This window comes from Streptomyces sp. NPDC102283, from assembly GCF_044766265.1.
In the GTDB taxonomy this organism is placed as follows: Bacteria; Actinomycetota; Actinomycetes; order Streptomycetales; family Streptomycetaceae; genus Streptomyces.
Window position 1 is genome coordinate 170,417 of the sequence record NZ_JBIWLQ010000011.1, and the last position, 56,510, is coordinate 226,926.

At 72.0% G+C, this 56,510-nt stretch carries 50 protein-coding genes and 3 tRNA genes (1 of these 53 cut by a window edge); 26 read left to right on the forward strand and 27 right to left on the reverse strand.

Going from position 1 to position 56,510, the window contains the following annotated elements; translation table 11 throughout:
* Positions 1 to 465: the 3' end of an RNA polymerase sigma factor gene (locus tag ACIRJT_RS22735; RefSeq protein ID WP_403912045.1), read on the forward strand. The gene continues 642 nt to the left of window position 1, outside the view; the window shows 465 of its 1,107 coding nt (coding positions 643-1,107); its start codon lies off the left edge, out of view; its stop codon occupies positions 463 to 465.
* A gap of 36 nt (positions 466 to 501) precedes the next feature.
* On the opposite strand, the gene ACIRJT_RS22740 is transcribed toward ACIRJT_RS22735, so the two are convergent.
* The 4 genes from ACIRJT_RS22740 to ACIRJT_RS22755 form a co-directional block, all read right to left on the reverse strand.
* Positions 502 to 2,430: an ABC transporter ATP-binding protein gene (locus ACIRJT_RS22740; RefSeq protein ID WP_403911802.1), complete on the reverse strand. Its 1,929-nt coding sequence runs from the start codon at positions 2,428 to 2,430 to the stop codon at positions 502 to 504.
* Positions 2,430 to 4,163, reverse strand: a complete 1,734-nt coding sequence (locus ACIRJT_RS22745; protein ID WP_403911805.1) for an ABC transporter ATP-binding protein — start codon at positions 4,161 to 4,163, stop codon at positions 2,430 to 2,432. Before ACIRJT_RS22745 ends, ACIRJT_RS22740 begins: the two co-directional genes overlap by 1 nt.
* A gap of 196 nt (positions 4,164 to 4,359) precedes the next feature.
* Positions 4,360 to 5,811, reverse strand: a complete 1,452-nt coding sequence (locus ACIRJT_RS22750) for an FGGY family carbohydrate kinase (protein ID WP_403911809.1) — start codon at positions 5,809 to 5,811, stop codon at positions 4,360 to 4,362.
* A gap of 66 nt (positions 5,812 to 5,877) precedes the next feature.
* Positions 5,878 to 6,183 carry a YtxH domain-containing protein gene (locus ACIRJT_RS22755; protein WP_371623296.1) on the reverse strand — a complete coding sequence of 102 codons (306 nt, stop codon included), beginning with the start codon at positions 6,181 to 6,183 and terminating at the stop codon, positions 5,878 to 5,880.
* Positions 6,184 to 6,365: 182 nt separating this feature from the next.
* Between ACIRJT_RS22755 and ACIRJT_RS22760 the strand changes: the two genes are divergently transcribed.
* The 9 genes from ACIRJT_RS22760 to ACIRJT_RS22800 all read left to right on the forward strand — a co-directional run bounded on the left by ACIRJT_RS22760 (position 6,366) and on the right by ACIRJT_RS22800 (position 13,141).
* Positions 6,366 to 6,438, forward strand: a tRNA-Asn gene (locus ACIRJT_RS22760).
* A gap of 5 nt (positions 6,439 to 6,443) precedes the next feature.
* Positions 6,444 to 6,516, forward strand: a tRNA-Asn gene (locus tag ACIRJT_RS22765).
* A 233-nt stretch (positions 6,517 to 6,749) separates the two neighbouring features.
* Positions 6,750 to 6,826: transfer RNA gene (locus tag ACIRJT_RS22770), tRNA-Ile, on the forward strand.
* An 840-nt stretch (positions 6,827 to 7,666) separates the two neighbouring features.
* Positions 7,667 to 9,217, forward strand: coding sequence for an MFS transporter (locus tag ACIRJT_RS22775; protein WP_403911812.1), 1,551 nt, complete (start codon positions 7,667 to 7,669; stop codon positions 9,215 to 9,217).
* Between the two features lie 5 nt (positions 9,218 to 9,222).
* Positions 9,223 to 10,140, forward strand: a complete 918-nt coding sequence (locus ACIRJT_RS22780) for an aldo/keto reductase (protein WP_403911815.1) — start codon at positions 9,223 to 9,225, stop codon at positions 10,138 to 10,140.
* An 81-nt stretch (positions 10,141 to 10,221) separates the two neighbouring features.
* Complete coding sequence (locus tag ACIRJT_RS22785; protein ID WP_403911816.1) at positions 10,222 to 10,572, forward strand: DoxX family protein; 351 nt, start codon at positions 10,222 to 10,224, stop codon at positions 10,570 to 10,572.
* A 137-nt stretch (positions 10,573 to 10,709) separates the two neighbouring features.
* Entirely contained in the window at positions 10,710 to 11,333 is a 624-nt protein-coding gene (locus ACIRJT_RS22790; RefSeq protein ID WP_403911819.1) for a TetR/AcrR family transcriptional regulator, read from the forward strand.
* Between the two features lie 178 nt (positions 11,334 to 11,511).
* Positions 11,512 to 11,892, forward strand: a complete 381-nt coding sequence (locus ACIRJT_RS22795; RefSeq protein ID WP_403911822.1) for a hypothetical protein — start codon at positions 11,512 to 11,514, stop codon at positions 11,890 to 11,892.
* A gap of 631 nt (positions 11,893 to 12,523) precedes the next feature.
* On the forward strand, positions 12,524 to 13,141 hold the full coding sequence (locus tag ACIRJT_RS22800) for an NADPH-dependent FMN reductase (protein ID WP_403911824.1): 618 nt from the start codon (positions 12,524 to 12,526) through the stop codon (positions 13,139 to 13,141).
* A gap of 327 nt (positions 13,142 to 13,468) precedes the next feature.
* On the opposite strand, the gene ACIRJT_RS22805 is transcribed toward ACIRJT_RS22800, so the two are convergent.
* From ACIRJT_RS22805 to ACIRJT_RS22820, 4 genes are all read right to left on the reverse strand, one after another.
* The gene (locus tag ACIRJT_RS22805; RefSeq protein WP_403911827.1) at positions 13,469 to 13,759 is read right to left on the reverse strand and encodes a group II intron maturase-specific domain-containing protein; all 291 of its coding nucleotides are present in this window, start codon (positions 13,757 to 13,759) and stop codon (positions 13,469 to 13,471) included.
* A 464-nt stretch (positions 13,760 to 14,223) separates the two neighbouring features.
* Positions 14,224 to 15,024, reverse strand: a complete 801-nt coding sequence (gene xdhC / locus ACIRJT_RS22810) for a xanthine dehydrogenase accessory protein XdhC (protein ID WP_403911830.1) — start codon at positions 15,022 to 15,024, stop codon at positions 14,224 to 14,226.
* A gap of 1 nt (position 15,025) precedes the next feature.
* Complete coding sequence (gene xdhB / locus ACIRJT_RS22815; RefSeq protein WP_403911833.1) at positions 15,026 to 17,443, reverse strand: xanthine dehydrogenase molybdopterin binding subunit; 2,418 nt, start codon at positions 17,441 to 17,443, stop codon at positions 15,026 to 15,028.
* Positions 17,440 to 18,909: a xanthine dehydrogenase small subunit gene (locus ACIRJT_RS22820; protein ID WP_403911835.1), complete on the reverse strand. Its 1,470-nt coding sequence runs from the start codon at positions 18,907 to 18,909 to the stop codon at positions 17,440 to 17,442. The genes xdhB and ACIRJT_RS22820 overlap by 4 nt, the downstream gene beginning before the upstream one ends.
* 957 nt (positions 18,910 to 19,866) lie before the next feature.
* Between ACIRJT_RS22820 and ACIRJT_RS22825 the strand changes: the two genes are divergently transcribed.
* The 3 genes from ACIRJT_RS22825 to ACIRJT_RS22835 are packed head-to-tail and all read left to right on the forward strand — an operon-like array spanning position 19,867 to position 23,329.
* Positions 19,867 to 21,207 (forward strand): uracil-xanthine permease family protein, encoded by a 1,341-nt coding sequence (locus ACIRJT_RS22825; RefSeq protein ID WP_403912048.1) that lies wholly within the window; start codon positions 19,867 to 19,869, stop codon positions 21,205 to 21,207.
* Positions 21,204 to 22,622: an amidohydrolase family protein gene (locus ACIRJT_RS22830; protein WP_403911838.1), complete on the forward strand. Its 1,419-nt coding sequence runs from the start codon at positions 21,204 to 21,206 to the stop codon at positions 22,620 to 22,622. The genes ACIRJT_RS22825 and ACIRJT_RS22830 overlap by 4 nt, the downstream gene beginning before the upstream one ends.
* Positions 22,619 to 23,329 (forward strand): TSUP family transporter, encoded by a 711-nt coding sequence (locus ACIRJT_RS22835; RefSeq protein WP_403911841.1) that lies wholly within the window; start codon positions 22,619 to 22,621, stop codon positions 23,327 to 23,329. The genes ACIRJT_RS22830 and ACIRJT_RS22835 overlap by 4 nt, the downstream gene beginning before the upstream one ends.
* On the opposite strand, the gene ACIRJT_RS22840 is transcribed toward ACIRJT_RS22835, so the two are convergent.
* The 3 genes from ACIRJT_RS22840 to ACIRJT_RS22850 all read right to left on the reverse strand — a co-directional run bounded on the left by ACIRJT_RS22840 (position 23,313) and on the right by ACIRJT_RS22850 (position 25,582).
* Positions 23,313 to 24,356, reverse strand: coding sequence for a substrate-binding domain-containing protein (locus tag ACIRJT_RS22840; RefSeq protein WP_403911843.1), 1,044 nt, complete (start codon positions 24,354 to 24,356; stop codon positions 23,313 to 23,315). The two genes, ACIRJT_RS22835 and ACIRJT_RS22840, sit on opposite strands and share 17 nt — an antisense overlap.
* 67 nt (positions 24,357 to 24,423) lie before the next feature.
* On the reverse strand, positions 24,424 to 24,738 hold the full coding sequence (locus ACIRJT_RS22845) for a DMT family transporter (RefSeq protein WP_403911846.1): 315 nt from the start codon (positions 24,736 to 24,738) through the stop codon (positions 24,424 to 24,426).
* A 103-nt stretch (positions 24,739 to 24,841) separates the two neighbouring features.
* Entirely contained in the window at positions 24,842 to 25,582 is a 741-nt protein-coding gene (locus ACIRJT_RS22850; RefSeq protein WP_403911849.1) for an SDR family NAD(P)-dependent oxidoreductase, read from the reverse strand.
* 100 nt (positions 25,583 to 25,682) lie between these two features.
* Here ACIRJT_RS22850 and ACIRJT_RS22855 point away from each other — a divergent pair, with 100 nt between their 5' ends.
* On the forward strand, positions 25,683 to 26,303 hold the full coding sequence (locus ACIRJT_RS22855; protein WP_403911852.1) for a TetR/AcrR family transcriptional regulator: 621 nt from the start codon (positions 25,683 to 25,685) through the stop codon (positions 26,301 to 26,303).
* A 51-nt stretch (positions 26,304 to 26,354) separates the two neighbouring features.
* Here ACIRJT_RS22855 and ACIRJT_RS22860 read toward each other — a convergent pair whose 3' ends face one another.
* Positions 26,355 to 26,915, reverse strand: coding sequence for a hypothetical protein (locus ACIRJT_RS22860; protein WP_403911855.1), 561 nt, complete (start codon positions 26,913 to 26,915; stop codon positions 26,355 to 26,357).
* 211 nt (positions 26,916 to 27,126) lie between these two features.
* Positions 27,127 to 27,735: a GNAT family N-acetyltransferase gene (locus ACIRJT_RS22865; RefSeq protein WP_403911858.1), complete on the reverse strand. Its 609-nt coding sequence runs from the start codon at positions 27,733 to 27,735 to the stop codon at positions 27,127 to 27,129.
* Positions 27,736 to 27,940: 205 nt separating this feature from the next.
* Between ACIRJT_RS22865 and ACIRJT_RS22870 the strand changes: the two genes are divergently transcribed.
* On the forward strand, positions 27,941 to 29,215 hold the full coding sequence (locus ACIRJT_RS22870) for an MFS transporter (RefSeq protein ID WP_403911860.1): 1,275 nt from the start codon (positions 27,941 to 27,943) through the stop codon (positions 29,213 to 29,215).
* Positions 29,216 to 29,308: 93 nt separating this feature from the next.
* Here ACIRJT_RS22870 and ACIRJT_RS22875 read toward each other — a convergent pair whose 3' ends face one another.
* Positions 29,309 to 30,658: a carboxyl transferase domain-containing protein gene (locus ACIRJT_RS22875; protein ID WP_403911862.1), complete on the reverse strand. Its 1,350-nt coding sequence runs from the start codon at positions 30,656 to 30,658 to the stop codon at positions 29,309 to 29,311.
* The gene (locus tag ACIRJT_RS22880) at positions 30,648 to 32,237 is read right to left on the reverse strand and encodes an acyl-CoA synthetase (protein ID WP_403911865.1); all 1,590 of its coding nucleotides are present in this window, start codon (positions 32,235 to 32,237) and stop codon (positions 30,648 to 30,650) included. The genes ACIRJT_RS22875 and ACIRJT_RS22880 overlap by 11 nt, the downstream gene beginning before the upstream one ends.
* 364 nt (positions 32,238 to 32,601) lie before the next feature.
* Between ACIRJT_RS22880 and ACIRJT_RS22885 the strand changes: the two genes are divergently transcribed.
* Together ACIRJT_RS22885 and ACIRJT_RS22890 are read left to right on the forward strand one after the other, a co-directional pair.
* A complete protein-coding gene (locus ACIRJT_RS22885) occupies positions 32,602 to 35,091 on the forward strand; it encodes a PQQ-dependent sugar dehydrogenase (protein ID WP_403911868.1) in 2,490 nt (829 codons plus the stop codon).
* A complete protein-coding gene (locus tag ACIRJT_RS22890; protein ID WP_403911870.1) occupies positions 35,088 to 37,247 on the forward strand; it encodes a ThuA domain-containing protein in 2,160 nt (719 codons plus the stop codon). Before ACIRJT_RS22885 ends, ACIRJT_RS22890 begins: the two co-directional genes overlap by 4 nt.
* A 71-nt stretch (positions 37,248 to 37,318) precedes the next feature.
* Here the strand turns inward: ACIRJT_RS22890 and ACIRJT_RS22895 are convergent, their stop codons facing one another.
* The gene (locus ACIRJT_RS22895) at positions 37,319 to 38,542 is read right to left on the reverse strand and encodes a nitrate/nitrite transporter (RefSeq protein WP_403911873.1); all 1,224 of its coding nucleotides are present in this window, start codon (positions 38,540 to 38,542) and stop codon (positions 37,319 to 37,321) included.
* A gap of 127 nt (positions 38,543 to 38,669) precedes the next feature.
* On the opposite strand from ACIRJT_RS22895, the gene ACIRJT_RS22900 reads away from it, so the two are divergent.
* Positions 38,670 to 39,101: an Lrp/AsnC family transcriptional regulator gene (locus ACIRJT_RS22900; RefSeq protein WP_097915856.1), complete on the forward strand. Its 432-nt coding sequence runs from the start codon at positions 38,670 to 38,672 to the stop codon at positions 39,099 to 39,101.
* A gap of 27 nt (positions 39,102 to 39,128) precedes the next feature.
* On the opposite strand, the gene ACIRJT_RS22905 is transcribed toward ACIRJT_RS22900, so the two are convergent.
* From ACIRJT_RS22905 to ACIRJT_RS22915, 3 genes are all read right to left on the reverse strand, one after another.
* The gene (locus tag ACIRJT_RS22905; protein ID WP_403911875.1) at positions 39,129 to 40,694 is read right to left on the reverse strand and encodes a GAF domain-containing protein; all 1,566 of its coding nucleotides are present in this window, start codon (positions 40,692 to 40,694) and stop codon (positions 39,129 to 39,131) included.
* 49 nt (positions 40,695 to 40,743) lie between these two features.
* Entirely contained in the window at positions 40,744 to 41,781 is a 1,038-nt protein-coding gene (locus ACIRJT_RS22910) for a rod shape-determining protein (protein WP_403911878.1), read from the reverse strand.
* Positions 41,782 to 41,965: 184 nt separating this feature from the next.
* Positions 41,966 to 42,535, reverse strand: a complete 570-nt coding sequence (locus tag ACIRJT_RS22915; protein ID WP_403911881.1) for a hypothetical protein — start codon at positions 42,533 to 42,535, stop codon at positions 41,966 to 41,968.
* A gap of 124 nt (positions 42,536 to 42,659) precedes the next feature.
* On the opposite strand from ACIRJT_RS22915, the gene ACIRJT_RS22920 reads away from it, so the two are divergent.
* Positions 42,660 to 43,463 carry a hypothetical protein gene (locus tag ACIRJT_RS22920; RefSeq protein WP_403911884.1) on the forward strand — a complete coding sequence of 268 codons (804 nt, stop codon included), beginning with the start codon at positions 42,660 to 42,662 and terminating at the stop codon, positions 43,461 to 43,463.
* A 9-nt stretch (positions 43,464 to 43,472) separates the two neighbouring features.
* Here ACIRJT_RS22920 and ACIRJT_RS22925 read toward each other — a convergent pair whose 3' ends face one another.
* Positions 43,473 to 43,901, reverse strand: coding sequence for a MarR family winged helix-turn-helix transcriptional regulator (locus ACIRJT_RS22925; RefSeq protein ID WP_403911886.1), 429 nt, complete (start codon positions 43,899 to 43,901; stop codon positions 43,473 to 43,475).
* 132 nt (positions 43,902 to 44,033) lie between these two features.
* Here ACIRJT_RS22925 and ACIRJT_RS22930 point away from each other — a divergent pair, with 132 nt between their 5' ends.
* The 4 genes from ACIRJT_RS22930 (at position 44,034) to ACIRJT_RS22945 (ending at position 47,104) form a co-directional block, all read left to right on the forward strand.
* On the forward strand, positions 44,034 to 45,053 hold the full coding sequence (locus ACIRJT_RS22930; RefSeq protein WP_403911889.1) for an NADP-dependent oxidoreductase: 1,020 nt from the start codon (positions 44,034 to 44,036) through the stop codon (positions 45,051 to 45,053).
* A 101-nt stretch (positions 45,054 to 45,154) separates the two neighbouring features.
* A complete protein-coding gene (locus ACIRJT_RS22935) occupies positions 45,155 to 45,583 on the forward strand; it encodes an organic hydroperoxide resistance protein (RefSeq protein ID WP_403911892.1) in 429 nt (142 codons plus the stop codon).
* A 100-nt stretch (positions 45,584 to 45,683) separates the two neighbouring features.
* Positions 45,684 to 46,499, forward strand: a complete 816-nt coding sequence (locus tag ACIRJT_RS22940; protein ID WP_403911894.1) for an EI24 domain-containing protein — start codon at positions 45,684 to 45,686, stop codon at positions 46,497 to 46,499.
* Positions 46,496 to 47,104, forward strand: a complete 609-nt coding sequence (locus ACIRJT_RS22945; RefSeq protein ID WP_403911897.1) for a LysE family transporter — start codon at positions 46,496 to 46,498, stop codon at positions 47,102 to 47,104. Before ACIRJT_RS22940 ends, ACIRJT_RS22945 begins: the two co-directional genes overlap by 4 nt.
* A gap of 31 nt (positions 47,105 to 47,135) precedes the next feature.
* On the opposite strand, the gene ACIRJT_RS22950 is transcribed toward ACIRJT_RS22945, so the two are convergent.
* Together ACIRJT_RS22950 and ACIRJT_RS22955 are read right to left on the reverse strand one after the other, a co-directional pair.
* Positions 47,136 to 48,143 carry an aldose epimerase family protein gene (locus tag ACIRJT_RS22950; protein ID WP_403911899.1) on the reverse strand — a complete coding sequence of 336 codons (1,008 nt, stop codon included), beginning with the start codon at positions 48,141 to 48,143 and terminating at the stop codon, positions 47,136 to 47,138.
* Positions 48,144 to 48,154: 11 nt separating this feature from the next.
* Positions 48,155 to 49,063 (reverse strand): SGNH/GDSL hydrolase family protein, encoded by a 909-nt coding sequence (locus tag ACIRJT_RS22955; RefSeq protein WP_403911902.1) that lies wholly within the window; start codon positions 49,061 to 49,063, stop codon positions 48,155 to 48,157.
* Between the two features lie 400 nt (positions 49,064 to 49,463).
* On the opposite strand from ACIRJT_RS22955, the gene ACIRJT_RS22960 reads away from it, so the two are divergent.
* Entirely contained in the window at positions 49,464 to 49,958 is a 495-nt protein-coding gene (locus ACIRJT_RS22960) for a DUF3145 domain-containing protein (RefSeq protein ID WP_403911904.1), read from the forward strand.
* Between the two features lie 110 nt (positions 49,959 to 50,068).
* On the opposite strand, the gene fabF is transcribed toward ACIRJT_RS22960, so the two are convergent.
* The 5 genes from fabF to ACIRJT_RS22985 form a co-directional block, all read right to left on the reverse strand.
* Entirely contained in the window at positions 50,069 to 51,331 is a 1,263-nt protein-coding gene (gene fabF / locus ACIRJT_RS22965) for a beta-ketoacyl-ACP synthase II (protein WP_403911905.1), read from the reverse strand.
* A 76-nt stretch (positions 51,332 to 51,407) separates the two neighbouring features.
* Positions 51,408 to 51,656 carry an acyl carrier protein gene (locus ACIRJT_RS22970; protein ID WP_028439857.1) on the reverse strand — a complete coding sequence of 83 codons (249 nt, stop codon included), beginning with the start codon at positions 51,654 to 51,656 and terminating at the stop codon, positions 51,408 to 51,410.
* Between the two features lie 63 nt (positions 51,657 to 51,719).
* Complete coding sequence (locus tag ACIRJT_RS22975) at positions 51,720 to 52,751, reverse strand: ketoacyl-ACP synthase III (protein ID WP_403911907.1); 1,032 nt, start codon at positions 52,749 to 52,751, stop codon at positions 51,720 to 51,722.
* 9 nt (positions 52,752 to 52,760) lie between these two features.
* Positions 52,761 to 53,675 carry an ACP S-malonyltransferase gene (locus ACIRJT_RS22980; protein WP_403911910.1) on the reverse strand — a complete coding sequence of 305 codons (915 nt, stop codon included), beginning with the start codon at positions 53,673 to 53,675 and terminating at the stop codon, positions 52,761 to 52,763.
* An 89-nt stretch (positions 53,676 to 53,764) separates the two neighbouring features.
* Positions 53,765 to 54,964 carry a PucR family transcriptional regulator gene (locus ACIRJT_RS22985; protein ID WP_403911913.1) on the reverse strand — a complete coding sequence of 400 codons (1,200 nt, stop codon included), beginning with the start codon at positions 54,962 to 54,964 and terminating at the stop codon, positions 53,765 to 53,767.
* Positions 54,965 to 55,208: 244 nt separating this feature from the next.
* On the opposite strand from ACIRJT_RS22985, the gene ACIRJT_RS22990 reads away from it, so the two are divergent.
* Positions 55,209 to 55,868, forward strand: a complete 660-nt coding sequence (locus tag ACIRJT_RS22990; protein ID WP_403911915.1) for a pirin family protein — start codon at positions 55,209 to 55,211, stop codon at positions 55,866 to 55,868.
* A 169-nt stretch (positions 55,869 to 56,037) separates the two neighbouring features.
* A complete protein-coding gene (locus tag ACIRJT_RS22995) occupies positions 56,038 to 56,427 on the forward strand; it encodes a hypothetical protein (protein WP_403911918.1) in 390 nt (129 codons plus the stop codon).
* The last annotated feature ends 83 nt before the right edge of the window (positions 56,428 to 56,510 follow it).

Here is a 56,510-nt window from a genome sequence, read left to right on the forward strand (position 1 = left end):
CTGATCAACCGCGTGGTGCGGGTCCAGCGCCGGATGCTCCAGGAACGCGGTGTGGAGCCCAGTGCCGAGGATGTCGCGGGCGAGCTCGACCTGACGCCCGGGCGGGTCACCGAAGTCCTCCGCCTGGCCCAGGAGCCCGTCTCCCTCCACGCCCCCGTCGGCGAGGAGGACGACGTCTCCTTCGGCGACCTCATCGAGGACGGCGACGCCGCGTCGCCCGTGGAGTCCGCCGCCTTCCTCCTGCTGCGCGAACACCTGGAGGCGGTGCTCTCCACCCTCGGCGAGCGCGAACGCAAGGTCGTCCAGCTGCGGTACGGCCTGGAGGACGGGCGGCCCCGCACCCTGGAGGAGATCGGCCGGATCTTCGGCGTGACGCGCGAACGCATCCGCCAGATCGAGTCCAAGACCCTCAGCAGGCTGCGGGACCACGCCTTCGCCGACCAACTCCGCGGCTACCTCGACTGATCCACCGGCCGGACGGCGCCACGTGCGAAACACGACCTAGTCCACCTCGGCCAGCGCTTCCGCGAACTGGGCGGCGTACAGCCGTGCGTACGCGCCCTTGGCAGCCAACAGTGCTTCGTGCGTGCCCTGTTCGACGATCGAGCCGTTCTCCATCACCAGGATCACATCCGCGTCCCGGATGGTGGAGAGCCGGTGCGCGATCACGAACGACGTACGCCCGTGGGCCAGGCGCGCCATCGCCTTCTGGATCAGCACCTCGGTCCGGGTGTCCACCGAGCTGGTCGCCTCGTCGAGGACCAGGATCACCGGGTCGGACAGGAACGCCCGCGCGATGGTGATCAGCTGCTTCTCGCCCGCGCTGACCCCGGAGCCGTCGTCGTCGATCACCGAGTCGTACCCGTCGGGCAGCGTCCGGATGAACCGGTCCGCGTGCGCCGCCCGGGCCGCCTCCTCGATCTCCTCCCGGGTGACCTCGCGCGAAGCGCCGTACGCGATGTTCTCCGCGATCGTCCCGCCGAACAGCCACGTGTCCTGGAGCACCATGCCGATGGAGGACCGCAGCTCGTCCCGCGACATCTTCGCCACGTCGACCCCGTCGAGCGCGATCCGCCCGCCGGTCACCTCGTAGAACCGCATCAGCAGGTTGACCAGCGTCGTCTTGCCGGCGCCGGTCGGACCGACGATCGCGACGGTCTGCCCCGGCTCCACGTTCAGCGACAGATCCTCGATCAGCGGCTTCTCCGGGTCGTAGCGGAAGGCCACCTTCTCCAGGGAGACCCGGCCCTCCAGCCGGTCCGGGCGTTCGCCGTGCTCCGGGTCCGCGTCCTGCTCCTCGCTGTCCAGCAGCTCGAAGACCCGCTCCGCCGAAGCGATGCCGGACTGCACCAGGTTGGCCATCGAGGCGACCTGCGTCAGCGGCATCGAGAACTGCCGCGAGTACTGGATGAACGCCTGCACGTCACCGATCGACAGCGCGCCCGAGGCGACCCGCAGCCCGCCGACCACCGCGACCAGCACATAGTTGATGTTCGAGATGAAGAACATCAACGGCTGCATGATCCCGCTGGCGAACTGGGCCTTGAACCCCGCCTCGTACAGCGCGTCGTTCTGCTCGGCGAAGTCCCGCGCGGACTCCTCCTGCCGGCCGAAGACCTTCACCAGGGTGTGCCCGGTGTACATCTCCTCGATGTGGGCGTTGAGCTTCCCCGTCACCCGCCACTGCTGCACGAACTGCGGCTGCGACCGCTTGCCGACCCGCGTCGCCACGACCACCGACAACGGGATCGTCACCAGCGCGACCAGGGCCAGCAGCGGCGAGATCCAGAACATCATGACCAGCACGCCGACGATCGTCAGCAGGGAGTTGATGAGCTGCCCCATCGTCTGCTGGAGCGTCTGCGAGATGTTGTCGATGTCGTTCGTCGCCCGGCTCAGCACCTCACCGCGCTTGGCCCGGTCGAAGTACGACAGCGGCAGCCGCGCCAGCTTCGTCTGGAGGTCCTCGCGCAGCTGGAACACGATCCGGTTGATGATCCGGATCGACACCCGCGTCGCCACCAGCATCAGCAGCCCGGCACCGACGTAGATCACCAGCGCCACCAGCAGGACGTTCCCCACCGCGCCGAAGTCGATGCCCTCGCCCGGGGTGAAGTCCACCCCCGAGAGCATGTCGGCCATGGAACCGCGGCCGTCCTCACGCAGTGCCTCGATCGCCTGCGCCTTCGTCGTGCCCTCGGGCATCCCGCGCCCGACGACCCCGCCGAAGATCAGGTCGGTCGCCCTGCCGAGGATCTTCGGCCCGGCCACCGAGAGCGCGACGCTCACCGTCACGGCGGCCAGCATCAGCCACAGCGAGGTCTTCTCCCGGCCGAACCGCTTCAGCAGCCGCTTGCTCGACCCCTTGAAATCCATCGACCGGTCGGTGGGCGCGCCCCCGGCCATCATCCGTCCACCCGGACCGGCCATTACGCGGCCTCCGCTTCCGTCAGCTGGGAGAGCACGATCTCCCGGTAGGTTTCATTGCCGTCCATCAGCTCGTGATGGGTGCCGGTCCCCACGACCCGGCCCTCGTCCAGCACCAGGATCCGGTCCGCGTCACGGATGGTGGACACCCGCTGCGCCACGATCACCACGGTCGCCCCGGCCGTCTCCCGGCCCAGCGCCGCCCGCAGCGCGGCGTCGGTCGCGTAGTCCAGCGCGGAGAACGAGTCGTCGAACAGATAGATCTCCGGGCGCTGCACCAGCGTCCGGGCGATGGCGAGCCGCTGCCGCTGACCGCCGGACACATTGGTGCCGCCCTGCGCGATCGGCGCGTCGAGCCCGTGCTCCAGCGCCTCGACGAACTCCCTGGCCTGCGCCACCTCCAGCGCGTGCCACAACTCCTCGTCGGTGGCGTCCGGATTCCCGTACCGCAGGTTCGTCGCGACCGTCCCCGAGAAGAGGTACGGCTTCTGCGGCACCAGGCTCACCGTCTTCGCCAGCAGCACCGGATCCAGCGTCCGCACGTCCTCGCCGTCGACCAGCACCTCGCCGTCCGTCACATCGAACAGCCGGGGTACGAGCCCGAGCAGCGTGGACTTCCCGCTGCCCGTCGACCCGATGACCGCGGTCGTCTCCCCGGGCCGGGCCACCAGCTCCACGGCCCGCAGCACCGGCTCCTCCGCGCCCGGATAGCGGAACTCCGCGCCCCGCACCTCCAGATGCCCGTGCCGCCGCAGCTCCGTCACCGGCGCGACGGGCGGCACGACGCTCGACTCGGTCCCGAGGACCTCCTCGACGCGCTCCGCGCACACCTCGGCGCGCGGCACCATCATGAACATGAAGGTGGCCATCATCACGGCCATCACGATCTGCATCAGATAGGCGAGGAACGCGGTCAGCGCGCCGATCTGCATCCCGCCGCTGTCGATGCGGTGCGCGCCGAACCACACCACCGCGACCGACGACAGATTGACCACCGTCATCACGGTCGGGAACATCAGCGCCATCAGCCGCCCGGTCGCCACCGACACATCGGTCAGCTCGGTGTTGGCGCCCCGGAACCGCTCCTCCTCGTAACCGTCCCGGACGAAGGCGCGGATGACCCGGTTGCCGGTGATCTGCTCGCGCAGCACCCGGTTCACCCCGTCCAGCCGCTCCTGCATGGTGCGGAACAGCGGCCGCATCCTCTTCACGATGAGGCCGACCGAGAGACCGAGCACCGGCACGACCGCCAGCAGCACCGCGGAGAGCGGCACGTCCTGTCCGAGCGCCATGATGATGCCGCCGACGCACATGATCGGGGCCGACACCATCAGGGTGAACGCCATCAGCACCAGCATCTGGATCTGCTGGACGTCATTGGTGGTCCGGGTGATCAGCGAGGGCGCCCCGAAGCGCCCCAGCTCACGGGCGGAGAAGGACTGCACCCGGTCGAAGACGGCGGCCCGCACATCGCGCCCCAGGGCGGAGGCGGTCCGGGCCCCGTAGTACACGGCCCCCACATTGCAGAGCACCTGAACGACGCTGACGGCGATCATGAGACCGCCGAACTCCAGGATGTAGCCGGTGTCGCCCGAGACGACACCGTTGTCGATGATGTCGGCGTTCAGGCTGGGCAGGTACAGCGTGGCGCAGGTCTGGAGCAGCTGGAGGAACACCAGCAGCATGATGGGTTTCTTGTACGGGCCCAGATGGGCCCGCAGGAGTTTTATGAGCACGCGGGTCTCTCGGAATCGGCGGACGGCAGAGGCCGCCCCAGTTTCGCGTACGCCGTACTCCGATCGCGAACCTTTTTCGCCAAGCCCAGGTCAAACCTGGAGCGCGCGGGGGAGCCCCAGGCGCTCCGGCGTCACGGGCGCACGCCCCCGGCAGGCTCACTCCGGGTGCGCGCGTGCGACGCGCACGGGTCCGCTTCTACGCCGGGTGCGCGGCGCCGAAGGCCCCGGGGTGGATCTGGTCCCGGGTCGCCGCGTACTGCTGACGCACCGCGCCGCCGACCGCCAGCTCGTCGCCGGGCTCCAGCACCTGGGCCGCGGCGCCCTGCCAGGCCGGGGGAGTGCGCGGGTCGAGGGAGCCCTGGGAGACCCCGAGCGCCCACGCCGCCTGCCGGGCCGCGCCGATCGCCGCGTACTGGGCGGGCTGCGGCACCACGACCTGGGTGCCGAACACCGCCGGAGCCAGGGCCCGCACGGCGGGCAGCTCGGCGGCGGCGCCGAGCAGGAAGACGCGCCGCACCTCCACCCCCCGCCCGCGCAGTACGTCGAGGGCGTCGGCCAGCGAGCACAGCATCCCCTCGAACGCGGCCCGCGCCAGATGCTCCGGCTTCATCGACTCGCGCCGCAGCCCGCTCAGCGTGCCCGCGGTGTGCGGGAGCTGAGGGGTGCGCTCACCCTCCAGATACGGCAGCAGCACCAGCCCGGAGGCGCCCGGCGTCGACTTCAGCGCGAGCGCGGACAGCTCTTCCAGTCCCTCCACGCCCAGCATCTCGGCGGTCCCGCGCAGCGCGCGCACGGCATTGGAGAGGTGCACCACCGGCAGGTGCATCCCGGTGGCGTCGGCGAACGAGGTGATCATCCCGCTCGGATCGGCGAGCGCCTCGTGGTGCACCGCCATCACGGACCCGGAGGCCCCCAGCGACACCACCGCGTCGCCCACCGCGACCCCGAGCCCGAAGGCCGCGGCCATGGTCTCGCCGGTGCCCGCGGAGATCAGCAGCCCTTCCGGCGTCATCCCGGCGGAGTCGGCGGGGCCGAGCACCTCGGGCAGCCCGGCGGAGTGGCCGAGGGCCAGCTCCACCAGATCGGGCCGGTAGGAAGCGGACCCGGCCGACCAGTAGCCGGTACCCGAGGCCGCGCCCCGGTCCGTGGTCCGCCGGGCGGGCCGGCCCAGCAGTTGCCACACGAGCCAGTCGTGCGGCTGGAGCACGGCGGCCACCCGCTGGGCGTTCTCCGGCTCGGTCCGCGCCAGCCAGCGCAGCTTCGCCACCGGCTGCGCGGCCCCCGGAACGGCCCCGACGGCTTCCGCCCAGGCCCCCCGCCCGCCCAGCGCGTCGACGAGATCGGCCGCGGCGACCTGCGCCCGCCGGTCGTTGCCGAGCAGGGCCGGACGCACGAGATTGCCCTGCTGGTCCAGCGGGACGAGCCCGTGCTGCTGCGCGGAGACCCCGATGGCCTGCACGCCTTCGAGCAGCCCACCGGAGGCCGCCTCGCCGAGCGAGAGCAGCCACGCCTGCGGATCGACCTCGGTGGCCTTGGCCTCGACCGGATGGGCGGCGTACCCCTCCCGGAGCACGGCGCCCGAGTCCGTGTCACAGACGACGATGTGAGTGAAGGCGGAAGAACTGTCCAACCCCGCGACTATGCCCATGGGAAGATTCTGCCGCACCTCACGTCCTACGGGTAACCGCCGCCGTACGCGACGGGAACCCGGCCCCTAGGTGTTGGTGGTCCCCCAGTCGTCCTCGAAGCCGTTCTGGCCGCTGCGCTCCCGCAGCGACCGGACCCGCTCGGCGACGGAGGCGGGCACCTTGTCCCCGACCTTCTCGCTGACCGAGTGGTACGCCTTGCCCGCGAAGTCCCGCCCGCTGTGCGCGGCGCTCTCGGCGGCGTTGCGCACGGCGGGGTTCTCCGTGAACTGCCGGGCCGACTTCTTCAACTGCTCGTAACGCTCGCGCCCGGCTCGCGTGCCGAGCACGTAACCGAGGGCCACTCCGGCGATGAACGTGAGCCGGTACCGCATGGCTGCCACCCTTCCTACGCTTGGTGCGACGTGTGCAGCCCGCCTACCCGCGACCACCCGAGATCACCCCGGGCGATACCGATTGGCGGAGCACCCCCCTGCTTGCGCTAATGTATGTGTCGCAGCGAACGCGCGCCGCCCGGCAGCCGCCAGGCAGGTAAGATTTCGCAGCGACGCAGCAATCCCCTGTAGCTCAATTGGCAGAGCAGCCGGCTGTTAACCGGCAGGTTACTGGTTCGAGTCCAGTCGGGGGAGCGCGATCCCCTGTAGCTCAATTGGCAGAGCATTCGGCTGTTAACCGGAGGGTTACTGGTTCGAGTCCAGTCGGGGGAGCGGAACGGAAGAGGACCCTTCGGGGTCCTCTTTCGCTTGCCCGGCCGATGCCTTCCCGGGCCCCCGAGGGGCCGCGGAGTGACTCTTTCGGGTCTCCACGATCTCGCCTGCAACCGGGCAGCACGCAGCGCCGTCCTCAAGATCAGGTGAAGTCGGCCATCCGAAGCGAGAGATCGTATGACCGGCTATGCTGCGGCAGACGGTGCGCACACTTGTACGCGCCACGCCGAAACGGGGCGGTAGCTCAGCCGGTTAGAGCAGCGGACTCATAATCCGTCGGCCGTGGGTTCGAGTCCCACCCGCCCCACCATCTTCACCTTGCGGAAACGTTCTGGCCTGCGGAAACGTGGCATTCATGGCTGTTTTCCGTGCGGTACCAGCCGCGCACCGTGCGGTACTGGCCCGGTGTCGCAGCGCGCCAGCGCACTTTGGGTGCGTCTGGCCTGGCCTTTTGTGGCGGTCTCCTGAGAGAGCGTCGTGGCGCGGTCCCACGGCCGTCTTAAGGAGGCTTCTCGCTCCGTCCACAGCCCGCCACATCGCATGACGTCCCCGCCGCGAGGTCCGGAGCGGCAGCTTGCCCGGGTGCGATGCGGCGGCGCATCTGGCGCATGCCGCACTCGCGGTCCATGCCTCTCCGCAGGGCACAGTGGTTCTGGATGCTCTCGCGCATCCACTCATCGCCGGGGCCCCGAGCGCTCTGGCCTTCGTCCGGGCCGGCCTCCGCAGATCGCGGAGCACACGCGACCTCGACATCACAGGCGACATCACTGTCATTCAGATCCCCGACACCGCGCATCGGTACCGCGCCCCTGTACGCGGTTCCGGGCTGGTCCCGGCCGCTGCTGGCGGCCGCCCGCGCCCATCACCGGCTGGAGTTCCGCCCGGGCGGAGAGGGCGTGCTCACTTTGGCGCCGCGTTCCGGCGCACGGCATCTGTGCACGCGTGTCGAGAGCCTTCCTTCTCGAAGTGGCTGTGCTTGCCAGAGCCCTCGTTGAGCAGGAGGCGCTCTTCGAGGGTGCGCCGAGCTATGTCAAATCCTTCTGGTGCCAGGGGAGGGACGTCGTGGCATCTCCTTGTGAGCCTCTACGTCACCTCCCTACCCTTACAACGAGTACTTTACCGACTCTCATACAGGTTGTACTTTACCCGCATGGTCCCATCAAAGCCCGACGGCACCGAGCTGCCCTCACTGGCGCCCCCTCCTCCCATCGGGAGGGTCAAGGCCGGGCTGACCCTCGGGTCCGTCCTCCTCGGCTATCTGATCGTCCCGATGGCCATGTCCGGCACCAGCGTCGCGCTGCCCCGCATCGCCGCCGACCTCGGCGGCAGCGGTGGTGCCCTGCAATGGGTGGTCACGGGCTACTTCCTCGCGGCCTCGTGCCTGATGCTCGTCGCGGGATCACTCGGTGACCTGTTCGGCCGGCGCCGGATCTTCCGGGTCGGGGCCGCGCTCTACGCGCTCAGCACCTTCGGCGCCGCTCTGGCCCCGCACGTGCTGGTCCTCGACGCGGCCCGCACCCTGTCAGGGGTGGGGGCCGCGGGGGTGATGGCGGGCGGGGGCGCCATCCTGGCGAGCACCTTCCAGGGCGCAGCCCGGATCAGGGCCTTCGCGATGGTCGGAACCACCGTGGGGGTCGGCCTCGCCTTCGGACCGACCTTCGCGGGCTGGCTGGTCAGCACCGTCGGCTGGCGTGAGATGTTCGCCGCGTTCGCTGCCGCGGGCGTGCTGCTCGTGGTGGGCACGCTGTTCATGTCTGAGTCCGCGGCCGGGCAGCGCTACCGGTTCGACCTGGCCGGCAGCCTCACCTTCATGCTCGGCATCATCGGCCTGATGTACGGCACCAACCTGGTGGCCTCGTCCGGCTGGGCCAGCCCGAAGGTGCTGGGCTGCGTCGGCGCCGGTCTGCTGCTGTTCGTGCTGTTCGTCGTCGTCGAGCGGCGCGTCCCTACGCCGGTCCTCGACCTGGACCTGCTCCGTGGCGGTCCGTTCACGGGCTGGCTGCTGGCCGCGCTCACCACGGCCGTCGGCACGGTCGGCGTCCTGGTCTACCTGCCGACGTACCTGCAGGGTGCGGGCGGCTACTCCGCCGGAGACGCCGGCACCATGATGCTGGCGATGACCCTGCCGGTCCTGTTGGTGCCACCCCTGGCCGGAAAGCTGGTCAACCAGGGCGCGCCGCCCCGGCTGCTGATCATCCTGGCGATCGGGCTGATCGCCGGCGGCAACGCCTGGCTCACCGTTCTCGCCCCCGGTTCGGGCGTCGCCAACCTGGTCGGACCGCTGGTGCTGATCGGCGTCGGCAACGGTCTGGCCGCCGCCCTCATCGACGCGCAGGCGATGGAGCACGTCGCCCCCGACCGGGTCGGCATGGCGTCGGGGCTGTTGAACACCATGCGTGGCGGCGCCAACGCCCTGGTTCTCGCGATCTTCGGTGCCCTCCTGATCACACTGATGGAGTCGTCCGTGGGCGGACGCGAGGTGGCCGGCCGGATCGCCGCGGGCGACCTGGGCGAGGGCCGCACCGAGTTCCTGACCACGAAGTACACCGAAGCCTGGCATGTCGTGCTGTGGGCGGTCGCCGCCCTGTGCGCGGTGTCGGCCCTGGTGGTCCACCGTCTGATCGGCCTCCGACCCGCGCACCGCGATGACCCGGCGCCCGCCCCGCAGCTGGCCGGCACCGCCGTGAACGAGAAGGAGTGACAGCTGTGCTCACGAAACTGCCGACGACATCCATGGGCGGCACCGGCCTCGTGGTTCCCCTCCAGGGACTGGGCTGCATGCGGATGACCGAATCGGCCGCCGCGGCCGGCCGGGCCGAGGCGAGCACCATCGTCAACCACGCGCTGGACCTCGGTGCCACCATGATCGACACCTCCGACATGTACGGCCGCGGCCGCAACGAGGAGATGGTCGGCCAGGCTCTGGGCGGTCGACGCGGCGAAGCGGTGCTGTGCACCCGGTTCGGCGTGGTCTTCACCCCCGGCGGAGGGTGGCGGATGCGGGGCGACGCCGCTTTCGTCCGCTCCTCCTGCGAGGCCAGTCTGCGCCGTCTCGGCGCCGACGTCATCGACCTCTACTACCTGGCCCGGCCGCACGTGGACGTTCCCCTGGAGGAAACCGTCGGTGCGATGGCCGAGCTGGTCACCCAGGGCAAGGTGCGCCACCTGGGACTCTCGGAGGTCAGCGGCGACCAGCTGCGCCGTGCCCACGCCGTGGCTCCCATCTCCGCGGTGCAGTCCGAATGGTCGCTGGGCGCCCGGCGCATCGAGTCGATGGTGTCCGTCTGCGCCGAACTCGGCATCGGAGTGGTGCCGTTCTCGCCCAACGGCCGCGGGCTGCTCAGCGGCCGGCCGGACACGACGGCGCAGTTCGCCCACACCTTTCCCGGCCGTGAGGACCTCCCCGCCGCCCTGCGGGAGATCGCTGCGGAACACGGCGTCAGGCCCGGCCAGATCGCCCTGGCCTGGGTGCACCACCGCGCGCAGGTGTGGGGCACTCCGGTCGTCCCGATCCCCGGCACCCGCCGGGTGCCGCATCTGGAGGAGAACGTGGCCGCCGCCTCGATCCTGCTCGGCGCCGACGAGCTGAACCGGCTCGACGCGGCGTCACTGCCCCCCGCCTGATCTGCGACATCTCCACCGAGAGATCCCCTCGACCCGTACCCGTACTCGTACCCGCCCGCTCATCCGCTTCCTGGAGGAACCGTGTTCATCGCCTACGTCGTCGTCGCCGTCCTGCTGTCGATCCTGCTGGTCCTCTCCGGCCGCAGCATGCTGGTCAAGGACAAGGACATCATGGAGACACTCGACCGGCTGGCCGTGCCGAAGAGCTGGATCCCCGTGTTGGCCCTGCTGAAGTTCACGGGCGCCGTGGGCCTGCTGATCGGCATCTTCTACCGGCCGCTGGGCATCGCCGCCGCGATCGGTGTGGTGCTCTTCTTCATCGGCGCGGTCATCTCCCACCTGCGGGTCAAGGACGTGAAGGGCGCTCCGGTGCCGGTCGTCCTCGTCCTGCTGGCGACGGCCCCGGTGGTCCTCGGGCTCGTCACGGTGTGACGGTGCGCGGAGTGAGGCCCGCAGGGGGACGCCGTGCGGGCCTGAGCGGGCTCGGCCATTGCATACGATGCAGGTGGTGTCCCGTTGTCACGGCCGCCGTGGACACGTGGACACAAGGGCTTGGGAAAGGATGCTTCGTGGCAGGCAGGATGGTGGAGAAGCGGGAGTCGATCATTCGCGGGGCCCGCACGGTCTTCGGTCGTGACGGGTACACGCGTACCAGCGTCGACGCGATCGCCAAAGAGGCGGGGGTCTCCACCCGGACGATCTACAACCACTTCGAGAGCGGCAAGGCCGAGCTGTTCCGCATCATCGTCGTGGAGGGCGCGATCCAGATCCACGATGCGCAGCTCGACGTGATCGACCGCTGGCTGCGCAAGGTCACCGACCTGGAGGACGACCTCGTCGACTTCGGACGGGCCTGGGTCGCGCCGCTCGGCACGTTCCCCGATCACTTCGCGCTGGTGAGGCAGTTGCGGGCGGAGGTGGGGCACCTGCCACCCGAGCTCCTGAAGGCATGGGAGGAGGCCGGGCCGCTGCGGGTCGAGCGCGCCCTCGGGGAGCGCTTCCGAGGCCTGGCGGACGACGGCATGCTGCAGACCGACGACCCGCGCCAGACCGCGGTGCACTTCCTCCAGCTGATCTCGGGAGAGATCATCGACCGCTCCTACTACGGAGCGCTGCCGTTGCCTCCCGAAGAGGTGAGCAGCCTCATCCGCTCCGGCGTCCGGGCCTTCCTGCGCGGCTACCTGCCGCGCTGACCGGATCGTCGAGGCCGGGCGTGCTTGACGCCGCATGACGTTCACCTGACGTAACCGCGTCAACATGTGCATCGCCCTCCTTTGAGATGCATCCCGGCAGCGACAAGGCTTACGAACACCGCGAAGGTCGACCACCTCCTCGCGCGCGCACCGGTGTTGGGCACAGAGAGAGGCGGCCTTGTCGGCATCCGCACGTACCGTCCGGTTCGGATCCGGCCCCTGGAACACCGGAGCCGGTGACTCCGCCGACGTGCTCCGGTACGCCGTTCAGGCCGACCGTGCCGGACTCGACCTCTTCACCCTCTCCGAGCGCCCCAACGTGGGCGGCAGGTTCGACGCGCACGCCGTCCTCGGCGGCACCTCCCACCTCACCGGTGCCGTCGACGTCACCAACCTGCCGAGCCGCCCCGTCCCCATGCTGGCCCGCTCGATCGGCGCTCGACGTGACGGGTCCAGGCACAGATCCTCCGACTGCTCGCCGAGCGAAAGGCGGCCGGCACGGCCTTGCTGCTCATCAGCCACGATTTGTCCGTGGTGGCGCAGCTGGCCGACCGTGTGATGGTGATGAAGGACGGCCTCGTCGTCGAGGAGGTCCCGCCCGCCAGCTCCTCGCGACCCCGCGGCACTCGTACACCCGGCAGCTGCGCGATGCCGTGCCCACGGGGCTGCGGCGTGCCCGGGACCACGCCGCGCGTCCGGTGACGGCCGCGCCCACCGTCCCAGCGGCCGGCGATGGAACGCAGTTGATCGAAGCGCGGGGACTGTACGCCTCGTACGACGGACGGGTGACGCGGTGAGCGAACCGGACGTCCAGCTCTGGCCGACACTGGCCCGGTTCGACCTCGCCTACAACCTGGTAGGCGCATCTGCCGCGGTGGCCTCCGGGCCTTCCCGCACCTGTGGGCGTACGCACGCGACCTGTACCGCCTGCCCGCCTTCCGGGACACCACCGACTTCGGCGCCTACCGCATGAGCCCGCCTCCCGAGCGGGCCGGCGGCGTCCGGCACGTCGACGTCGACCCGACGGACCTCGACCGGCGGTGACGCTGCGGTGTGAGGCCGATCTCTCCTGTCTTTCGCCGCCGTTGCCCATCCCAGGAATGAGCAACGATGGTTGCAGTGCTTGCCATGACTGTTGTACCTTCAGGGCACATGACATCGTGTCAGTCAATGCGAAGAAGGCAGGACCCATGACCCGGATCGCCGTCATCGTCGGAAGCACTCGTCCCACGCGCCGCACCGCCGTCGCCGCGCAGTGGGTTCTCGAAGCCGCAGGACGCCACCCGGCCGTCAAGAACGAGGACGTCACCGTCGAACTGGTGGACCTGGTCGACTTCAACCTTCCTCACCTGGACGAGCCCGCGCCGGCGGCCTTCGGTGTGTATACCCACGAGCACACCAAGCGCTGGGCGGATGCCATCGCCGGGTTCGACGGCTTCGTCTTCGTCACCCCCGAGTACAACGCCTCCGTTCCCGGTTCACTGAAGAATGCCATCGACTTCCTGCACGGCGAGTGGGCGCACAAGCCGGCCGGCTTCGTCGGCCACGGCGTCCACGGCGGCACCCGCGCCGTCGAGCACCTGCGAGGTGTCCTGGCCGAGCTGAAGGTCGCCACGGTCGGAAGCCAGGTCGCCCTCTCCGCCTTCACCGACTTCGCCATCACCGACCCCGCCCTCCCCGGCGACATCAACCCCGGCGAGCACCAGGAGGCCACCCTCCACGAGCTGCTCGACGACCTCGTCCTCTGGGCCGAGTCCTTCAAGCAGGTCCGAGCGACGGTCGCGCAGAGGGCCGCGACCGAGGTCTGACACCGGCCGCTCCCCTTCGCCCCTGACGGCGAACCCATGCCCCTACGGGGCCCGGCCTCCGGGACCCCTCCTCGGGCAGGACAGGAGGCCCGCCGAATCGGCCGGCTCAAGAGACCCTCCCTGTGACGATTTGGCCGTTCGTGATGGTGTGGCCACTCGGCCGTTGGCCCGGCAACTCCTGCCGCTGGAGCCCGGATTCGGCTCGGAGTGGACGTGCCGGCGCCGCACCGACCGGTGGCAGACGGGGAGCCCGGGGGAATCTCACCCCGGGCTCCCACAGATCCGTACGTGACGGTCTCCCGCCATACGGCTCTTGTCGTCTCCTGGTCACCAGACCCGGGCGGGCTTGGACATGCAGACCCAGTGCGCAAAGAACCGGGGATGTCGATCAGCCCCGGACCACCGCGTCCGGAAAGTCGCTGTCCAACGCCGCCGCAGTCCGCGGTACTTCCGGCGCGGCCACCGGACCAGGTAGGCGGCGATCCGTCTCGGAAGGGGAAGCAGGGCCGGCCTGTTGAAAGCCCCGTAGTACTGCATCCATCCCCGCGCGACCGGACTGATCCACGGAACTGTCGCGACCGTCGGGGGCTGCCGCCACTCCAGGGCCCTGGAGTGCACCTACGACCTCACCGCCCGAGCGGTTCGCTTGCGTGAAATTCGAGGACCCGCAATCCGCCTCGTCGCCGATGGGGCCTCTGTGATGTCTGACAGCGGTAGTTGACGGCAACGTCAGCGGACGGCGGCTCCGGCGAGGGTCGGTTCGTTGCTGTCGTCGGGCTTGCGGGGGTCTCGGCGGGATCGCGGAGGGCGTGGCCGAAGAGGTCGATGGCGTCGCGTTGGAGGATGAGTCGGACGTGGGCATAGACGGTGGCGGTGACGCCGATGTGCGAAACCCACCTTGTGCAGTCGCCCCGTATCATCGTCGGAAATGGTGACACCACCGGGGAACGACGTCGTTTTTCCGGAGTCCCAGTTGTACCGGTCCCACACGTTGACTGGTAGTCGAGCGAGACCTGTGGCTTGCCGCCGTCGCCCGGACCCACGGTGACCATGCCCGACACGTTCTGCTGGTGCGACCCGGCCTAGGCCTCGAAGGTGCGCAGCAGATCGGCCGCGACGCTCACGGCGATGGTCGCGGGGTCCTTGCCGGTGATGTCGGCCAGCCCGATCGGGGTCGTGATCCGGTCGATGGCCGCCTCGTCGTGACCCTCCTCCGTGAGGAGGCGCTTGCGGAACCGCACCCACTTGGCCGCCGACCCGATCAGCCCGATCGAGCCGAGGTGGGGTGTCCGCAGGGCGGCGTCGCACAGAGCGGCGTCCTCGGCGTGATCGTGGGTCATGATCAGGACGTGGGTGCCTCGCGGCAACGTCTCCAGGACCTCCTCGGGCAGCAGCGGAGTGTGGTGTACCCGCACCTCCGCCACCGCGTCCGCGAGGACGGCGAGCCGCTCCTCGGCGAGGATGTCCGCGCGGCTGTCGATCAGATGGAGGTCGAGGTCCTGCCGTGCCAGGACGCGCGCCAGCTCCATCCCGACGTGCCCGACGCCGAAGATCGCCACCGCCCGTACCACCGGGAGCGGTTCGAGCAGCACCGAGACCGTGCCGCCGCAGCACTGCACGCCGTGCCGGTTGGTCACCTTGTCGTTGAGCGCGAAATCCAGCAGCTCCGGCTCGGCCGCGGACGCGGCGATCATCTCCCGGGCCCGGTCGATCGTGACCGCCTCGACGTTGCCACCGCCGATCGAGCCCCAGGTCTCGCTCCGCCCCACGACGAGTTTCGCGCCGGCGTTCCGAGGGGCGTGGCCGCGCACGGTCGTGACGGTCACGAGCACGCCGGCCTCCCGGCGTGCTCGCAGCCGCGCGACCGCGCCGAACCAGGTCATGTCAGGCACCGCTCAAAGCCGCTGTCCCGGCCGGATTCCCGGCTTGGGTGGCGAGGCCGTCGTCGGCGTGACCGTTCGGGGAGGGGACGGCCCGACGGCTCGCCTCGACCGCCCAGTACACCGCCTCCGGTGTGGCGGGCGAGGCGAGTTCCACGCTCACTCCGGCGGGCCCGAAGGCCGCGGCGGCCTGCCGCAGCGCCTCCCGTACCGAGAACGCCAGCATCAGCGGAGGCTCACCCACGGCCTTGGAGCCGTAGACCGCGCCCTCCTCGGTGGCGTTCTCCAGCAGCCGTACGTGGAACTCCTGCGGCATCTCGGAGAAGCTGGGCAGCTTGTACGTACTCGCGGCCTGGGTCAGCAGCCGGCCGCGGCCCGGACCGTCACCGGTGTCCCAGCGCATGTCCTCCAGAGTCAGCCAGCCCGCGCCCTGCACGAAACCGCCCTCGACCTGGCCGATGTCGATCATCGGGGAGAGGCTGTCGCCGACGTCGTGCACGATGTCCACCCGCCGGACGCGGTACGCGCCGGTGAAGCCGTCCACCTCCACCTCGGCCGCGGCGGCACCGTAGGAGAAGTACTTGAACGGTGAGCCCTGGAACGCCTTCGCGTCCCAGTGCAGCCCCTCGGTGCGGTAGAAGCCCGACGCCGACAGCTGCACGCGCTGGAGGTACGCGGTGCGCACCAGGTCGTCCCAGGCCAGCTCCTCGTTGCTGCCGAGGGCACGCGCGACGCCCTCGACGATGCGTACGTCCGCGGCGTTCGTCCCCAGCCGGCCACCGGCCACCCGGAGCAGCCGCTCGCGGATCTGCTCGCAGGCGTTCTTCACCGCCGCGCCGTTGAGGTCGGCCCCCGCGCTGGCCGCGGTGGCGGAGGTGTTGGGCACCTTGTCGGTCCGCGTCGGAGCGAGGCGCACCTTGTGCAGCGGGATGCCCAGTGTCGTCGCCGCGACCTGGAGCATCTTGGTGTGCAGGCCCTGGCCCATCTCGGTGCCACCGTGGTTGATCAGGACCGAGCCGTCCTTGTAGACCAGGACCAGCGCGCCTCCCTGGTTGAAGGCGGTGAGGTTGAACGAGATGCCGAACTTGATCCCGGTGACAGCGAGCCCCCGCTTGGTGTTCGGGTGCGCGGCGTTGAACGCCGCGATCTCCCGCCGCCGGTCGGCGACGCTGCCGTCGGCGCACACCTGCTGCCAGACGGTGGAGATCCGTTCGGGGTGCGTGACCACCTGCCCGTACGGCGTCGTCAGGCCCTGCCCCGGACGGTAGAAGTTGCGTTCCCGCAGTTCCATCGGGTCCAGCCCGAGCAGTGGCGCGCACCTGCCCATGATGTCCTCGATCACCAGCATCCCCTGCGGTCCGCCGAAGCCGCGGAAGGCGGTGTTGGAGACCTTGTTGGTCTTGGCGATACGGCCCGCGACCCGTGCGTTGGGGATCCAGTAGGTGTTGTCGATGTGGCACAGCGCACGCGCGACGACCGGCTCGGACAGGTCCAGGCTCCAGCCGCCGTCCGCGGTCAGGGTGGCGTCCAGGGCCCGGATACGTCCTTCGGCGTCGAAGCCGATCAGCCACTGGGCGTGGAACCCGTGGCGCTTGCCGGACATGGTCAGGTCCTGGGTGCGGTTGAGCCGGACCCGGACCGGCCGCCCGGTCAGCCGGGCGCCGAGCGCGGCGACGGCCGCGAAGCCGTGCGGCTGCATCTCCTTGCCGCCGAAACCGCCCCCCATGCGCAGGCACTGCACGGTCACCTCGTGACTGTGCAGGCCGAGCACGTGCGCGACGATCTCCTGCGTCTCGGAGGGGTGTTGGGTGCTGCTCTGGACGAACAGCTGCCCGCTCTCGTCGACCAGGGCCAGTGCCGCGTGCGTCTCCAGATAGAAGTGTTCCTGGTCGGAGAACCGGAACTCGCCCGAGAACACGTGCGCGGAGTCGGCGAAGCCGGCGTCGACGTCGCCGGTGAGCATCATGGGCCGGGCGCCGTGGAAGCTTCCGGCCGCGATCGCGTCCTCCAGAGCGATCAGGGAGGGCTGTTCGTCGAGGTCGACCTCGACGGCCGCCGCCCCGAGCCGGGCCGCCTCCAGCGTCTCGCCGAGCGCCCAGGCGACCGCGTGACCGTGGAACATCACCGTGTCGGGGAAGAGCGGTTCGTCGTGCTTCATGCCGGCGTTGTTGACACCGGGCACGTCGGCACCGGTCAGCACGCGGACCACACCGGGCACGGCGAGCGCGGGACCGGTGTCCAGCCGGCTGATCCTGCCGTGGGCCCTCATGACCTGGACCGGGTAGGCGTGCAGTACGTCCTTGGTGCGATGGACCAGGTCGTCGGTGTAGAGCGCGGCGCCGGTGACGTGCTGGACGGCACTCTCGTGCGGCATCGACACGCCGACGACCGGCTTCTCGGGGCGCTGGGACAGCTGGCTCATGAGGAAACCGCCTCGGTGGTCTGCGCGTACAGCTTCAACAGGCTCTGGCCCAGCATCGCGGAGCGGTAGGCGGCGCTGGCGCGCTGGTCGTTCATCGGCGTGCCCTCCGTCCGCAGCACGCGCGCCGCGGCCTCGACGGTCTCCGCCGTCCACGGCCTGCCCTCCAGCGCCTCCTCGGTGGTCAGGGCACGGATCGGGGTGGCGGCGACTCCGCCCAGACCGATGCGGGCCTTCCGGACGATCCCGTCCTCGACATCGAGCGCGAAGGCGACCGCCACGCTGGAGATGTCGTCGAAGCGCCGCTTGGCGATCTTGTGGAAGGCCACGACCGGCGACAGCGGCAGCGGGACGCGTACCGCGCGGATCAGCTCGCCGGGACGGCGCACGCTCTGCCGGTAGCCGGTGAAGTACTCCGCGAGGGGAACCTGTCGTTCTCCGTCGGCGTCGGCGAGCACCACCGACGCCTCCAGTGCGAGCAGCACCGGCGGACTGTCTCCGATGGGGGAGCCGGTCCCCAGATTGCCGCCCAGCGTCGCGCCGTTGCGGATGAGCCGCGACGCGAACTGCGGGAACAGCTCCGCCAGCAGCGGGACCCGGCCGTCGAGGCGGCGTTCGATCTCGGTGAGCGTCAGCGCCGCCCCGATCTCGACGGCGTCGGATCCGACACGCAGCTCCCGCAGTTCGGGCAGCCGGTCGACGGCGATCACGCAATCCGCCCGACGGGCGCGGATGTTCACCTCCACGCCCCAGTCGGTGGAGCCGGCGACCACCACCGCGTCGGGCCGCTCGCGCAGCAACCGCAGGGTCTCGCCCAGGGTGTTCCTCCGCAGGAACGCGCTGCCGTCCCGGACGTACTCGGTGGCGACGGCCGCGGGCGGGGACTGCGCACGACGCTGTGCGAGCGGGTCCTCGTCGGTGGGCGCGCCGACGGCGAACGCGGCATCGCGAATCGGACGGTATCCGGTGCAGCGGCACAGGTTTCCGCTCAGCGCGTGCAGATCGAAGCCGTTCGGCCCGTGCTCGGGGTCGGGGCCGGTGGCCTCGGCCGGCTCCGCATGGGCGCAGCGGTCGGGCCGGTAGTACTCGGCGGCCATGCTGCAGACGAACCCCGGTGTGCAGTAGCCGCATTGGGAGCCGCCGCGGACCGCCATCTCCTCCTGCACCGGGTGCAGCGTGCCCGGCGGGCCGGCCGCGCCGACGGTGGCGAGCCCCTCGGAGGTGACCACCTCCTGTCCGTCGAGCGCCGCGGCCGGGAGCAGACAGGCGTTGACCGCCACCCAGTCGGTGGGCTCGCCCGTCCCGGGTCGGGCGACCAGGATCGCGCAGGCGCCGCACTCGCCCTCGGCGCAGCCCTCCTTGGTGCCGGTGAGGCCACGCTCGCGCAGAAGGTCCAGCACCGTGGTGTGGGGCGCGGCCGGTGAGATCGGCGCTTCGGTCCCGTTGACCGTGATGCGCGGCGCCGTCACGACAGGCCTGCGTTCCGTCGGGCGGTGGGTCGATTCATCATCTTCGTCAATGTCGGACAGCTCTCTTGATTCGGACGCGCCACGGGAGGGGAGCGGGCGCGAAACGGCGCACGACAGTGATGCGCCGCGAAGAAGTCACGGAAAAAGGAGGGGGAGCGGCGAGGCGGGACAGCCGGAGGTGCCACGGAAGGGCACGGGAGAAGGGGGCGCGCGCTCAGCAGCCGTGCGCGATACGCCCCGGAACCCAGGCGGTGCACTCGGCGAGGCGACCGAGGTCGGAGTGGGTGAACATCAGCTGGTCGCCTCCTTTCGAGGGCCGGGGTCGGCGTTCAGGGCAAAGTAGTTGCTGCTGTCAGGGAGGTCAAGAGGCGGCCCGGCGCAGAAGCCTGCACGAGCGGCTTCCGCGACCGCCGCGGCTCCATCGCCTGCGGGCAGGCGCGATGCCGCACGCCGCACGCACGCCTGCCTGCCGTACGCCGCACGCACGCCTGCCTGCCGCCTGCTGTGCTGCCCGCCGTACGCCCGCCTGCCGTTCGCCCGCACGTGGCAGGCCCTGCTCCCGTACGCCGGCCTGCCCGCCGTCCGTCCTTCGCGCGCCAGGGCCCAGGCCCCGGGGACCCGCGCCCCGGGCGCCGTATCCCAGCCGCTGCATCCCGGGGTCACGGCTCTTGACGACGGTCGCGAGGCCTCCCCATACTGACGCCCAAATCGATTTGGCCAAATCGATTTGGCCCTCCGTTCGGGGCCGGATCGCGGCTGATGTCCGAGCGTTCCTCACGCCCGAATGGGAGCACCGACGTGTCCAGTCATCGCCAGCCCGCACCCGGAGCCGAACAACCCCCGACGCCGGAGCCGGTCACGCACGAAGCCGCCGCGCACCCAGCTGCGCCCGACACCGCGCACGGCCCCGGGCCCGACACCGGGCCCGACACCGGGCCCGACGCCGCCCACCCAGCTGTGCCCCCACCCGTGCACCCCGTCGACGAGTCGCGCCCCCTGGGGCGGATCCTCCTCTTCGGGATTCAGCACGTCCTCGTCATGGCCGCCACCCCCATCTCGGCGATCTTCCTGATGAGCGCCACCCTCCGGCTCGACGCCGGCCTGACCATCAACCTGCTCTCCGCGGCGTTCGTGCTCTCCGGCGTCGGGTCGCTGATCCAGTCGCTGGGGCCGTGGAAGTTCGGTCCCCGGCTGCCGTTCGTGATGCTGCCCGGCGGCGCACCGCTCATCCTGTTCATCGCCATCGCCGAGCAGCACGGTCTGCGCACCGCCACCGGCGCGGTCATTCTCACCGCGGCCTTCTACTTCGTCGTCCTGCCGGTCTTCTCGCGGCTGCTCAGGTTCTTCCCGGCCCTGGTCATCGGCACCATGATCGTCATCGTCGGGGTCAACCTCGTGAAGGTCGGCGCGGTCCTCGTCACCGGGAGGCCCGGCGAGCCGGGGTTCGCCGACCCGACGAACCTCGGGCTCGGCATGGCGACGATCGGCTTCACCGTCGTCTTCTACCTGCTGTTCACCGGCATCCTGCGGCAACTCGCCGTCATGCTCGGCCTGGTCGCCGGCACGGTGCTGGCCGGGCTGCTGGGCAGCATCGACCTCGGTCGCGCCGCCGGAGGCGGTCTGGTCAGCGTGCCGGAGCTGATGCCGTTCGGATCGCCCCAGTTCAGCCTGATCGCCGCGCTGCCGCTGATGCTCTACAGCCTGGCCTCCATGGCGGAGGCCACCGGCCAGACCGTCATCAACGCCGAGGTCGTCGGCAAGGAGATCGACACCCGCACCGACGTCCCCAAGACCGTCCGCGGTGACGCGCTGACCTCCCTCTTCGGCGGGTTCTTCGGGCTGCCGCTGATGGTGACCAGCGGCGAGAACATCGGGATCGTCCGGGTCACCGGCGTCCGCAGCCGCTACGTGACCGCCGCCGCCGGCGTGGTCCTCATCGTCATCGGGTTCCTCGCGCCGGTGACCCGAGCGATCAGCGTCGTCCCGTCCGCCGTGGTCGGCGGCACGGCGATGGTCGTCTTCGCCGTGATCACCGTGCTCGGTGTGCAGATGCTCGGCCGCTCCGACCTCGACCGGCACACCTCCACGTTCATCTGCGCCGTCGCCCTGGCGCTGGGCCTGCTGCCGATCCTCATCCCGGGCGTGTACGCCGGCTTCCCGCCGAACGTCCGCATCCTCCTCGAAAGCGGCGTCGCCGTCGGCGCGTTCGTCGCCGCCGTACTCAACATCCTCTTCCACCATGTCAGGCCGCGCATCGCCGCCCGGCTGACCACCTCACGCACGGAAAGCGACCGATGACCCAGCTCACCCGCGACCACCTCGACTCCTCCGGCCCGCTCCTCCTCGTACCCGATGCCGTACTGCTGCCGGAAGGGCCCGCCCACGGCCACGCGGTCGTCGTCGCCGACGGCTCCTTCCGGGCCGTCGGACCGGCCGGGGAACTGGCGCGTACGCACCCGCACCTCGACGCCGTCCCGCTGCCCGGCCATCTCCTGATGCCCGGCTTCGTCGACGCCCACCACCATCTGACCCAGAGCTTCGGCTCCGCGCTCGCCTTCGGTGAGCCCTCGGAGATCTTCCGCAGGGTCTGGGTTCCGCTGGAAGGGGCGCTGGACGAGGAATCGGCCTACGCGGCGGCCAAACTGGCGGCGTTGGAGGCCCTGCGCGGCGGCTTCACCACCGTCACCGACGCCGGTACGCGTGCCGATGTGGACGTCGACATCGTCGCGCAGGCCGCTCGTGACGCCGGAATCCGCTGCGTACTCGGTCTCGTGTGCAACGACGTCGCCGGCGACCCCGCGACCGCCGCCGAGGACCCCGCGAGCACCACCGCCGTCCTCGAAGGCGCCGAGAAACACCTCGCCCGGTACGACGGCGATCCGCTGATCCACGCCTCCCTCGCCGTCTCGATCCCCGAAGCGGCCACCTCGGCGACCCTGCACCGCACCGCACGTCTCGCCGCGGAAGCCGGCGCGGTCGTGCAGATCCACGTCAACGAGCACCTGGCAGGTGTCGAACGCTCCCTCGTACGGCACGGACTGCGCCCGCTCGAACACCTGCACAGGATCGGCGCGCTCGGCCCTCAACTGCTCGCCGCCCACGCCACCCTGCTCACCCCCCGCGAACTGACCCTGCTCGCCGACACCGGGACCGCCGTCAGCTACAACCCGGTGGCCAGCGCCTGGAAGGGCAACGCCGTCGCCCCGGCCACCGCCATGGCCGAACGCGGCATCCGCTTCGGGCTCGGCACGGACGGCACCCGCGGCGACGGGTTCCGGCTCGTGGACGCGGCCGAGTTCGCCCAGCGGATCGCCTACGGGCTGGCCACCGGGGACTCCTCGTGCGGCGCCGGCTGGACCTGGCTCGAGCACGCCACCGCGGGCGGCGCCGACGCGGTCGGCCTCGGAGCCCGCACGGGCACGGTCGCCGAGGGGCTGGCCGCCGACTTCCTCCTCGTCGACCTCACCACCCCCGAGCTCGCGCTCTCCCGGGACGTGCCGTGGGAGCTGGTGCGCCGGGGCAACCGCGACCAGATCACTGCCGTGTTCGTCGCCGGAGAGCTACGGCTGTGGCGCGGCCTGCCCGCCGGCTGGGACGGCCCCGCCTTCGTGCGGCACGCGGCCGAACTGGCCCGTACCGCCGTCGAGAAGGCGCCCATCACGCGGGTTCACCCCACGTCCACGACCGCACGGCAGGGGAGCACCGCACGGTGAGTACGGAAGCACTCGCGGTCCTCGCCGTCACGGTGGCCGTCGCCGCGTTCGTCCAGGGCAGCAGCGGTCTCGGCTTCGCCCTGATCGTCGCGCCCGTGGCCGGGATCCTCGATCCGGGGCTGCTCCCGGTGTTCGTCCTCGCGGCCATGATCCCGCTCAACCTGTACGTCGCCTGGCGCGAACGCGCCTCGATCGACCTGCGCGGCGCGGGCTGGATCACCGGGGCCCGGCTGGCCGCCACGCCCGCCGGGCTCGCGCTGCTCTGGCTGATCCCGGACCGCAGCATCGGCCTGTTCGTCGGCATCGCCACCGTGCTGGCCGCGGTGGTGAGCCTGGTCGCCCCCGCCTTCACCCCCGGCCGGGCGGCGTACCTCGGGGCGGGCGTGGTGACCGGACTCACCGAGACCGCGACCGGCGTCGGCGGCCCCCCGCTCGCGCTCGTCTACCAGCACCGGCCGCCCGCGGAACTGCGCTCGACCGTCGCCGCCTGCTTCCTCGTCGGGGAAGTGGCCTCGCTGGGGCTGCTGTTCGCGACGGGGGAGGGCGAGCCCGGGCACCTGGGTCTCGCGGCGGCGCTGCTGCCGGTGATCGCCGCGGGCGCGTGGCTGAGCCGGCTGGTGCACCACCGGCTGGACGCGCGCCGCATGCGGCTGTGCGTCCTCGTGTTCGCCCTGGTCTCCGGTCTGGTGCTCATGCTCGGGCTGTGACCCGGAGCGACGAGGCACGCGGAACGACCCGCGGCTCGGGCGCCGTCGCCACCGTGGCGGCGGCGCCCTCACCGCGCAGCCGGCCGAGCAGCAGCTCCACCGCGGCGGCCGCCGCACGGTCCAGATGAAGGTCCACGGCGGTCAGCGGCGGCTCGCAGGTGCGCGCACGCAGCCCGTCGTAGCGGGTGACGACCATGACGTCGCCCGGCACGGCCCGCCCGCTGTCCCGGATCGCCCGCACCGCGCCCACCGCGAACGCGTCCACCAGCGCGCAGACCGCGTCGGTCCCGGGGTGCTCGGCCAGCAGGGCGGCACAGCTCTCGTACCCGGCCTGCTCGCCGCCCGCCTCCGGGGCGCTCGCCACGACGGGCTCCCAGCCGTACCGCTCGGCGACCCGCTCGTACGCGGCGAGCGCGTCGACCGACGAGTGGCGTGATCCGGAGCCGACGATCAGCGCGGGCCGCCGGGCGCCCTGCTCGCGCAGATGCGCGAACAGCAGCTCGGCGACCGGCCCGCCGCGCAGATCGACGTACGGCGACGTGTCATCCGGCGACACCGGCCGGCCGAGCGACACATAGGGCAGGCCACGCTCCCTCAACTGCGCCGCGGCGGCGTCGTTCACGTCCGGCTCGACGACGATGGCGCCGTCGATGTCGACGGAGTACAGGGCGGACCCCGACCGCACGGGCGGTACGAGCACCAGCGCGTAGCCGTGCAGCAACGCGCTCTCCGCGGCGGCGGCGGCGATCTCCATGTAGAACCCGAGCCGCGACGGCCCACCGGCTACCGCGAACGGCATCGAGGAGGCGAGCGCGATGGCCTTCGCCTCACCCCTGCGCAGCCGCTGGGCCCGGAGGTTGGGCCGGTAGCCGAGCTCGGCGGCGACCCGTTTGATGCGCTCCCTGGTCCGCGGATCGACCTTGCCGATCCCGTTGAGGGCGTGGGAGACCGTCGTACGCGACACCTCGGCGAGCCGCGCGACATCGGCGATCGTCGGTGGCCGCGAGCCGGGACCGGGGGCTGGCATCGACGGGCACTCCTTGCGGGCTGAGGACGGGGCACCCCATCTTCGCCCACCGGACACCGCCACCGGCTCAAGCCTCCAGAAGCCTCAGCCCCACCACTCCGGCGACGATCGCCACGACACAGGCCAGCCGGGCCGCGGACGCGGCTTCGCCCTGGACGATGCCGGCGGTGACGACCCCCGCCGCGCCGATGCCGACCCAGACCGCGTAACCCGTGCCGACCGGCACCTCACGCAGGGCGAAGGCCAGCAGCACGAAGCTCAGCAGGGCGAAGGAGACGCCGATGACGCTGGGCCAGAGCCGGGTGAAGCCGTTCGATTCCTTCAGGGCCAGGGCCCAGACGATCTCCAGGAGACCGGCCGCCGTCAGGATCACCCAGGCCATCGCTCCTCCTCTCATCGATGTCACCGTTTTGCCGGTGGCCACGGCGGCGAACCGTCGCTCCCCTCCTGCTCCTCCACGTCGCCGTCCGGCGGGCCCACCGCGGTCAGGCGGTGTAGCCACCGTCGACCGCCAGCGAGGTCCCGGTGATCCACTGGGCGTCCGGACCTGCGAGGAAGGCCACGGCCTTCGCGGTGTCGGCCCCCGCGCCCAGAACCTTCGCCGCGGTCCTCAGACGCTCCTCCTCGGCCTCGTCCGTGCCGTCCGGGTTCATGTCGGTGACGGTGGGCCCGGGGTCCACGATGTTCGCGGTGATGCCCTTGGACGCCACGTCGTGGGCCAGGCCCTTGGTGAAGCCGATCAGCGCCGACTTGCTCATGGCGTACAGCGTCACGTCCGGCACCGGCACGCGGTTGGCCCAGCAGCTGCCGATGCTGATGACGCGGCCGCCGTGTCCCAGGTGGGGGATGGCCGCCTGGGTGGCCAGGAAGACGGCGCGCACGTGGACGGCCAGCGTGCGGTCGATCTCCTCCAGCGTCACGCCCCCGATCGGGCCGTAGGGGAAGACTCCGGCGTTGTTCACCAGGATGTCGAGCCGGCCGAGCTCCGCCGCGGTCCGCTCGACGGACCGGACGACGGCCGCCGGGTCCGCGCTGTCGGCCCGGATGGCCAAACCCTTGCGTCCGAGGGCCTCGATCGCCTTGACGACCTCCTGGGCCCTGTCGGCCGCGCTCACATAGGTCAGGGCGACGTCCGCGCCCTCCTCCGCCAGTCGGAGGGCGGTCGCGGCACCGATACCGCGGCTTCCTCCGGTCACCAGTGCCACCTTGCCCGCAAGCTGAGGCATCTTGCTCCCATCACGCTAGGATTGATATCTAGGTCGGACGATCCAGAAATACTAAACAGGCATGATGACCGGGGGTCAACCCAGCCCCGAGGAGGCAGACATGGCCGAAAGAGGCCGACCGCGCGCGTTCGACCGCGCCGCAGCGCTGCGGCGCGCGATGGAGACGTTCTGGGAGTTCGGGTACGAGGGCACGAAGCTCACGGACCTGACCGCCGCCATGGGCATCAACTCCGCCAGCCTGTACAACACATTCGGCTCGAAAGAGCAGTTGTTCCGCGAGGCCGTCTCGCTCTACGACCGCACCACGGGCTCGGCGACCAACCGGGCGCTGCGCGAGGCGCCGACGGCGCGGGCCGCGGTGGAGGCCATGCTGCGCGGCAACATCGACACCTTCACCGACCCGGGGACGCCCAGCGGCTGCATGATCGTGCTGTCGGCCACGAACTGCTCGTACCAGAACAAGCAGGTCGCCGAGCACCTGGCCCAGTGGCGGCGGACCTCGGTGGCGGAGCTGGAGCAGCGGCTGGAGCGGGCCGTCGGGGAGGGGGAGTTGGCGCCGGGGACGGACGTCCGCGCGATCGCCGCCTTCTACGCGACCATCCTGCACGGACTGTCGATCGAGGCCCGGGACGGCGTTCCCCTGGAACGGCTCCGCTCCACCGTGGACCACGCCGTGGCCCTGTGGGACTCCCTGGTGCGACAGCCGGCCGGACAGCACTGAGGGGCGCCCGGCCGCATCAGGGCCGGACGCCCCCTCGTACGCCGCGCGGGGTCACCCGCAGGCGGCTGTCCCTTCGACCGCCTTGGTGTAGGCGACGAGCAGCCTCTCGATGGCGGCCGGGTCGTCGACGCCCGAATCGCGGGTCTCGACCGCTACGTAGAGGTCCTGTTCCGGGTGCTCCGACGCCTTGCAGGAAGGGACGGTCTTGCCGACGCCGGCTCTATCGGTGTGGAGGAAGCGCTCGTCTTCCGAGAGGATCCCCTCGTCCGTGTTGGAGTATCCCTGCGAGATCGTTGCCGCGGTCTGCCCCTCAGACCACCAGGCCTGCGCGAGGCTGAGGACCAGTTTGCCGTCCACGGACAGGTTGCAGCGGATCGTTCCGCCGTTCGGTTTCTGGGTGGCCGTGGTGAGGGAGTCGCCGCCGGGCAGCGCGGCCTTCACCAGTGCGGGGTCCACGGCGACACCGCACAGCGACGTGGGCACGGTGTAGGCCTTCTTGGGCGGTTCGTCGCCGGAGCACGCCGACAGGGGGGCGGCGAGGGCGACGGCGGCCGACAGGGAGACGACCCTGCCGATGAACCGGTGACGCGGGAGAGACGCATGGGCAGACAACGGGAGAAGCCTTTCGAGGCGGAGGCGGAGGCGGGGTCGAGGCCGGGGCCGGCGGCGGGGTCGGAGTCGGAGTCGGAGGCGGGAGGGCACGGCGGGCGCGGCGGGCGAAGCCCCTGGATCTCCCGGGATCAAGTGATCGGTCCGCTTTCCTCGCGCCCTGCGGGGCCCGCCGGTACGCCCCGGCAGGCCCCGCAGGACAGCACGGGGGACCTCAGGCCGGGTGCCGGGCCTCCGGCCGCCCGCCATGAGGCGCCGCGACGCCCGGCCGCTCGGGCTCGGGCAGGACCCCGGCCCGGGGACACACGTGGAGGGCCGCCTCCTTGTGCGGCAGTCGCACCGTTCTCACCAGGGACATCCCGGCCCGCTCCATCACCCTGCGGCAGGCCAGGTTGCGTACGTCGGGCTCCGCGGCGACGCGTTGCGCCTCGGGGAAGCACCGGAACAGCGTCCGCACCAGGTCCGACACGAACACCGTGCCCAGGCCGCGCCCGGTCAGCGCCCGGTCGACGATCGCCAGGTGGAATCCCAGGTCGTGCCGGCTCCAGGACTGGAAGGGGGCGATGTTGGAGTGCAGCGGCCGGTAGACCTCGACGTAGGCGAACTGCCTGCCCTCGTACGTGATCAGGAACGGCCCGCCCGTCTCGCTCCCGTGCAGCCGGCGCAGCTCGTCACTCCAGCGCTCCGGTGGCCAGTCCTGGTGCCAGGTCTCCACCAGGTACTCCTGGCCCATCCAGCGGGACAGCAGACGGCCCTCCTCGGCGGTGCCGCTGAGCGGACGGGCGGCCCAGGGCGTGGGCAGCTCCAGTCGGTCGGCGATCACGGCTCTCCTCTCTCCTGTACGTGTGTGTGCTCCCTCGGCCTCCGTGCCGACCAGCCTTGATCAAGAGGAAGGACCCGTCAAGAAGCGGCCGGATCCGGTGTACCGGGCGGTGCGGTACCGGCGGCGTGGCGCTCGCCCCGCGGACTTCGGGCGTACCGCGAGGGGAGGGCGGGCGGTTCCGGAACGGGCGCGGCTACCATCCCCTGTGACCGAAACGACCGAAGCGACCGATCAGCCCGGGCGCCGCACCCCCATATTCGCCGACCTCACCCCGCTGCGACTCTCCCCCGACTACCGGCGGCTCTGGTTCGGGAACACCGTCTCCTGGATCGGCCAGGGCATGACGTCGCTGGCGGTCTCGCTCCAGGTCTACGACATCACCGGGTCCGCGTTCTCCGTGGGGCTCATCGGGTTCTGCTCGCTCGTGCCGCTGGTCGTCTTCGGGCTCTACGGCGGGGCCGTCGCGGACACCGTCGACCGGCGCAGGCTCGGCCTGTTCAGCGCCGCCGGGTCGTTTCTCCTGTCCGTCGTCCTGGTGGCGGCATCGGTCGCGGGCGTCGAACGGGTCGGACTGCTGTACGCGGTCGTCGCCCTCCAGGCCGTCTGCTTCGCCCTCAACGCACCGGCCCGCGCCTCGATGATGGCCCGGCTGCTGCCGGCCGAGCAGCTGCCCGCCGCCAACGCGCTGAACTCCATCACCAGCACGACGGGCATGCTCGTCGGGCCGATGCTGGGCGGTCTGATCGTCGGCTGGTGGGGCTACCGCTCCGCGTACACCGTGGACGCCGTCTGCTTCACCGCCTCCCTGTACGCGATGTGGCGGCTGCCCTCGATGCTGCCCGAGCGGCAGGACGGCGGCACCGGCAAGCGGGCCTCCGTCCTGGACGGGCTGCGTTTCCTCGGGACCCGGCCGAACCTGCGGATGACCTTCTTCACCGACCTGTGCGCGATGGTCCTCGCCCATCCCCGCGCCCTCTTCCCGGCCATCGCCGTCCTCTGGTACGGGGGTGACGCGCGGACCACCGGCATGCTCGTCGCCGCACCGGCCCTCGGCGCCCTGCTCGGCGGCGTGTTCTCCGGCTGGCTCGGCCGGATCCGACGGCACGGCCTCGCGGTCCTGCTGGCCGTGGGCTCGTGGGGCGTCGCCATCGCCGTCTTCGGGCTCACCCGCAACCTCTGGCTCGGGCTGCTGTTCCTGGCGCTCGCCGGATGCGCGGACACCATCTCCATGGTCTTCCGCAACACCATGCTCCAGGCGGCCGTGCCCGACGAGATGCGCGGTCGGCTCCAGGGAGTCTTCATCGTCGTCGTGGCGGGCGGCCCCCGCCTCGGGGACTTCCTGGCGGGCTCGGTCGCCGATCTCGCCACCCCCGCCGTCGCGATCACCGGCGGCGGCGTCCTGTGCGTGATCGGCGTGGCCCTGCTCGCGCTGAAATGGCGCGCCTTCGCCCGCTACGACGCCCACGACCCGCAGCCGTAGCCTGCGACCCGCAGCCCCGGCCCGCAGCCGTAGCCCCGGCCCGCAGCCGTAGCCCCGGCCCTGGCCGGAGGTCCGGGCGGCGCGCCCGCCCGCTCAGCTCACGATCGAGCGGGCGAACCCGAGCTCCAGGAGATCCTGCGGGCGCAGCCGCAGCTGGTCGGCGGTGGCGCCGGTCTTCGAAGGCGGCCGCTTGAGGATCGCGGCGGCCAGTTCCGGGGCGATGACGGAGAAGTAACTGTCCACCGTGACATGGGTGTTGTCCGGAGCCGCGAGAGCCAGCGCCCCGCCCGAGCCGCCCTCGCCGATCACCAGCGTCGTCACCGGCACCCGGGCCGCGGCGACGGCCGCGAAGGCGTCCGCGATGGCCGCGCCCGCGCCCGCCCGCTCCGCCTCCGCGTCGTTGGCCGCGCCCGGGGTGTCGACGAGGGTGAGGACGGGGACGCCGAGCCGGTCCGCCAGCCGGATGGTCCGGGCCGCCGCGCGGTAGCCGGCCGGTCGGGTCGGCGTCCCGCACTGGGCGACGTACGCGACGGGCAGCCCGTCCGCGCGCAGCCCGAAGCCGCACAGCAGCCCCGGGTCCGTACCGCCGCACCGGTCCCCGTGGAGCGGGAGCCGCACGGCGAAGTGGTCGTCGAGATACGCCTGCGCGCGGGGCCGCCGAGGATCCCGGGCCGCCGCCACAGCCTCCCGCCCGGTCTCCGGCAGCCGGCCCGCCGACAGTGCCCGGGGCAACGCGGCGGCGGGGAGCGCGCCGTGCGGGCCGAGCGCGCGCAGCCAGTGGGTCAGCGCCCCGGCCAGCTCGCCGGGCGGGACCACCGCGTCCACCTGGCCCGCCGCGAACTGTCCCTCGGCGCTGTACGCGTGGGGATCCGCGTCCGCCGGCCGCACCCGGGACCCGGCGAAGCCGACCTGCGCGCCCGGCAGCGCCAGCACCACATCGGCGCCCGCCCCCACCGTGGCCCAGCCGCCGCCGGTCGTCGGGTCGCGGACCACCGCGATCTGCGGGAGCCCGGCCGCGCGCAGCCGGGTGGAGGCGGCGGCCACCCGCTGGAGCTGGGTGAGCGCGACCATGCCCTCCTGCATCCGGCTGCCGCCGGTGGCGACGAGCGCGAGCAGGGGCAGCCGCCGGGTCAGCGCCAGCTCGTACGCCGCGGCCAGCCGGTCACCCGTCGGCCGTCCCAACGAGCCTCCCAGGAAACCGAATTCGAAGGCGAGCAGCACGCACGCGCGGTCGCCGACGACCCCGGTGCCGTACACCACGGACTCCTCCTCGCCGGTCCGTCTTCCGGCCCGCTCCCGCGACACGTCGTAACCGGCCCAGCCGAGCGGACCGTCCGGCGGCAGGGGGTGCGACGGCGGGCGGTGCTCGGTGAAGCCCGCCGCGCCGGTGAGCAGCGCGATCATCTCCCGGGCCGTCGCCCGGGCGGGGGAGTCAGCCGGCACGGAGCGACCTCTTCATGATCTTGCCCAGGTCGTTGCGGGGCAGGGCGTCCAGATAGTGCACGGTGCGCGGGCGCTTGTGCGGGGCCAGCTGGGCCGCCACATGGTCCGCCAGCTCCTCGGCGGCGGGCGGGGAGCCCGGATCGGCCGCGACCACCCAGGCCACGACCCGCTCGCCCAGGTCCGGGTCCTCCTCGCCCGTCACGGCCGCCTCCCGGACCCCGGGGTGCGCGAGCAGCACGTTCTCGATCTCGCCCGCACCGATCTTGTAGCCGCCGCTCTTGATCAGGTCGGTGGCCTTGCGCCCGACGATGGTCACGTACCCGTCCTCGTCGACGGTGCCGACGTCCCCGGTACGGAACCAGCCGTCCGCCGTGTGCGCGGCGGCGGTCGCGTCGGGCCGGTTGAGGTAGCCGGTGAAGAGGTTCGGGCCCCGGACCTGGATCTCACCGATCGCCCCGGGCTCGCCGAGCACCGTGCCGTCCTCCTCCGCCAGGCGCAGCTCCACCCCGGCGAGCGGCGGTCCCACCGTGCCGGGGCGCGGGGCGCCGTCCGCCCGGATCCCCGTGTTCATCAGGGTCTCCGTCATCCCGTACCGCTCGATCACCCGCCGCCCGGTCGCCGCCGCGATGCGCTCGTGGTCGTGCACGGGCAGCGCCGCGGAGCCGGAGACCAGCAGCCGGGCCCCGGCCAGCGCCCCGGCCAGCGCGTCCCGTCCGCCGCCGTCCACGGGGGAGCCGTGACCGCTCCCGCCCACCGGGGAACCGTGGCGCCCGCTCCCGCCCGCCGGGCCGTCCAGCACCTCCGCCAGCCGGTGGTACATCGTCGGCACCCCGAACAGCATGGTGCCGCCGGAGGCCAGCTCACGGGCCACGCCCTCGGGCGAGAACCTCCCCAGGTGGCGGACGGAGCCGCCGCGCCGCAGCGGGCCGAGGACGCCCAGGATCAGCCCGTGCACATGGAACAGCGGCAGCGCGTGGACCAGGACGTCGTCGCCGGTCCACCCCCAGGCGTCCTCCAGCGCGTCCAGCGACGCGGCGACCGCCCGCCGGGGCAGGACGGCGCCCTTGGGCGGGCCGGTGGTGCCGGAGGTGTAGACGATCAGGGCGGGGGCCTCGGCGTCCTCCTCGGCCGGAAGGCCGTCGCCCGCCGTGTCCTCGGGGTCCTCCTCGGCGGGAAGGGAGCCGCCCGCCGTGCCCTCCGCGAGAGCGCCTGCCGCCCGCGCGTCCACGGTCACGCGCCGCAGCTTCTCCAGCGCGGGCGGCAGCGAGTCGTCCGGTCCCGCGAGTACGGCCGTGGGCTCGCTGTCGGCCAGGATGTGCGCCAACTCGCGTTCGCCCGTGCGGGGGTTGAGCGGCACGGCAGGGACTCCGGCCCGCAGTGCCGCCACCACCGCGATCACCGTCTCCGCCGTCGGGGTGGCCCAGACGGCGACCCGGCCCGCGTCCGCGATGCGGGCGGCGAGCGCGTCGGAGGCGGCGGCGAGCCGGCCGTAGGTCAGGGACAGGTCACCGAAGCGGACGGCCTCCCGGGAGGCCGCCGGACCGGTGGAGGACTGAAGCGCGGGGAGAAGGAGGGTCACGCCGCGAAGCCTAGGGCTTTCGCCCGGACCCCGCCCGGACCCGGATGCCGATGAGGGCAGCGTCACCCCGGTCGGTTTCCGGACAGCTCGTCCCGCCCACCGCATCGCTGCACGGAGCACCCAATCGCAATTTTGACACGACCTTGACAAATTAATTTTGCGTTGCCAGCATGCAAAAAGCTTCCCTGTTAGGAGAGTTGGAGCGCTCTCTCCAAGAAAAAAGCTGCCTGCGCCCGTGCACCGGCGCAGTCGTCGCACGCCCGCACACCGCATGCCGTACGCCCCGCGCGCCGGGAGCCGTACGCCGCAAAGCGCGACAGCGCCTTGCCTGAGGGACCCCACGTACCGTCAGGAAGGAACGACCATGTCACCCGCACCCCCACGGTGGTCCGGATACGCCACCGCGCTCGCCGCACTGCTCGCGGCCACGCTCGCCGTCCCCGCCGCGGGACCGGCCCTCGCCGCCGACCCAGAGGCCCGCGCCCCGCGCGTCACGGCCGACATCCCCGCAGCCGACTACCAGCAGGTCCAACTCGCTCTGGGCGGGGCCGAGCTGGGCGAGGCCATGTCGCTCGCCGTGCTGCCGGACCGGTCCGTGCTGCACACCGCCCGCGACGGCACGGTCCGGCTGACCGATGCCGCCGGGGCGACGAGGACCGCCGGGAAGCTCAACGTCTACACCCACGACGAGGAGGGCCTCCAGGGCATCGCCGTCGACCCGGGCTTCTCGACGAACCGCTTCGTCTACCTCTACTACTCGCCGGTCCTGAACACCCCGCCCGGCGACGCCCCCACCACCGGCTCCGCCGCCGACTTCGAGGCGTGGAAAGGGCATCTGAACCTCTCCCGCTTCGTCCTCAGGGCCGACGGCACCCTCGACACCGCCGGCGAGAAGGTCGTCCTGGAAGTCGCGAGCGACCGGGGCCAGTGCTGCCACGTCGGCGGGGACATCGACTTCGACGCCGCCGGGAACCTCTACCTCACCACCGGCGACGACACCAACCCCTTCGAGTCGGCCGGCTACGCCCCCATCGACGAACGCACCAACCGCAACCCGCAGTTCGACGCCCAGCGGTCCTCGGGCAACACCAACGACCTGCGCGGCAAGCTGTTGCGGATCAAGCCCACGGCGGAGGGCGGCTACACGATCCCGGCGGGCAACCTCTTCGCCCCCGGCACCGCGAAGACCCGCCCCGAGATCTACGCGATGGGCTTCCGCAACCCGTTCCGGATGTCCGTCGACAAGAAGTCCGGAGCCGTCCACATCGGCGACTACGGCCCCGACGCGGGCGGCACCGACCCGAACCGGGGCCCCAGCGGCCAGGTCGAGTTCAACCGGGTCACCCGGCCCGGCAACTTCGGCTGGCCGTACTGCACGGGCACCAACACGCCCACGGAGACGTACGGCGAGTACACCTTCCCCAGTGGTCCGTCGGCCGGGAAGTACACCTGCGCCTCCGGCCCGGCCAACAACTCCTTCCGCAACACCGGCCAGGCCACGCTGCCCCCGGCGCAGCCCGCCTGGATCCGGTACGCCGGTGACGCCGGCTCCCCGCCGGAATTCGGCGGCGGCTCGGAGTCCCCGATGGCCGGACCCGTATACGACTTCGACGCGAACCTCGACTCGGCGGTGAAGTTCCCCGCCTCCCTCGACGGCCGCTTCTTCGCCACCGAGTACGGCCGCAAGTGGATCAAGCCGGTCGAGGTGAAGGCCGACGGATCACCCGGGACCATCGACACCTTCCCGTGGACCGGCACCCAGGTGATGGACTCCGCGTTCGGACCCGACGGCGCGCTGTACGTCCTCGACTACGGCACCGGCGCGAACAACCAGGCCCTGTACCGCGTCGAGCACCTCGCGGGCAGCAACCGCTCCCCGGTCGCCAGGGCCGCCGCCGACCGGACCTCCGGGCCCACCCCGCTCGCCGTCTCCTTCTCCTCGGCCGGCAGCGCCGACCCCGAGGGCGGAAACCTCACCTACGCCTGGGACTTCGGCGACGGAGCCACCTCCACCGCCGCCACCCCCAGCCACACCTACACCACCGCCGGGACCTTCAACCCGACCCTGACCGTCACCGACCCCGAAGGACTCACCGGCTCCGCGAGCCTGGTCGTGACGGCGGGCAACAGCGCGCCCACCGTCACCCTCGACACCCCTGCGGACGGCTCGCTGTTCTCCTTCGGCGACTCCGTCCCCTTCACCGTGAGCGTCAGCGACCCCGAGGACGGCACGATCGACTGCTCCAAGGTCAAGGTCACCTACCTCCTCGGCCATGACAGCCACCGCCACCAGATCACCTCGAAGAACGGCTGCTCCGGCACCATCGACGTCCCCGTCGACGGGGAGCACGACACCGCCGCCAACATCTACGGGGTCTTCGACGCCGAGTACACCGACGCGGGCGGGCTCACCACGCACAGCGACTCCGTCCTCCAGCCCCGCCACCGCCAGGGCGAGCACTTCGCCGCCCAGAACGGCGTCCAGGTCGCCCCGCACGGCCCCGCCGAGGGCGGTGCGACCGTCGGCTACACGGACAACGGCGACTGGGTCTCCTTCAAGCCGTATGTCCTGTCCCACGCCACCTCCATCACCGCACGGGTCGCCTCCGGCGGCGCGGGCGGCACCCTGGAGGTGCGGGCCGGCTCCGCCACCGGCACGCTCCTGTCCACCCTCACCGTCGCCCCGACCGGCGGCTGGGAGAACTTCGTGAACGTCACGGCGGACGTGAACAACGCCCCCGCCACCACCACCGAACTGTTCTTCGTCTTCAAGGGCCCGACGGGCCAGGGCAGCCTCTTCGACCTGGACGCCTTCACGTTCGACACGCAGGGAGCGCAGGTGGACCACCGATGAGACGATCCCGAGTCCGCCGCCTCGCCTGCGCCGTGGCCCTCACCCTCGGAGCTGCCTTCCTGAGCCCCGGGGTGCAGAGCGCGGCGGCAGCCGACCCGTACCAGGTCCTGGTCTTCTCCAAGACCGCCGGATTCCGCCACGACTCCATCCCGGCGGGCATCACCGCCCTCCAACAGCTCGGCACGGCGCACGAGTTCACCGTGACCGCCACCGAGGACGCGACCGCCTTCACCCCGGCGAACCTCGCCGCGTACGAGGCCGTCGTCTTCCTCTCCACCACCGGCGACGTCCTGGACGACACCCAGCAGAGCGCCCTCAAGGGGTACGTCGACGGCGGCGGCGGATTCGTCGGCGTGCACGCGGCCGCCGACACCGAATACGACTGGCCGGAGTACGAGGACCTCGTCGGCGCCCGGTTCCGGAGCCACCCGGCGATCCAGGAGGCCCGCCTCACCACCGAGGACCACGTCCACCCGGCGACCGCGCACCTGGACGACACCTGGACGCGGACCGACGAGTGGTACAACTACCGCTCCAACCCCCGCTCGGACGTCCACGTACTCCAGTCCCTGGACGAATCCAGCTACAGCGGCGGCGAGATGGGCGGCGACCACCCCATCACCTGGTGCCACCCGCAGCAGGAGGGCCGCTCCTTCTACACCGGACTCGGCCACACCATCGAGTCCTTCGCCGACCCCGACTTCCGCCAACTCCTCCTGGGCGGAGTCCAGTACGCGGCCGGAGCCGTCGAGGCCGACTGCGGCGCGGGCGGTCCGGGCCCGGGAGGCGACAGCGCCGAGGCGGAGGCGTACACCTCCTCCTCCGGCGTCCAGAGCGCCGCCCACGGCTCGGCGAGCGGGGGAGCCACCCTCGGCCACATCGACCACGGCGACTGGGCGGGCTACTCCTCCCTCGACACCGCCGGGGCCACCGCCCTCACCGCCCGGGTCTCCTCGGCCGGCGCGGGCGGCACGATCGAGGTCCGCTCCGGCTCCGCCACCGGGCCGCTCCTCGGCTCGGCGGACGTCGCACCGACCGGCGGCTGGGAGACCTTCACCGAGGTCACCACCACCCTGACCGCCGGGACGGGCCCGCTGTTCCTGCGGTTCACCGGGGGAGCGGGCGCCCTCTTCGACGTCGACCGCATCACCCTGACCCGCGCCCCGGCCACCGAGGACGAGGGCTCGTCCAACGTGCACCTCTTCTACTATCCCTGGTACGGCACCCCCGACGGCTCGGGGAGCTGGCGGCACTGGCAGCAGGGCGGGCACACCCCGCCGGACGCCATCGGCGCCGACCTCTACCCGAAGCTCGGCCCGTACGACTCCGGGGACATCGCCGGAGCCGTCGGCCAGCACATGAAGTGGGTCCAGCGGTCCGGCGCGGGCGTCATCGTCTACAGCTGGTGGGGGCAAGGGGGGTACGAGGACTCCCTCGCCGGTGACGTCATGGACGCCGCCGCCCGCCACGGCATCGAGGTCGCCTGGCACATCGAGCCCTACGGGGGGCGCACCGCCGCGTCCGTCGTCGACGACATCGCCTATCTGGAAGGGAAGTTCGGCGACCACCCCGCCTTCTACCGGGACGCGGCGAACGGCGACCGCAACGCCTACTACGTCTTCGAGAGCCTGAGGATCCAGGACTGGTCGGCGCTGGACGCCGTCGAGGACACCGCCATCGTCCTCGCCCAGACCACCGACACCAGCAAGGTCGACCACTTCGGCGGGATCTACACCTACGACGGCATCGCCGGGGCCACCGCCCCCGGCTGGAAGACCGCGGGCGACTACGCCAAGGCCAACGGACTCGTCTGGGCCCCCTCGGTCGCCCCCGGCTACCTCGACGACCGGGCCGTCCCCGGCAACACCACCCCCACCCTGGACCGCGAGGACGGCGCCTCCTACGACCTGGAGTGGAACAACGCCCTCGACCCGGCCATCGGCGGCGACCCCACCTGGGTCTCCGTCACCTCGTTCAACGAGTGGCACGAGGGCAGCTCCATCGAACCGGCCTCCTCCACCCCGCCCCCCGGCCACGGCTACGAGACCTACGAGGGGGCGTACGGCAGGACCGGGGAGGCCGCCGAGACGGCCTACCTCGACCGGACCGCGTACTGGGCGGACCGGTTCGAACAGCAGCTCCGCAAGCGCGGCTAGCCGCGCCGGAGCCCGCACACGGACGGCCGCGTTCCGGCGGGAACGCGGCCGTTCCTCCGTGCCCGGGGGCCTCACTCGTCGCGCCGGACGGTCCGCATCCGCCCGTACGCGTACACGCACCCCGCCAGCGCCAGATCGGACAGCAGCATGAAGCCGATCGCGTAACTGTCCTTGGCGCTGTAGATCGCACCCATCACCAGCGGCGGCACGAAGCCGCCCAGCCCGCCCATCGCCCCGACGATGCCCGTCACACTGCCCACCTTCGGCTGCGGTGTCACCTGCGAGACCAGGGCGAAGACACTGCCGCTCGCGGTGCCGAGCCCGGCAGCCATGGTCAGCAGCGCGATCGTGCCGACCGGGTTCAGCGGCGGCTCGAAGGCCTGCACGATCGCCATCAGCGCGGCCAGCAGCAGGGCCACCGAGGTCACCAGCGCCGGGTGCGCCCGGTCCGAGAGCCAACCGCCGATCGGCCGGAAGACCACCGTGACCAGGGCGAACCCGGCCGCCTTGGTGCCCGCCTCGGTCGGCGACATCTCGTACCAGGTCTTCAGATACGTCGGCAGATACACCCCGAACGCCACGATGCCGCCGAAGCCGATCGCGTACAGCGCCGACAGCTCCCACGTCACCCGCAGCTTGCCTGCCTCACCGAGCCGGTGCGTCAGCGTGTCCGTGGGGACCTTCCGGCCGGGGTGGTCGCTGACCAGGACGGCCGCCAGCAGCGCGTACACCACCAGCGCCCCCGCGACCACGAGGAACGGCAGGTTGTCGCCGTGCTTCGTGATGCGCGGGGTGAAGTAGCCCGACAGCGCCACCCCGCCCATGCCCATCCCGAACACCCCCAGGGCGAAGCCCCGTTTCGCGGGCGGGAACCACGAGTTGACCAGCGGGACGCCGATCGCGAACGTCGTCCCGCCGAGCCCCAGCAGGAACCCGACCGCGAGCATCGCCCCGTAGGAGTTCTTCGCCGGGATCAGCAGCAGCACCGGCACGATCGTCAGCGCCGAGATCAGCGGGAACATCAGCTTCGCGCCGTACTTGTCCGTCAGCGCCCCCACCGGGATCCGGCCCAGCGACCCCACGAGCACCGGCACGGCCACCAGGAAGGACTGCTGGAAGGAGCTGAGCCCCAGCCGGTCCTTGTAGTCCCCGGACATCGGCGCGATCAGGTTCCACGCCCAGAAGGTCAGCGCGAAGCCGACCGTCGCCAGGACGAGATTGCGGTACGCGGCCGCGGGCGGTGCGGCTGCCGCCGGGGCGGGCGGCTCGGGGGACTGCTTGACGGAGGTGTCCACACGAGCCAGTCAAGGGCGCGGGGCGCCGCACGGCCCGCCGGACTGCGCCGACCGGGCGACGGCGGGCACCCCGGCCCTCCTCGGCCTCTCCTCAGCCGATATCGCCATGAGCTGGGACAATCGGGGTATGGATCGGCTGGACAGGGAAATCCTCGGCATTCTCCAGGAGGACGCCCGGATCTCGTACCGGGACCTGGGCGTACGCGTGGGGCTCAGCGCCAACGCGGCGGGAGACCGCGTCCGCCGGATGCGCCGTGACGGGGTCATCCGGGGCTTCACCGTCATCGTCGACCCGGCCGCCGACACCCGTTCGGGCCTGGTGGTCTTCATCGATGTGACCCTGCGCCTCGACACGACGAACGAGGAGTTCGAGCGCTCGGTGCTGATGCTGCCCGGCATCACGGAGGTGGTGCACGTGACGGGCGGCCACGACTACCTCGTACGGGCCACCGCCGCCGACCCGGCAGCCCTGGACACGCTGCTGCGCCGGCTGAAACGGGAGGCGGGCATCGCCCACTCCAACACCCGGATCGCCCTGCGGGCCGCCCCGAAGCACTGAGCCGCCGCACCCCCGGGCCGGACCGGCTCAGACCGGGGCCTGCCAGGTCACCGTCGTCGGACCGCCGTCCTCGCCGCGCCCGTCGTCCGCGACCACCAAACGCACCCCGGTCCGCCCGTCCGGCAGCCGGACCGTGGCGTCGACCTCCACCTCGATGGCCGACACCCCGGGCCTGCGGTGCGCGGCGGCCAGCGCCCCGCGCAGGGCGGCCAGCAGCTCCCGCCCCGTCTCCTCGCCCACCAGCGCGTCCACCGCCCCGGCGAACCGCACCGACGGCGGGAAGCCCAGCAGGGCCGCCGCGCCCCCGGTCTCCCGCAGCACCCGGCCCCGGAAGGTGCTCGGGGCCCCGGCGGGCGGCTGCTGGAGCGCGAAGATCGCGGTGCGGACCTCCTGGATGGTGGAGTCCAGCTCGTCCACCGCCCGCCCCAGCAGCTCACCGGCCTCCGCCTCCCCACTGCCGCCGGCCTCGTCCGACGCGGCCCGGCGGCGGGTCGACTCCAGCATCATCTCGGTGGCGAAGAGCCGCTGCACCACCAGATCGTGCAGGTCACGGGCGATCCGGTCACGGTCCTCGTACACCGCGAGCTGCTCCCGGTCGGCCTGCGCGTCCGCCAGCACCAGGGCCAGTGCCGCCTGCGAGGCGAACTGGGTCGCCAGCAGCCTGTCCATCTCCGTGTAGGGCCGCTCGCCGCGCCGCCGGGGCAGGGCGAGGGTCCCGATGAGCCGCCCGCCGCTCTGCAGCGGCAGCATCATGCTCGGCCCGAATCGGGAGCGTACGCCGGTGGTCATCCGGGGATCGGTGGCCGAGTCCTCGATGAAGACCGGTTCGCCGCCGAGCAGCTGCACCAGCACCGCCGAACCGGGCTCGATCACCGTGCCGACGATGCCCGCCGGATCGTCCGGCGTGGACGCGGAGACGATCTCCATCCCGCCCTCCTCCGTCGGCTGGAGGATCACCCCGGCCGACGCGCCCGCCAGCACCCGGGCCCGCTCGGCCACCGTCATCAGCGCGTCGGCCGCGTCGGTACCGGTCAACAGGGCCGTGGTGACGGCCGCCGCTCCCGCGATCCAGCGCTCGCGCTGCCGGGCCGTCCCGTACAGCCGGGCGTTGCCGATCGCGATGCCCGCCTGGGCGGCGAGGACCCGCAACAGGGCCCGGTCCGTGTCGTTGAACGGCTCGGACGGCTTCTCGGCGAGGCAGAGGTGCCCGAAGACCTCGGTGCGGACCAGGACCGGCGCCCGGAGGAAGTCCCGCGCCGGAGCACGGCCGGGCGGACGGTCCCGCCGGTCCTCCTCGACCAGGGCGGCCGGCCCGCCGGAGGAGTCGTCCGGGAAGAGGTCGAGGTGCTGCCGCTCCGCCTCCGTCATCCCGGCGGTGTACAGCTCCTCGACCCGGTCCCGGTCCGGGTCCAGCACGCCGAGCGCACCGTGGCGGGCTCCGGTGAGGGCGGTGGAGGCGTCCACGATCTGCTGGAGGGTGGAGCCCAGCTCCAGGTCGCTGCCGACGTTGAGGACGGCCTCCAGGAGCATCGGCAGCCGCCCGACGGCGGACGGGCCGGGCTCGGACGGGCCGGGCTCCACGGGCCCCCTCATCCGGGCCGTCCGCGCCGGCCGTTCCACCGCCCGGTCCGTGCCGACGCGCTCACCCCGCCAGCGGGTTGAGGACCATCGGCTGGATCTTGCCGTCCAGCATCGCGCCCAGACCGAGCACCGAGCAGACGTCGGGGCGCTCGGCGATGTGCACCGGCATCCCGGTCGCGTCGCGCAGCATCTGGTCGAGGCCCGGGAGCAGCGCGCTGCCGCCCACCATCATGATGCCCCGGTCGGCGAGGTCGGCCACCAGGTCCGGCGGGCAGTCGCGGAGCACCTTGCCCACCCCGTCGAGCACCGCGGTGAGCGGCGTGTGGATGGCCTGCCGTACGGCGGCGGTGTCGACCTGCACCGAGCGGGCAAGACCGGTCGCCACGTCGCGGCCGTGGATCTCGGTGAGGGCGGGACCGGTCAGCTGGAGGCCGTTGCCGTGCAGCGCCAGCTGGAGCGGGCGCACGGACTGGCTCGGGAGCAGCAGCTCGTGGTGCTGGCGCAGGTGCTGGATGATCGCCTCGTCGATCGCGTTGCCGCCCACCGGGATCCGGACGGCGGTCACGATCGAGCCCAGCGAGAGCACCGCGATCTGCGTGGTGGCGGCCCCGCAGACCATGATCATGGTGGCGGTCGGCTGCTCGACCGGCAGCCCGCAGCCCACGGCCGCCGCGATCAGGGTGTCCACCAGCTCGACCCGGCGGGCGCCGAGCCCGACCAGGGTCTCCACCGTGGCGCGCTGGGCCAGCGGGTCGGCCTCGTGCGGGGTGCAGGCGGCGGCGCGCAGCCGGGGCTTGCGGCGCAGCTGGCGGCGGAGCTTGTCGCCCAGCAGGTGGCGCAGCATCCGCTGGGCCATCTCGATGTCGACGACGGTGCCGCCGGAGACCGGACGGGCCACCCGGATGTAGTCGGGGGTGCGGCCGGTCATCTGCTCGGCGAGCGCGCCGACGGCGATGAGGGAGCCGGTACGGGTGTTGACGGCGGCGACGCTCGGTTCGTCGACGACGAGCCCGAGCCCCTTGACGTACACCCGGGTCCTCGCGGCCCCGAGATCGACGGCGATGTGGCAACGCTGCAACTGCTCAAGGCTGACGGTCACGGCGAGTTCTCCCGAGAGCGCGGATGGGGGCACCGGCGGCAGCCGGTCTCTCCTTGCATGGTCGCGCTCTCCCGCCCGGCGCGCGCGCTGAGCTGCGCCGTAAGGGGGGCCGGAGCTGACGGTTCCTCAGGTCGACGGCCGGAAGCGGCCTCCGGGGCGGCGGGCCGGGAGCGGCCGCTGGGTGTCAGCGGCTCGGCAGCAGCCGCTGGAACAGGCCCCAGGTGAACTCCGCGACCCGCTCCCGGCCGGTGACCGGGTCGGTGACGGCCAGGGCCCAGCGGGTCGGGGCGCTGCCCTCCATCGGCCGGGCCGGGGGAAAGGCGCGGGCCGCCTCGTCCACGGTGCACGACCACGGGAGCAGCGCGTCCGGAGAGGCCGGCTCGGGCCCGGCCGCGCCCGGGGCCCGCACCAGCCACTCGTTCCACACGGCCCCGCCGGGCCCGGCCGTCACCTCGAACCGCAGGTCGGGCCAGAGCGGCACCGGCCAGAGCAGCGCCTCGCACTCCAGGTCCCCGACCCGGCGCGGCAGGATCGCCTCCGGTTCGCCGAGCACCGAGCGGTAGCGCCGCAGCGACCCCCGCCCCCGCGGCGCCCGGGCCATGGCCTGCCAGCGGCGGTTGGCCTCCCGCATGTCGGCGAGGGAGGCGCTCAGTTCGTGCCGGGCCTCCTCGACCAGACCGGGCTGGTGGTCGGCCATCCGGCGCAGCAGGACGAGCTGGAACTGGAGGGGGCCGAAGGGGGCGGGAGCGGTCATGCCGCCCATCCTCCCGCGTGCCAGGCGTATCGGACCGGCCGTCACCACGATCCGGTCTTCGTCACAGGATCCTCACCTGTGCGGCTTCCCTCGTTGTTCCGCGGACGCCTAACCTGCGGGCGCCATGGATTACTGCCACCCGTGCCGACGGCATCTCAACGGAGCCCTGGCCTGCGCCGGGTGCGGTACGCCCGCCGAGGCACTGGGTCCCTTCGCCGTGCCCGCGCCGGACGTGCGTGACGCGTCGGACGGGGCCGCGCCGCCGGACGGGACGGCCGCGCCGGTCGACGTGGGAAGCCTCCGACGCGACGCCCGGCGTGGCACCCGACGCGATGCCCGGCCGGAAGCCCGGCGCGGTGCCGGAGGCCGGTCCGGTGACCGCCTCGACGTCCGCCCCGCTTCGCGCCGGCGGCCCCGCGGCGGCCGGCGTCGGCGTGGCCGGACCGTCCTGCTCGGAGCCCTCGGGCTGCTCCTCGCGGCGGGCGCGCTGGGCCTGGCGGGCCTGGCCATGGAACCCGGGCCGGGCGACACCGCCGCCGACTACGTACGGGAGTCGCCGTCCGGCCCGTCCGGCGCCGCGCCCGAGGAGTCGTCCGCCGACGAGCCCCGCGATCCCGTCCCGGTCGGCTCCCGGGCCGGGGGGACCACGGGCCCCGCGACCGACGCCTCACCGGCAGGCACGCGCGCCGGTAGCCCCTCGGGGGCGCCGAGCCCCGAGGCCTCCGTCACCGATGAGCCCACCGCCTCCCCGGAACCCGACGAAGCGGACCCGTCCGACGCTCCCGACAGCCCGCCCGCCGATCCGCCGGAGCCGGACGAACCGCGGGACCCGACGACCGCGCCGGCGCCCCCGCCGCCCCCGGTGGAACCGACGCCCGCCCCGACGCCGTCCCCGACCTGCACCCGCTTCCTGTGGTGGTGCGCGTAGGCGCGGCGGTCAGTCGGCCTTGCCCAGCATCCGGCGCAACAGGTCCCGCAGGAGCGTGCGCTCCGCGTCGGAGAGGCCGGACAGCGGCTCCCGGGCGAAGTCCAGCGCGTCCCGCAGCTCGCGGGCGGTGCGCCTGCCCTTCTCCGTCGCGGCGGCCAGCTTGATCCGGCGGTCGGCCGGATCGGGCCTGCGCTCGACCAGCTCCCGGGTCTCCAGCCGGTCGATGATCCCGGTGACGTTGGACGGCTCGCACTTCAGCCTGAGGGCGATCTTCCGCATCGGCAGGGGATCCAGCGAGAGAAGCCCGAGCACCCGCGCCTGCGCCCCGGTGAGGGAGTGCTCGGCGGCGGCCCGGTCGTACTCCTCGTGATAGCGCGCCACGACGGCGCCGATGAGCTCGACGACCTCAAGGGTCAGGGGGTCTGTGCGAGTGGCCATGAGTCACAGCGTACCGATTTACTTGACATCATGAAATATTCAGGAGCATGGTTGTTTCATGTCATGAAGCTTTTCGCGTCACCGGGCGCGGAAGCACACCCCTTCGTATGACATTGAGGAGAACCCGAGCCCATGTCTGCAGCACTTCCCACGTCCAGCCGTGAATGGCACCTGGTCGCCCGCCCGCACGGCTGGCCCAAGGCCGAGGACTTCGCGCTGCGCGAGGCCGAGGTCGCCGCTCCGGCCGAGGGCCACGTCCTCGTCCGCAACAAGTTCTTCTCGGTCGACCCGTACATGCGCGGCCGGATGAACGACGTGAAGTCCTACACCCCGCCCTTCAAGCTCGACCACCCCATGGAGGGCGGCGCGGTCGGCGAGGTCATCGCCTCGAACGCCGAGGGCATCGCCGTCGGCGACCACGTCCTGCACCGCCTCGGCTGGCGCGAGATCGCCGACGTCCCCGCGAAGCACGCGGTCAAGGTCGACCCCGACCTCGCCCCGCTCTCCGCCTACCTCGGTGTGCTCGGTATGACCGGACTCACCGCCTACGCGGGTCTGTTCGACGTCGCCTCCTTCAAGGAGGGCGACGCGGTCTTCGTCTCCGGCGCGGCCGGCGCCGTCGGCAGCCAGGTCGGCCAGATGGCGAAGCTCAAGGGCGCCTCCCGGGTCATCGGCTCCGCGGGCTCCGACGAGAAGGTCAAGCTCCTCACCGAGGAGTACGGCTTCGACGCCGCGTTCAACTACAAGAACGGGCCCGTCCGCGACCAGCTCAAGGAAGCCGCCCCCGACGGCATCGACGTCTACTTCGACAACGTCGGCGGCGATCACCTGGAAGCCGCGATCTCCTCGCTCAACGTGCACGGCCGCGCCACCATCTGCGGAATGATCGCCCAGTACAACGCGACCGAGCCGACCCCCGGCCCGAGCAACATGGCGCTGATCATCGGCAAGCGGCTGCGCCTTCAGGGCGTGCTCGTCGGGGACCACGCCGACCTCCAGCCCCAGTTCGTCCGGGAGGTCGCCGGCTGGCTGGCCTCGGGCGAGCTGAAGTACCGGGAGACGACGGTCGAGGGCATCGAGCACGGCTACGACGCGTTCGTCGGGCTGCTGCGCGGCGAGAACACCGGGAAGATGATCGTTTCGCTGGTCTGACCCGCCCCCTGCCGGTCACGATCACGCGTTAGGCTCGTCCCCAGGCCGTCGCGGTCCGTGGGCGCGAGTCGCGGCGCACCAACAGGAGGAATCCTCACATCATGACCATCCAGAAGATCGACGTCGCCTACACCGCCGTCGCCACCGCCGAGAACGGCCGCGACGGACGGGTCTCCTCCGACGACGGTCAGCTCGACGTCGTCGTCAACCCGCCGAAGGCCATGGGCGGCAGCGGCGCGGGCACCAACCCCGAGCAGCTCTTCGCGGCCGGCTACAGCGCCTGCTTCCAGGGCGCGCTGGGCGTCGTCGCCCGACAGGAGAAGGCCGACATCTCCGGCTCGACCGTGACCGCCTCGGTCTCGATCGGCAAGACGGAGGCCGGCGGCTTCGGCCTGGAGGTCGCGATCAGCGCCTCCATCCCGAACGTCGACGCCGCCACCGCGCAGGCGCTCATCGAGAAGGCCCACCAGGTCTGCCCGTACTCGAACGCCACCCGCGGCAACGTCAACGTCGCGCTCTCGGTCGCCTGACCACAGCGCCGCCGCCGTCGAAGGCAGCAGCGCGTGAGGACCGCATCCCCACCCCGGGGTGCGGTCCTCACCGCTTTTCCCCGCCAGTACGCTGACGCCCATGAGTGATCTCGGGGCGGGTTTCGGCTACTTGATGAAGGGGCAGCGCTGGGTTGCCCAACACGGACGATGGTTCGGCTTCGGGCTGCTGCCCGGACTCGTCACCCTCGTCATCTACGCCGGAGCTCTGATCGGACTCGGCTACGGAGCCGACGACCTCGTGGGCTGGGCGACCCCGTTCGCCGACGACTGGTCCTCGCCCTGGCAGGGGCTCCTGCGCACCGGGCTGACCGCTCTCGTCTTCGTCTTCGGCCTGTTCCTCGCGGTCATCACCTTCACCGCCGTCACCCTCCTGGTCGGCCAGCCCTTCTACGAGTCGCTCTCCGAGGAGGTCGACCGCAGCGAGGGCGGTGAGGTCCCCGAGTCCGGACTGCCGCTCTGGCGGGAACTGTGGATCTCCGCCCGCGACTCCGTGCGCATCCTGCTGCGCGTCGCCCTGTACGGCATCGCCCTCTTCGCCTGCGGTTTCATCCCCGTCATCGGGCAGACCGTGGTCCCCGCGATCGGCTTCTGCGTCTCCGGCTACTTCCTGGCCGAGGAGCTGACCGCCGTGGCCCTCCAGCGCCGGGGCATGGTCCTCAAGGACCGCCTCGTCCTGCTGCGCGGACGCCGGATGCTGGTGCTCGGCTTCGGCGTCCCGCTGACCCTGGCCTTCCTCATCCCCGTGGTCGCGGTGTTCCTGATGCCGGGAGCCGTCGCGGGGGCCACCCTCCTCGCCCGCGACCTGGTCGACCCGGACCCGGCGGCGGACCCGGACCCCGGGCCCGGCACCGCCGACAGCGGTGACGCGCCGGCCCCCCGGGCGTGGTCCGCGTGACCGAGCTGATGGCGGTCGCCGCCATCACCGTCCTCGCGGTCATCTCGCCGGGCGCCGACTTCGCCATGGTCGTGCGCAACAGCTATCTGTACGGGCGCACCACCGGCGTCCTCGCGGCCACCGGCGTCGCGGCGGGCGTCCTGGTCCACGTCACGTACACGATGCTCGGCGTCGGGCTGCTCATCGCCTCCTCGACCGCCCTGTTCACCGCGGTCAAGCTGGCGGGCGCCGCCTATCTCGTCTACATCGGGGTGCGCACCTTCCTGGCCCGCACCGACCTCGACGTCGACCTGGGCGACCGGCCGGGCCTCTCCCCGTTCGGGGCGCTGCGCAGCGGCTTCCTGACCAACGCCCTCAACCCGAAGACGACCCTGTTCGTCGTCGCGACCTTCACCCAGGTCGTCGGGCCCGACACCGCCCTGTGGCAGCAGGCGGGTTACGGCCTGTTCATGTCGGCCGCCCACCTCGGCTGGTTCGCCCTCGTCGCGCTGTTCTTCTCGCACTCCACGCTGCGCGGTGCGATGCTGCGCCGCCAGAAGGCGCTGAACCGCTCGATCGGCTCGGTCCTGGTCGGCCTCGGCGTCACGCTGGGCCTGGCCCGCTGAGCGGAGCGCCGAAGAAGGAGGGGACGAGGTCTCAGCGCACCGAGAACGCGTACTCGGTGCGCGAGACGAACTCCTCGCCCGGCCGGAGCACCGTGGAAGGAAAATCCGGCCGGTTCGGCGAGTCGGGGAAGTGCTGGGTCTCCAGCGCGATCCCGGCACACGGACCGAACGGCCGCCCGTCGAAGTGGTCGGCCGTGTACAGCTGGAGCCCCGGCTCGGTCGTCCGCACCGTCAGCAAGCGCCCGGACGCCGCGTCGTACAGCTCGGCGGCGACCCCGTCCGCCTCCCGGGCCCCCTCCTCCAGCACGAAGTTCTGGTCGTAGCCCGCGCCCACCGCACGCATCCTCCGGAAGTCGAAGCGGGTCCCGGCCACCGGCGCCGGCTCACCCGTCGGCACCGACGCCGCGTCCACCGGGGTCACCTGTCCCGCCGCGATCCGCAGCTGCTGCCCGAGCGCGCTGCCACTGTCCGCGCCCGCCAGATTCCAGTACAGATGGCTCGTCGGGTTCAGCACGGTCGGGGCGTCGGTCACCGCCCGGTAGTCGAGCCTCAGCGCCCCGCCGGGCCCCAGGGTGTACGTCACCGAGAAGTCGAGCCGCCCCGGATACCCCTCGTCCCCGTCCGCCGAGACCAGGGACAGCCGCACCCCGCCCGGGACCGCCACCGCGTCCCACACCCGCTTGTCGAAGCCCCTGGCCCCGCCGTGCAGATGATTGCCGCCCTCATTGGGCGTGAGGCGGTGCGTGCGCCCGTCGAGGACGAACGACGCGTTCCCGATCCGGTTCGCGTACCGCCCGACCACCGCGCCGAAGTAGGGGGACGGGAACTTCTCGTAACCCGCGACGTCCGGCAGCCCGAGCGCCACCTGAGCCCGGGAGCCGTCCCGGCCCGGCGCCTCGACCGACTGCGTGATCGCGCCGTAGGTCAGGACCCGCACCCGGACCCCGTCCCGCTCCAGCGTCCACCGGCCGACCGGCGATCCGTCCGCGAGAGGGCCGAAGTCTTCCGTGTACGTGGCGGTGTCCGCGCTGGTCGTCATGGTCACCGACCCTACGCGGGCGGCTCGGGGGCCGTGACGTTGCGGTAGGCGATCTCCGCCAGCCGGGCCTGGCCGTCGCGGCTCGGGTGGAACCAGTCCCACTGGCTGAGCTGCGTCCCGGTGAAGCGGAAGTCGAACACCGCCCCGCCGTCGTACCGGCAGTAACGGTCCTTCGCGCACACGTCCCGCAGCACCCCGTTGTACGCCACCACCCGCTCCCGCACCGCGTCCCGCCGGGCCACGGCCGCCGGGCCCAGATCGTCCGCGTCGGCCAGCATCGACCGGCAGATCCCGAGCTGCCAGATCTTCTTGCCCAGCTCGTTCACCCGCCCCGTCGACCAGAGCCGCTTCAGGTCCGGCACGCTGGAGACGTACACCTGCGCCTTCGGGGCCCCGGCCCGCAGCTGCCGCATCGACGCCTCGAACGAGGCCCGGAAGTCCGCCACCGGCGTCATCAGCCGCACCGAGTCCCGGCACGCGTCGTTCGCACCCGTCATCACCGTCACCAGCTCCGGCCTCTCCTTCGCCGCCAGCGCCATCTGCTCGGGCAACTGCACCATCCGGGACCCCGACACCGCGTGGTTCCAGCTGCGGTCCGCCGCCCCGGCCGGGCCGAGCAGCCGCACCGCGAGACTGCGCACCGCGTCGTCCGAACCGGTCGCCCATGACACCTCGGGGCAGTCGGCCAGCACCGAACAGGCGTCGAAGCCCCGGGTGATCGAGTCCCCGACCGCCGCGACCGACGCGGGCCGCGGGTTCCAGTCCGGGGCGGGGGAGGGAGAAGGGGACGGCGAGGCGCCGCGCGTGGCCGCGGGCGCGTTCCTCGACACGCCGCCCTCCGCCCCGTCCGCGGAGCATCCGGCCAGCCCGGCGACGCCGGCGCAGGAGAGCGCCGTCAGGGCGGCGGCAACGGTACGCATTCGTGGGCGTGTCGCACGCTCCGGCATCACTCGGATCCCCTCCGGTCAACCAGTGGCCTATGCCTCTGGAAATGCCCCCGGCAAGCACATGATCCCCAGGTCGGGGCGGTGCACGCCCTGCCGGGTGAAAGCAGGCGAATCAGGGGCCCGAGACCGACGGTACGTCACACGGACGGCCCCGGCGCACGGTAGCTTTTCCCCGTCGGTCCAGTGGCGTCCCGCCCGCCCGCGCACACACGGGCGGCTCCGGTACATTACGTCACGTCACATACTGTCCCTTTTCAGGAGATTAACTCCCGATGCTGTTTACTGATGACAACCTCGGGAGCCGGCCGGAAAGAGGCGGTACGGACGCGAGGCCGCTGGGGAAGGCGTACCTCGTCCCACACGGGAGGTTCCGGTGACGACACGTGGAGTCCTGTACGTGCACTCCGCACCGCGCGCGCTGTGCCCACATGTCGAGTGGGCCGTGGCGGGCGTCCTCGGTGTGCGGGTCCAGCTGGACTGGATCAGGCAGCCGGCCGCCCCCGGCACCTGGCGGTCCGAATTCTCCTGGAAGGGCCGCGTCGGCACCGCCTCGCAGCTCGCCTCCGCCCTGCGCGGCTGGGACCTGCTGCGCTTCGAGGTGACCGCCGAGCCGTGCCCCACCGCCGAGGGCGAGCGCTACAGCTCCACCCCCGGCCTCGGCATCTTCCACGCCGTCACCGGCATGCACGGCGACATCCTGGTCCCCGAGGACCGGCTGCGGGCCGCGCTGGCCCGGTCGGTGCGCGGTGAGAGCGACCTGGAGACCGAGATCGCCTCCCTCCTCGGCAAGCCCTGGGACGACGAGCTGGAGTCCTTCCGCCACGCGGGCGAGGGCGCGCCTGTTCGCTGGCTGCACCAGGTGGTCTAGCTGCCGGGGCTCTGCCCCGGACCCCGCTCCTCGATCGCCGGAGGGGCTTGACCGTGCGGAAGCCCGCCTCCCGGACGAACGGGAAGCGGGCTTCAGCCGCAAGGGCAGGCTCAGACCGACCGGAACGCCAGCACCACGTTGTGCCCGCCGAATCCGAACGAGTTGTTGATCGCCGCGATCGGCCCCTCGGGCAGCACCCGCGGCTCACCGCGCACGATGTCCGCGTCGATCGCCTCGTCCAGCTCGTCGATGTTGATGGTCGGCGGAGCGATGCGGTGGTGCAGCGCCAGGACCGTCGCCACGGTCTCGATGCCGCCCGCGCCACCCAGCAGGTGGCCCGTCATCGACTTCGTCGCGGAGATCGCGACGTGGTCGAGGTCGTCGCCCAGCACCTTGCGCAGCGCCTTGATCTCCGCGAGGTCGCCCTGCGGCGTCGACGTGGCGTGCGCGTTGAGGTGGACCACCTCGGACGGCTTGAGGTCGCTGGAGTCCAGCAGGTTCTGCATCGCGGCGGCGATGCCCCGCCCGGTGGGTTCGGGCTGCGCGATGTGGTGGGCGTCGGCCGACAGGCCCTGGCCCAGCACCTCGCAGTAGACCCGCGCGCCCCGCTCGGCGGCGTGCTCGGCGGACTCCAGGACGACGACGCCCGCACCCTCGCCGAGGACGAAGCCGTCCCGGCCGGTGTCGTACGGGCGCGAGGCCGTCTCGGGCTGGTCGTTGTTCTTGGACATCGCCATCATGTTGGCGAACGCGGCGATCGGCAGCGGGTGGATCGCCGCCTCGGTGCCACCGGCGACGACCACGTCGGCACGGCCGGTACGGATCATCTCGACGGCGTACCCGATCGCCTCGGCGCCCGAGGCGCAGGCGGAGACGGGCGTGTGGACACCGGCCTGGGCGTTGACCTCCAGGCCGACGTTGGCCGCCGGGCCGTTGGGCATGAGCATGGGAACGGTGTGCGGGGAGACGCGGCGTACGCCCTTCTCCTTCAGCACGTCGTACTGGTCGAGCAGGGTGGTCACGCCGCCGATGCCGGAGGCGATGACCGAGCCCAGGCGCTCGGGGGCGATGCTCTCGTCCTCGCCGGCCTTGGCGGTGAAGCCCGCGTCCGCCCAGGCCTCGCGGGCCGCGATCAGCGCGAACTGCGCCGAGCGGTCCAGCTTGCGGGCCAGCGGGCGGGGAAGGACGTCGCCCGGGTCGACGGCCGCGAGGGCGGCGATCCGGACGGGCAGTTCGGCGAAGCGCTCGCCTTCGAGAGGCTTGACGCCGGACCGGCCGGCCATCAGACCTTCCCAGGTCGATGCGGAGTCGCCACCCAGCGGAGTGGTTGCGCCGATACCGGTGACGACCACAGTGCGATTGGTCGAGTTCACTGGAAAATCTTCTCCACGTGTAGAGGGTCGTGAATCAGCGGCGCCACCGCCGGGTGGCGACACAGCCGGGCTGGGATCAGCCCTGGTGCTTCAGGATGTACTCGGCGGCGTCGCCGACCGTCTTGAGGTTCTTGACGTCCTCGTCGGGGATCTTGACGTCGAAGCGCTCCTCGGCGGCGACGACGACCTCGACCATGGACAGCGAGTCGACGTCCAGGTCGTCGGTGAAGGACTTGTCCAGCTGGACGTCCTCGACCGGGATACCGGCGATCTCGTTGACGATCTCGGCGAGACCGGTGACGATCTCTTCCTGCGTGGCGGCCATCTTGGCGCTCCTTCGGTGGGTTTCTTCAGGGTTCGTGCGTACGGACCAAAAGGTCCGGTGTGCCTAGGGGAGGGTAACGACCGTCGCGGCGTAGACGAGACCCGCCCCGAAGCCGATGACGAGCGCGGTGTCGCCGCTCTTCGCCTGACCGGTCGCCAGGAGCCGCTCCATCGCGAGCGGAATCGAGGCGGCGGACGTGTTGCCGGTGGACTCGACGTCACGGGCGACCGTGACGTGCTCCGGCAGCTTCAGGGTCTTCACCATCGAGTCGATGATCCGCATGTTGGCCTGGTGCGGAATGAAGACGTCCAGGTCCTCCGGGGCGATCCCGGCCGCGTCCAGCGCCTGCTGGGCGACCTTCGCCATCTCGAAGACGGCCCAGCGGAAGACCGCCTGGCCCTCCTGCGTGATGGCGGGGAACTTGATCTCGCCCTTCGAGTCGAGCGGCAGCTTGGAGACGTCGCCGATGTGCAGGTCGTTCCAGGCCACCGTCTGCTTGATCGTCTCCGACTTGTCGCCCTCGGAACCCCACACGGTCGGGCCGATGGCCGGTTCCTCGGAGGGGCCGACGACGACCGCGCCCGCGCCGTCACCGAACAGGAAGGCCGTCGCGCGGTCCTCCAGGTCGGTCAGGTCGCTGAGCCGCTCCACGCCGATCACGAGGACGTACTCCGCGGAGCCCTCGACGATCATGCCCTTGGCGAGCGTGAGGCCGTAGCCGAAGCCCGCGCAGCCGGCCGAGATGTCGAAGGCGGCGGGCTTGCCCGCGCCGATCCTGTGGGCGATGTCGGTGGCGACGGCCGGGGTCTGCTTGAAGTGCGAGACGGTCGAGACGACGACCGCGCCGATCTGCTCGGGATCGATGCCCGCGTCGGCCATGGCCTTGCCGGACGCCTCGATCGACATCGCGGCCACGGTCTCCTCCTCGGAGGCCCAGTGGCGGGTGACGATGCCGGAGCGGGAGCGGATCCACTCGTCGGACGAGTCGATCGTCTCGAGGATCACCTCGTTCGGCACGACCCGGGTCGGGCGGTAGCCGCCGACCCCGAGGATCCGTGCGTACGGGGCGCCCTTGCTGGGCTTGATCTTCGACATGCTCGCTCCTTAGGCGCCTGCGTGCTCGGAAATGAGCGCGCGGGCCGCGTCGAGGTCGTCGGGGGTCTTGAGCGCGAGTGTCTTCACACCGGGCAGCGCGCGCTTGGCGAGCCCGGTCAGGGTGCCGCCGGGGCTCAGCTCGACGAGTGCGGTGACGCCCAGCGACCGGAAGGTCTCCATGCACAGGTCCCAGCGGACCGGGTTGGCGACCTGCCCGACCAGCCGGGCGACGACCTCGGTGCCGGTGGCCACGGTGTGGCCGTCGGCGTTGGAAACGTAACGCACGGTCGGGTCGCAGACCGTGAGGTCGCCGACCGCCGCGCGCAGCTTCTCCACGGCCGGGGCCATGTGGTGCGTGTGGAACGCGCCGGCCACCTTCAGCGCGACGACCCGGCGCACGCCCTCGGGCTTGTCGGCCTCCAGGGCGGCGATCTGGGCGGCGGTGCCCGCGGCGACGATCTGGCCGCCGCCGTTGACGTTGGCCGCGGTCAGGCCGAGCTTCTCCAGGTGCGGGATCGTTACGTCGGGGTCGCCGCCGAGGAGGGCGGCCATGCCGGTCTCGGAGACCGCGGCGGCCTCGGCCATGCCGAGCCCCCGGGTGCGCACGAAGCGCAGCGCGGCCTCGTCGTCGATGACACCCGCGAGCGCGGCGGCGGTGATCTCACCGACGCTGTGGCCCGCGACGACCGACGGCGAGACGTCCAGGGCGGCTGCCGAGAGCAGTCCGGCGGCGACCAGGAGCGGCTGGGCCACGGCGGTGTCGCGGATCTCGTCCGCGTCGGCGTGCGTGCCGTAGTGGGCAAGGTCGAGCCCGATGGCGTCGGACCAGGCCGCGATGCGGTCGGAGGCACCGGGGAGGTCGAGCCAGGGAGTCAGGAAGCCGGGCGTCTGAGCGCCTTGGCCGGGAGCGACGAGTACGAGCACCCTCACACTCTCTCTTGTGGACGGCTCCGCACGCCCGTGGGGACAGGGACGAAGAACCGTCGGGGGAATTGTTGAAGTCCAACAAAAGTCTAGGACTGAGGATCCGCTGCGGCCAAGCGTCCCAGGATGAGGGCGATCCTCAGCGTGAACGCGGAGCGTACGTCGGAGGGCGACCATCCGGTGACGTCGGTCACACGTCGCAGCCGGTAGCGCACGGTGTTGGGGTGCACGAAAAGCATCCGGGCGGCGCCTTCCAGGCTACTCGCCTGCTCCAGATAGACACTCAGTGTTTCCAGCAGCGCCGAACCGGCCTCTTCCAGCGGTCTGTAGATCTCCTCCACCAACTGGTCCCGCGCGGCCGGGTCTCCGGCCATCGCCCGCTCCGGGAGGAGATCGTCCGCCAGGACCGGCCGGGGTGCGTCCTGCCAGGCCGAGCACGCCTTCAGTCCGGCCGCCGCCGCCTGCGCGGACCGGGTCGCCGCCAGCAGGTCCGGCACCACGGGTCCCGCGACGACCGGCCCGGCGGCGTACGGCCCGATCAGGCCCTTCGCGACCTGGAGAGGGTTGTCGCTGCCGCCCGCGATGACGACGAGGCGGTTGCCCAGGACGCCGGTGAGGACCTGGAGCTTGGCGTGCCGGGCGGCGCGCCGGATAGCCTCCACGGTCAGTTCGCTGTCCCCGTCGGGCGCGGTGCCGAGGATCACGCACACGTGCTCGGGGGAGTTCCAGCCGAGCGCGGCGGCCCGGGACACGGCCCCTTCGTCGGCCTCGCCGGAGAGCACCGCGTTCACCACGAGGGATTCCAGCCGGGCGTCCCAGGCGCCCCGGGCCTCGGCGGCCTGGGCGTACACCTGAGCGGTGGCGAAGGCGATCTCGCGCGCGTAGACGAGGAGCGCCTCCCGCAGCAGCGACTCGTCGCCCGGGGCGGCCACCTCGTCGATCGCGGTCTCCATGACCTCGATCGTGGTGCGCACCATCTCCACGGTCTGCCGCAGGGTGATGGCGCGGGTCAGTTCGCGCGGGGCGGTGCCGAACACATCGGTCGAGATGGCCTGCGGGGTCTCGGGATGCCGGAACCACTCGGTGAACGCGGCGATGCCGGCCTGGGCGACCAGGCCGATCCAGGACCGGTTCTCCGGAGGCATCGCCCGGTACCACGGCAGCGATTCGTCCATGCGGGCAATCGCGTTCGCGGCCAGCCGGCCGGAGGACTGCTCCAGCCGTTTCAGGGTCGCGGCGTGCAGGTGGGCGTCGTGGGCGGGGGGCTGCTCAGGATCGGGTCGGGGCACGAGGACAAGACTGCCTTATCGGGCCGGTGGTTCGATGGGCCGGGGCGACGGTGCCCCGTACCGGCGGGTAGACGAACACCTGACGCAACCGCTCCGCCCCGGCGGCCGTACGCCGGGCGCAACCGCTCCGCTCCGGCGGCCGTACGGCGGGCGCGACCGGTCCCGTTCCCGAGGCCGCATGCCGCCGCGCCACCGTCCCGCTCCCGCGACCTTGCGGCGGGCGCCCCCGGGCTACCGTGGCCGGGTGATTTCCGTGCACCGGTCCGATGACCGTTACCGGGGCGGGGACGAGGCCGCCGGGATCGTCACCCGGCACGCCCTCTCCTTCGGTCCCCACTACGACCCCGACAACCTCCGCTTCGGCCCGATCCTGGCCTGCAACGAGGAGCGCCTCGCCCCGGGCGCGGGCTTCGAGGAACACCCGCACAGCCATACGGAGATCGTCACGTGGGTCGTGGAGGGCGAGCTGACGCACCGCGACTCGGCCGGCCACTCCACCGTCGTCCGCGCCGGGGACGTGGCCCACCTGAGCGCCGCCTCCGGGGTCCGCCACGTCGAACGCAACGACGACACCGGCCCGTTGACCTTCCTCCAGATGTGGCTGGCCCCCCTGGAGCAGGGCGGCGAACCCTCGTACACGGTGGTCCCCGGCATCGCCGACTCCACCCCGTACGCCCTGCCCGGCGCGGGCGCGATGCTCCATGTCCGCCGCCTGGCCATGGGCGAGCGCACCGCGGTGCCCGACGCGGTGCGCGCCTACGTCCACGTGGTGCGCGGGCGGGTCGCCCTGGACGACGAGGAGCTGGGCCCCGGCGACGCCGCCCGGATCACCGGAGCGGAGGGCCTGGAGGCGGTCGCGGTGACGGGGCCGGCGGAGCTGCTGGTGTGGGAGCTGGCGGGGTGAGGCACTCACGGAGGCGCTCGCGAAGGAGAGTGACGGCCTGGTCAGCGATCCTGCCGGACGCCTCCACCTGGACAGTGGTCGTAGCCGGTCCGCCTCCCGCCTCGGATACCGTGTTCCTCTACGGGCTGCCATAACGGATGTGGCGCCCCCTGCCGGAGGCAGCCAGCCTATGAGTTCAAAGCGCAGCAAGAATCCAGCCCTGCCCGTACTTGACGACGCCTTCCGACTCGCGTCGGTCAAGGAGGCCGAAGAGTCCACCCGTGACGCGGCCGCACGGCTGGCCACCACCGAGCTGCGCCGCGTTTCCCACCCGGGCCGGGTCACCTGGGCGCCCACCGATGAGGCCGAGCCCGTACCGGTCCCGCCGACGGTGGTCGACGGCGACGGGGACCTGTGGCTGCGGGACCGGGGCACCGGCACCTGGACCATGCCGGAGTTCAACCCGAAGGAGTTCCCGGCCCGCTGTGGCGAGGTTCTGACGTGGAACGAGCTTGCCTGCGAGTTCGGCCCGCTGACCGGACTGGCCGACGACCGCCGCATGGGCGGCGGCCGGCGCTGACCGCGCAGCCTTCCGGGACGACCGCGCCCCTGAAGCGCCCGCTACGGGTAGCCGGGAGCTCCAGCTCACCGCCCGGCTCGACG

Excerpts from the sequence above, each read along its gene's own strand:
- ACIRJT_RS22740 (WP_403911802.1), bottom strand. The coding sequence starts at position 2,430 with ATGGCCGGTCCGGGTGGACGGATGATGGCCGGGGGCGCGCCCACCGAC.
- ACIRJT_RS22750 (WP_403911809.1), bottom strand. The coding sequence starts at position 5,811 with ATGGGCATAGTCGCGGGGTTGGACAGTTCTTCCGCCTTCACTCACATC.
- ACIRJT_RS22755 (WP_371623296.1), bottom strand. The coding sequence starts at position 6,183 with ATGCGGTACCGGCTCACGTTCATCGCCGGAGTGGCCCTCGGTTACGTG.
- ACIRJT_RS22775 (WP_403911812.1), top strand. The coding sequence starts at position 7,667 with ATGGTCCCATCAAAGCCCGACGGCACCGAGCTGCCCTCACTGGCGCCC.
- ACIRJT_RS22800 (WP_403911824.1), top strand. The coding sequence starts at position 12,524 with ATGACCCGGATCGCCGTCATCGTCGGAAGCACTCGTCCCACGCGCCGC.
- xdhC (WP_403911830.1), bottom strand. The coding sequence starts at position 15,024 with ATGACCTGGTTCGGCGCGGTCGCGCGGCTGCGAGCACGCCGGGAGGCC.
- xdhB (WP_403911833.1), bottom strand. The coding sequence starts at position 17,443 with ATGAGCCAGCTGTCCCAGCGCCCCGAGAAGCCGGTCGTCGGCGTGTCG.
- ACIRJT_RS22830 (WP_403911838.1), top strand. The coding sequence starts at position 21,204 with ATGACCCAGCTCACCCGCGACCACCTCGACTCCTCCGGCCCGCTCCTC.
- ACIRJT_RS22840 (WP_403911843.1), bottom strand. The coding sequence starts at position 24,356 with ATGCCAGCCCCCGGTCCCGGCTCGCGGCCACCGACGATCGCCGATGTC.
- ACIRJT_RS22845 (WP_403911846.1), bottom strand. The coding sequence starts at position 24,738 with ATGGCCTGGGTGATCCTGACGGCGGCCGGTCTCCTGGAGATCGTCTGG.
- ACIRJT_RS22850 (WP_403911849.1), bottom strand. The coding sequence starts at position 25,582 with ATGCCTCAGCTTGCGGGCAAGGTGGCACTGGTGACCGGAGGAAGCCGC.
- ACIRJT_RS22855 (WP_403911852.1), top strand. The coding sequence starts at position 25,683 with ATGGCCGAAAGAGGCCGACCGCGCGCGTTCGACCGCGCCGCAGCGCTG.
- ACIRJT_RS22885 (WP_403911868.1), top strand. The coding sequence starts at position 32,602 with ATGTCACCCGCACCCCCACGGTGGTCCGGATACGCCACCGCGCTCGCC.
- ACIRJT_RS22890 (WP_403911870.1), top strand. The coding sequence starts at position 35,088 with ATGAGACGATCCCGAGTCCGCCGCCTCGCCTGCGCCGTGGCCCTCACC.
- ACIRJT_RS22900 (WP_097915856.1), top strand. The coding sequence starts at position 38,670 with ATGGATCGGCTGGACAGGGAAATCCTCGGCATTCTCCAGGAGGACGCC.
- ACIRJT_RS22905 (WP_403911875.1), bottom strand. The coding sequence starts at position 40,694 with ATGAGGGGGCCCGTGGAGCCCGGCCCGTCCGAGCCCGGCCCGTCCGCC.
- ACIRJT_RS22915 (WP_403911881.1), bottom strand. The coding sequence starts at position 42,535 with ATGACCGCTCCCGCCCCCTTCGGCCCCCTCCAGTTCCAGCTCGTCCTG.
- ACIRJT_RS22920 (WP_403911884.1), top strand. The coding sequence starts at position 42,660 with ATGGATTACTGCCACCCGTGCCGACGGCATCTCAACGGAGCCCTGGCC.
- ACIRJT_RS22925 (WP_403911886.1), bottom strand. The coding sequence starts at position 43,901 with ATGGCCACTCGCACAGACCCCCTGACCCTTGAGGTCGTCGAGCTCATC.
- ACIRJT_RS22930 (WP_403911889.1), top strand. The coding sequence starts at position 44,034 with ATGTCTGCAGCACTTCCCACGTCCAGCCGTGAATGGCACCTGGTCGCC.
- ACIRJT_RS22935 (WP_403911892.1), top strand. The coding sequence starts at position 45,155 with ATGACCATCCAGAAGATCGACGTCGCCTACACCGCCGTCGCCACCGCC.
- ACIRJT_RS22940 (WP_403911894.1), top strand. The coding sequence starts at position 45,684 with ATGAGTGATCTCGGGGCGGGTTTCGGCTACTTGATGAAGGGGCAGCGC.
- ACIRJT_RS22950 (WP_403911899.1), bottom strand. The coding sequence starts at position 48,143 with ATGACGACCAGCGCGGACACCGCCACGTACACGGAAGACTTCGGCCCT.
- ACIRJT_RS22955 (WP_403911902.1), bottom strand. The coding sequence starts at position 49,063 with ATGCGTACCGTTGCCGCCGCCCTGACGGCGCTCTCCTGCGCCGGCGTC.
- ACIRJT_RS22970 (WP_028439857.1), bottom strand. The coding sequence starts at position 51,656 with ATGGCCGCCACGCAGGAAGAGATCGTCACCGGTCTCGCCGAGATCGTC.
- ACIRJT_RS22975 (WP_403911907.1), bottom strand. The coding sequence starts at position 52,751 with ATGTCGAAGATCAAGCCCAGCAAGGGCGCCCCGTACGCACGGATCCTC.
- ACIRJT_RS22995 (WP_403911918.1), top strand. The coding sequence starts at position 56,038 with ATGAGTTCAAAGCGCAGCAAGAATCCAGCCCTGCCCGTACTTGACGAC.